Origin of the sequence: Pseudoalteromonas luteoviolacea NCIMB 1944 (assembly GCF_001625565.1) — a bacterium.
Classification (GTDB): Bacteria; Pseudomonadota; Gammaproteobacteria; order Enterobacterales; family Alteromonadaceae; genus Pseudoalteromonas; species Pseudoalteromonas luteoviolacea_F.
In genome coordinates this window covers 1-57,671 of record NZ_AUXS01000041.1, presented here as the reverse complement: position 1 = coordinate 57,671, position 57,671 = coordinate 1, and the positions used below count along the sequence as shown (strand labels likewise).

The window sequence follows — 57,671 nt, the reverse complement described above, 5'->3', positions numbered from 1 at the left end:
AGCTTGAAGAAGCTACATATCACGCAAAAATGAAGGCGGAAATTCGTGATGCAGTGCTTGCACAAGAGGCGTTGGGTTTGGACGTATTGGTACACGGTGAAGCTGAGCGCAATGATATGGTTGAGTATTTTGGGGAATTGCTGGATGGGTTCGCGTGTACTCAATTAGGTTGGGTGCAAAGTTATGGATCTCGTTGTGTAAAACCGCCAATTATTTGGGGAGATGTTACAAGGTCGCGACCTATGACTATTGAATGGACTGTGTTTGCACAGTCACTAACTAAAAAGAAGATAAAAGGCATGTTAACGGGGCCCATTACACTGCTATTTTGGTCCTTTATCCGTGAAGATGTCGATAAACATGTAATTGCAAATCAAATTGCCTTGACGCTTCGAGATGAAGTCGTTGACCTGCAAAATGCAGGCATCGAGATCATCCAAATTGACGAACCTGCATTTAGAGAAGGCATGCCGCTAAAAGCCTCACAGTGGTCATCTTATTTAGATTGGGCAGCATACACTTTTCGTGTGTCCGCTAGCGGGGTAAAGGATGAAACGCAAATACACACGCATATGTGTTATTCCGAATTTAATGGCATCATTGAAGCGATTGCTGATTTGGACGCTGATGTGATCACCATAGAGACCTCTCGCTCTAATATGGCATTGTTGGGGGCGTTTGAAAGCTTTGACTACCCAAATCAAATTGGCCCAGGCGTATACGATATCCACACACCAAATGTTCCAGATATTGGGTGGATAAAAGGTTTAATTCATAAAGCAGCAGAAAAAATCCCGGTTACTCGGCTTTGGGTAAACCCCGATTGCGGATTGAAAACACGAGGATGGGAAGAAACACGAGCCGCACTCGATAATATGGTGACGGCGACAAAAGAGTTACGAGCAGAACTATCTAGATCAGACTGAGCCCTAATAATTATTTGCGCTTTTTATTACTCATAGAAGTTTAAGTGTGCAAACCGAGATATGCCCTTGCGTGGGCATATCCGGTATTACTTAATGCGAGTGTTCAATTATTTTTGCTGATTGCGCTTGTAAAAAAGCCAACGCTTTTTGACTTGGCATAGGCCGAGAGACTAAATATCCTTGCCCTAACTGGCACCCTTTACGTTTTAATCTTGCCCACTGTTTTGGCGTTTCTATTCCCTCAGCAACTACCTGTAGTCGCAAGGACTTTGCCAGCGATAAAATGGCATCGATAAGCGGGCTGTCTTTTGTTGACAGTTGCTCTACAAAACTTTTATCTATTTTCAAAACGTGAATGGGGAGTTGATGTAAATAGCCGAGCGCTGAATAGCCAGTGCCAAAGTCATCTAGGTATAGCTGCACACCTAGCGGAGTAATGCCATTAATGATCTTAGTGGCGAGGCTTAAGTTTTCAATGAGTCCCGATTCTGTAATTTCTAAACATAAACTACCGCTTGGCAATTTATACTCGTCGTACAGTGCATGGATATACTCAATAAATTCTAAACTTGCAAAGTGCCGAGATGAGACATTGACAGTCATTTTTATGTCTGACACGCCCTGTTGTCGCCAATTTGATAATTGCTTTGCCGCGAGGGTTAAAATATGCCGGTCTAACTCAATAATTTGTCCTGTACTTTCAGCAATGGGAATAAACTGATCTGGCGCGACTAATCCATTTTTTGGATGATGCCAGCGCACCAGTGCTTCAAAGCTAACTACCTTGGGTTGGTTTAAAGTAAATATCGGTTGGTAGAACAGTTCAAATTCGTCATTAATAATTCCATGCTGTAAATCATTTTCTATGTCTGCTTGATGTTTCAACTTGCTACGCATGGCATTGTTAAAATAACGGATCTGACTTCGCCCGGCAGATTTAGCTTCGTACATGGCTGCATCGGCTTGTTGTAATAGTGTGATGGCGTTATCCGAGTCGTGCTCGGTGAACGCGACACCAATACTGCTAGATGCCTGCAATACATGTGTATCTATGGTGAACGGGTTTGCAATTGCTTGTGTCAGTCTGTGCAGTGCTTTTGAGACTTGCTCTTCATCTTGGATATTTTCCATGAAGATAGCAAACTCGTCACCGCCGAGCCTGGCAAATGTATCTGTTTTACGAATACATGTTTGCAGTGCTTTAACTATCGCGATTAAAAAGCGATCGCCCACATCGTGCCCCAAAGAGTCATTGATACTTTTAAATCGGTCGAGATCGAGGTAAATCAGACAGTGCAGGTTTGACTCGGTTTGGCGACCAAGAGATAAGATCGCATGCTTCATTCGCTCTATTAATAAGTAACGGTTGGCCAGCCCTGTTAAGTCGTCGTGTAAGGCCCTGTGTTCAAGCGCTTGTTTAGCCAATCGGCGGTCAATGGCCATACTGATTTGCCGGCTTATATAGGTTAGGATGGTGTAGTGCTGGCGATTAAATGTTTCATGCTGCTCATAGCTTTGCAAAACAATCACGCCTTGATACTGATCATTGACTACAAAAGGCACCCCAAGCCAAGCCTGTGGAGAGCGGCCTATCATTTCAAAATGGCCCTGATCAATATGATGCTGAAATTGCTGATGGTCACACAGTAAAGCGGATTGTGTCCGGATCACATAATATGAAGCGGTATGCTTTAGTTGTGACTTGGACACTTTTTGCTGCGCAAGGCACTTATTACCATCCTCAATTAAATACTCGATCTCGAGCATATCTTGTTTAGTATCGTAGATGCCGATAAAACAATTATTGGCAGGCAACACTGTATTGATTATTTTATAAAGCTCATCGTAAAACGTATCAAGCTCTTGAGAGTGGTATGTTATATTGGCGATCTTCAGGATACATTTTTCGATTAGCTGTGCTTCATTGAGCTGAGAAACCGTTGCAGTGAGGTGATCTACCGTACGAACTTGATATATTTTGGCACTTAACAAATGTGCGACGGTCGAGAGTATTTGTAAATGGCTTGAAGTAAAGTAGTTTTGCTCTGGGTGCTCGCAATCAATGACGCCAATTAATTGTTCTTTATATACCAATGGAACGCATAGCTCAGACAGTGCGGGCTGGGAATCTGCTATATACATCGGCTCTAGAGACAAATCACCAGATATAAAAGGTTTTTTAGTTCGTGCAACATGGCCAGTTATCCCGGCCGCGATAGGAATAGTTTGCTGTGCTACCTCATAGCGTTCACTGTGTTGTGCAACTCCCATACTGGCAACCACTTCTAAATACTGGCAATTTTGATCAGCTAAATAAATTACGCAATCGACAAAGCCGAGGCGTTTAACAACTTGCGAAGTAACGTAATCAAATAGCTCTTCTAAATGGGTAATTTGCAATAACGAGGATGAAAACTGATTGATAATGCTCAACTGTTCTGTTTTTGATTCTAGTTTTTTTTCTAACAGCATAGGCAATACTCGGTTGGACATTGATTGTACGTTATCTCACTTAACAATGTAATCTCAAATTATGTTGTAAAAAAGTAGAAATACCACTGTAAAAAAAAGCGCACAATCCGTACTTCAAACAGGTACTTTCTGGAAGAGAATGTGTTAAGCCTTTCAAGTGTTGATACCTTATATAGTATTACATCAAAATGAACATAGCCGGAATATAGCTGAGCCAGCACATTTCGTCGTCTACAAAATACCTTGAATTGCTTTACTAAAAGCCTTACAGCGCCTATGATCGGGCAAATTCAGCAGTGGAAATTAGCAATGACAAGTAATCAGACCCTTACCATTACTCGCCCAGATGATTGGCACGTACACTTAAGAGACGGTGAAGTTCTTAAAGATACTGTACGCGATATTAGTCGATATATGGGCCGCGCAATTATTATGCCTAACCTAGTACCTCCAGCGACTTGTACAGACACTGCGCTAGCATATCGAGATCGTATTATGGCAGCTGGACCGAAAGCGGGTTTTGCACCGTTAATGGTTTTGTATTTAACAGACAAAACGACGCCTGAAGAAATCAAAAAAGCAAAAGCAAGCGGTCATATTTTTGCTGCTAAGTTGTACCCTGCTGGGGCAACGACTAACTCTGATTCAGGTGTAACCGATATCGAAAAAGTATATCCTGCACTAGAGGCAATGCAGGAAGTCGGCATGCTGTTATTGATCCACGGTGAAGTCACGGACTCCTCTATCGACATCTTTGACAGAGAAAAAGTGTTTATTGAGACTAAGTTGGCAAAAATTGTTGATGCATTTCCACAGTTAAAAATTGTACTTGAGCATATAACGACAAAAGATGCGGTAGAATTTGTTCGCTCTGCACCGGACAATGTGGCGGCGACTATTACTGCTCACCACCTTCTGTACAATCGCAATCATATGTTGGCAGGTGGGATAAGACCTCACTATTACTGTCTCCCTATATTGAAGCGCAATATCCACCAGCAGGCTTTAATTGATGCTGCGACCAGTGGAAGCAAAAAGTTTTTCTTAGGTACGGATTCAGCTCCGCACGCAAAAGATAAAAAAGAAGCTGCGTGTGGCTGTGCGGGAGCATATACCGCACATGCGGCAATAGAGTTATACGCTGAAGCTTTTGAAGAAGCGGGTGCACTGGATAAACTAGAAGGTTTTGCGAGCTTTTATGGCCCAGACTTTTATGGTTTGGAGCGCAATCAGGATACCATTACATTGGAGAAAAGTGCTTGGCAAGTGCCTGAGTCATACCCTCTTGGTGACACTAACGTTGTGCCAATTAAAGCCGGCGCTACAATTGATTGGCAAGTTGTAGAATAACCATTATTTCACACCATTTATTGAGTGTAATAAAAAGGCTGCATTTGCAGCCTTTTTCGAACCTAAACCAAATTGTCCGCTTATCAGAGTTAGCCGCTATAAATTGGCTGCGCCAAACACTAATAACCGGCATCTAGATAGCTCTCGATAATAAAGGTGAGTGACTATTTATTATCACTTTCATTTTGTCCAACATTCTTTATGGCCAAGCAATGCAAAGTGAACGTTTTAGTTATCCATGCATGCTATGTATCTGTATCCCTCGAAATTAGGCGTGTTCGCGCAGTAATTAGTATTATTCGACTATATTGATTTGAGTTCTTTGTAATACGATTATGACTCGATTCTGGTTCTCTTATTTTCATTTTTTAGTTGTGTCGCTTCACAAATGTGTAGTTAATTCTGATGGAGTTGCACTGGTTTTCAGCACTGTCGAAGCAAGCACAGTCTTGAATTGACTGATAAATCTATTAAAAAGAGGTCTGATAACTTAGATAGTTTAAAATTTAAAGAGAAAAGAATGTTGAAAATTTTATTAGAAAAATAGTGATTCCTTGTCAGGGTAAGATAAGCTAATTCTTTATTAAACATGGGCTTAATAAATTTTTGATACATTCAAAATGAAAAAAGTTAATGCAGGTTATGTTAATTGTTAAGATGTACCTATTTTTAATAAAACCTAATTTGATTAAAATAATGTCTATTAATTTGAAATTATATAAATATAATATACTCTCAGTATTAGAGCTTTTTAATACTTCAATGAAAATTGTAATCAACACTTTGTGAGAGAAATCTAATGCGTGAAATAAAATCTTTTATTAAAAATGCTAGCTTCAGTGAGCTAACTAAAGCACATGAACTACTTCAAGATGCAATTGCTCAACAACAAGAGCAGGCACAAGCTAAAGAAGAAGTACTAGCTTTGCTAAAAGAAAAGGGATTAACGCTAGATGACTTAGTTGGTTCTGGTGCTATGGACAAGCGCAGCAAAGTCAGTCCAAAATATCGAATTGAAATCGATGGTAAAGTCCATGAGTGGACCGGGCGCGGTAAAACACCAAAAGCGTTCGCAAACGTAAATTTAGATGATTATAAGATATAAGTATAAAATATTTTTTAATCACTTTCTAAATTGAAAGGAACTATTCGTTTGAGCAGGTGAAGCACTAAATTGCTTCACCTGTTTTTATTTTCAATACAAAACCACTGCGTACCTGCTTTAGTTTATTTATCTTGATAGAAGCCTTCTTCTCTTTATTTTAAAACTATTTCTTTTTTACTTTTGAATTAATTACCTATAATAATTACAGATATATTGATGTACCTTTTATGGGTTTTGTTGGGCAGCTGTATTGTCGTACTTTATGGATGGCAATACCTTGACATAGCTCCTCGTGAAGATTCAGTGGTATACTTTTCTTTTGCGTAGATTGATTACTTGAGGTGCATTATTTATACGCTAAGGCCCTACCAAAAAGAAGCCGTGGAAAACACCATCGCGCACTTTAGAAAAAGCAACTATCCTGCAGTTATAGTATTACCCACAGGGGCAGGAAAAAGTCTGGTTATTGCTGAGCTAGCGAGGGTTGCAAAGCGGAAAATATTAGTACTGACACATGTCAAAGAATTGGTAGAGCAAAACGCTCAAAAATATGAGAGTTATGGATTAAAGGCGAGCATATTTTCTGCTGGTTTAAATAAAAAAGAACTCGATCAGCAGGTCACTTTTGCTTCTGTTCAATCATTGGCTCGTAATCTAGAGCAACTAAATACATTTTATTCATTAGTGATTATCGATGAGTGCCATCGTGTCAGTGGTGACGAAGACAGCCAATATATGCAAGTGATAAACAGGTTGAAAGAGTTTAATTCGCAGCTAAAGCTACTGGGCTTGACAGCAACGCCCTATCGTCTAGGGCTTGGATGGATATATCACGAGCATTACCATGGCTTTATAAGAGGCGAAAAAGAAAGTCCATTTTCAAAGTGCATTTATGAATTGCCATTGCGCTATATGATCAATAATCAGTATTTGACACCACCTAAGAAAGTCGATCCTGCGATTGAAAATTACGATTTTTCAGCTTTAAAGCCAGATAGTTTTGGTAAGTTTAGTGAAAGCGATATGAATAACTTGCTAAGCAACCATACTCGCGCCACTAAAAGTATTATTGAACATGTCTTAACGGAATCAAAGTCACGGCAGGGGGTGATGATATTTGCCGCAACTGTGCTACATGCAAAAGAAATTGTCAGTTATCTGCCGAGTGCAGAGACTGAACTTGTTATCGGTGATACTGAAAACAAACAGCGTGATAATATTATTGCTCGATTTAAAAATAAGCAGATAAAATTTTTAGTTAATGTGTCCGTATTAACCACTGGGTTTGATGCGCCACATGTGGATTTTATCGCGATCCTTAGACCAACTGAATCCGTAAGTTTATATCAACAAATTGTGGGTAGGGGTCTTCGTTTGGATAAGAATAAACGAGATTGCCTTGTAATTGATTACGCAGGTAATGACTTTGATCTTTTTCACCCTGAAGTCGGCAGTGTTAAACCCAATCCAGACAGCGAGCCAGTTCAAGTCCTGTGTCCAGGTTGTGGGTTTGCCAATACATTTTGGGGCAAACTTGATGAACAAGGTAAAGTCATTGAACATTTTGGCCGCCGTTGCAAAGGTATTTTAGAAAATGAAGCCGACGCTGAGTCGGTGCAATGTGATTATCGCTTTAGATTTAAAGAATGTGATCACTGTGGTGCTGAAAATGATATCGCTGCGCGCCAATGCCTCAATTGTGGCGAAGTTATGGCTGATCCAGACGATAAGTTGCGTGACGCATTAAACCTGAAAAATGCGTTAGTCATTCGATGTTGTGGTATGACAGCGGAAGTGATCAAGTCTGAGGTCCTTAAAGTCACGTATTTTGATGAAGATGGGGCTGAAGCAAGTGAAGTGTATGACTTTAATGTCAAAGGCAGTAAATTTTACTTTCATAAGAACTTTGCTAAGCGCGTTAAATCAGGCAGTGCGGTAGGTAAGTGGAGTAGTGCAAATGAGGTTGAAATAACAACCTTGACGGCCCCTGATTTTGTCATTGCAAAGCAACATAAAAAGTATGGCTGGCAAATAGTCGAAAAGATTTTTGACTATAAGGGCAGTTTTAGAGTCGCAGATAAAAGTTAGGATAATAGCAAGCCGCAGCATGGATGGATCTGCGGCTTTATCAGGGCGTTACTCTTGGGCCATTAAACCCCAACCATCCCCGTATCCCTCGTGGCTATTTGCGATGGACTCAAGGTATTGCTCAGTTTGATCGAGCAACTCATGCATTGGGACCATAGTCACGGTAGTTAAAACTTCCCAAACACCAGTATCTGGACATTTCCCTAACTTAGTTTGCGGTGCTAAATCGTCTTTACTGATGGCTTCAATAAAGCGTTCTGCATTATCCTTTTGCTCAAATAATATGTAGAAATCAATTTTTTGCATTTGCGTAAGATCGACGCCTGCAGCCGCGATCTCAGATAACAGCTGACCATTGTCATCGTTTGGAAATTGCATATCATCACTCAATTAGTAAAATTGTGCATATTGTCCGTTATCCTAGCTGAAATAAAAAGCATCGCAGTAAAATATTTGTCGAGAATATGCGGTTGCTTGTGATAGCTTTACCCGTATGTAGCGCTTTCGAAGAATCAAAGCGTTGATAATTTTGCTAAAAGGGTTTGTGTGCCACGTCTAATATATTTTCTGATCACTCTGTGTGTGTGTATTCAACCTGTTTTTGCCAACGAGCAAAAGCGAATTTCTGAGATCAAAGTGCACTCGACTAGTGAACTTGCTGAAGAAAATACGAATCTGTATTTAAAAAAGTACCAAAATACTATTTTCTCACACCGTCAGGAACAGGCAATTTCGGCCGATATACAGTTGGCGTTGCAGGCTGTGGGTTATTATAACTTTGAAAGCGAACTTACTTATTCTAGCCAAGCTCAGGTTCTAAATATCAACTTGTCATTAGCACCTGCATTTCACTGGCAATCTATCGAAGTGCAAATTAAGGGCGAAGGTAGCAGAGATCTTGAATTAAGTTTGTTGCTCGACTCCTTACCGATTAAAAAAGGCGAGCAGATCCGTCATGACTTATACAGTGCTGCGAAAAATCAAATTGAGAGTGCACTTTTAGAGCGGGGTTATTTTGATTTTGTTTGGTCGCAAAGTGCACTGGAGATTAATCGCGCTCTAAAGCAGGGAACAGCAAAGCTTATTGTGGACTCCGGGGTACGTTATCAATTTGGTGAAATGAAGCTATCTGGTACGTCAAAAGCTGCACATTTTATTACTAAATTGGCTCCCTTTAGGCCGCATACAAAATATGATGCAAAGCTATTAAGCGATTTTAGTCTCGCGCTGAATGAAACTCCCTACTTTGCCAGCGTTAAAGTGTACCCTTTACTTAAATTACGTACTGCGGGCCGCGTACCGATCCGGGTGGATGTGACAGATAAGCCTGCCAACAGCTTTGAAGTAGGAGGCGGTTACAGCACGGATCTTGGCGCAAAGTTTCGTGGTAAGTGGAATAAGCCATGGGTGAATGATTTTGGTCACTCCTTCAATACTGATTTGAATGTATCGCAGCGCAAACAAGATGTCAGCGCAACCTATACCATCCCGGTGGAAGACCCTAACACTGATGTACTGCGTGTGCTAGGAGGTTATCAGTTGCAAGATGACTTAACTGACGGGGTTAAGCTAACGGCATGGAATGTACAATTGCAAAGACAGTGGGTTTTGCAAAGTCACTGGGTAAGAACGGCTTTTATCAAGCGAGAGCATGAAAGAAGTGAGCAAACTGGACTCATACTTGATACCGAGATGCTATTGCCAGGTGTGAGCTATGCCAAAAAACAGAGCCAAGGGGGGATGACACCGTATTGGGGGAGCGAGCAGCTATTTACTATTGAAGTTGCTCATGAAAGCCTGATCTCCTCAACATCGTTAACCAAAGTGCACTGGAAACAAGCCTGGCTCAGAAGTTTTCAGGAGCGGCATTTAGTGATACTAAAGGCTGAACTGGGCGCCGTTATTGCAAAAGACTTCGATAAAACTCCGCTCAACTTACGTTTTTTTGCTGGGGGCGATCAAAGTATTCGTGGATTTGCATATCAATCCATTTCACCCAAAGGTGAGCAGGGGGAATTGCTGGGGGCCAAATATTTAGTTACCGCCAGTTCTGAGTATAACTATCAGTTTTTACCCAATTGGCGGGCGGCTGTGTTCGTTGATATGGGTACTGCAACCAATGATTTTGAAGAAAAGTGGGCTGTGGGGGCTGGATTTGGCGTGCGCTATCTTACTCCGATCGGGCCTGTGCGTGTTGATCATGCTTGGGGGGTGAGCAAACCAAGCCGCAGTACGCGTTTAAGTATTGTTATAGGGCCAGAAATATGATGAAACAGCGTATTTTACCTCTGTTGAAAAGTAAGTGGCTTATGCTGCTACTTGCTGGAATGGTGATGCTCACAGTGCTATTTAAGACACATACAGGTAATCGAATATTGCTCTTGGCAGCAAATTATTGTGTGTCGGGTCTCAAAATTGAGCTACTTTCTGGGCGGTTATTTTCAGGTGGTTTGATTCAATTAGAATATACAACGCAAGGCGCAGATGTTACTGCTAAAAACATGCATTTGAATCTTAATTGGTTTGATTGCGCAACCCTATGTCTAAGCGCAAGTAGTGGCGAGCTAAATGTGCGTTTAACAAATTCATCAGAGGTGAAAAGTACTTCATCTGAATTACCTACGAGTGCTTCTGAGGCTAGTGATGAATATATTAAACTTCCATTTTCAATTGGTATTGAGAGCCTTACGGTCAAATCAATGACGCTCAATACAGGTCTGCAACGGGTATCAGCAAAAAATTTAGCATTTGCCGCCCGAGCTAGCGACGCTCATATTCAGGTGGCCTATCTCAGCGCACAAAGATTGATAGTTGACAGCCAAACCGTGGCAGAAAAAAGAGCTTTTGTGTTGCCCGATAAAATTGCGCCTTTGCAGCTTCCTTCGATTTTCATTCCTCTAGATATTGAAATACAAAGAGTGCATTTAGAGGAGGTGACATACCAGACACCGAGCGATGCACCAACAGTACTGAGTGATATTCGTGCTGGTATCAGTGTTAAGCAACAAATAGCAGAGGTCAGTCAGCTTCAGCTTACCTATAAAGATGCATCTGCTCATATGGACTTACATTATGATATGTCGACCAGCGTTGTAAAAGGCGCTTTGAGCTATGGCAATACGCACTCGATTGCCGTGTTGCTTGTTGATGGAGACATGGACAATATAGCTTTAAGGGGTCGTGTCTCGGGAAAAGCCAGCGGCCGTATATCCTTGCAAGTTTCACCTACAGTGGTTAATTGGCCTTTTAACCTCCATGCGCGTCTGTCAAGTTTAGACATTGCTCAAGTGGGTAGAGTGAATCACCTCAACTTATCAGGCAGTGGTAACTTAGATAACTATCAAGCCAATGTTAACGCGGTATTTGATAGTTCAGCGCATTATGATGTTGGTGAAGATGTCTTGTTAGATATGTCGCTGACAGGGCGCTTGTCCATGGTTGATTTTAACAAAAGTCGTATCACAGTCGGTGATGCATTTTCAGAATTGTCAGCTCAGGCTTCATGGCACAATGGACTGAAAGCACAATTACAGGGTCAGTTACATGCGCTTCCATTACCACATTTGGGGATTGAGGAAGCGGCAACGCTATCCGGAGAGTATGAGCTACGGTTTTTATCTGCGCATGAACAGTGGTCAGTGAATATTCCCAAACTAGAGCTGATGGGTATGGTAGCCGATACACCTTTGGAAATTTCACTCAGTGGAGAAGTGAATGACGAGTATATAGGCAAGCTAGAGCAAGCTCGGATCACATATGGCCGTAGCACAGTGGAGGCTACTGGTGAAATTGGTGACAGTGCAGACTTGCACTTCAATGCAAATATTAACCACAGCGCGAATCGTGTTATACCTTTGGATGCGTTGATGGATGCACAGCTATACGTAAAAGGCAGCGTTACAAAGCCGCAATTAAAACTCAATGCGCAGCTCTCCAAAATTGACTTCGAAGATAAAATATCAATCAATCAAGGCACGTTGTCAGCAGAGCTAGATACAGCAAAAGACTACCAAGGGCAGATCAGGCTTGATATTTCTGATATCAATGCAGCACAGCTCAATCACGGAAAATTACAATTTGTTTTAGATGGAAACCGCCAGTCCCATGCTGCTCACTTGTCATTGCACAGCGCACAGTATGCGTTGATGACAAGCCTACATGGGCTGTTTGATAAAAATATCTGGCGCGGACAGATCTCAAAAGGTGCATTTGCTATTGACGATTTAAAAGGCAAGCTTGCAGCACCAGTCGATCTGCAAGTAGGCCAAGATAGATTCAGTTTGGCAAACACTTGTTGGTTGATCAATGGTGGTAGGGCATGTGCCTCGGCTATGTTGGTGGAACAGCAGGGCGAGATGAGTATTAATTTGGAGCATATTCCATTAAACAGCGTAAATAAATGGATAAAAAATGGCGTATCTGTTCAAGGCAAGCTGAATGGCACAAGTAAGCTCTCCATTAAACATGGAAATGTTGCAGCACTCGATACCAAGCTATGGGTTAAGGGCGCACAGGTGGCGATTGATTTGCCGGCAGAGGTCGAAGTCACCGATGAGTTACCTATTAATGTGCTGAATGTGGAAGAGTTTGAAGTGTCATTAGCCTCAAGCGAGAAAAATATTGAGGCTCAGTGGCATGTAGAGTTTGAGAAATTGGGATTGATTAAAGGTGGGTTGTCTTTTGCAAACATGCAAATAAGTCAGCAAGCAACTGGGTATATCCATATAAATGAGATCAAACTACGTCAATTTACCCCTTACGCACGTGCCTATTCATGGCCTGATATAAGTTTAGACGGATCATTAAACGGCACGATCAACTTTTCAGGAGAGCTGAGCAACCCATCACTTTATGGCCAATTACATGCTGAAAACCTGAGTATCGAGTCGAGTTATCTACCGATGCAAGTAACCGAATTGACGTTATCTACAGAGTTTGATGAGCGCCAGTTATCTCTGCAAGGGGGCTTTAAAACACCGCAAGATGGAGTAGCACAATTGTCTGGACATGTAGATTGGCAATCTGAATTGGCGCTAAATGCAAAAATTCAAGGAACAAATCTGCACGTCACACCTATGTCAGGTGTAAAAGTGGCTGTATCTCCTGATCTAACAGTAGATTATGCTGACAAATTAATTGATATTGGCGGAGAAGTGTCAATACCATTTGCTCGATTCACATTAGATGCTCTGCCAGACGAGGCCGTTGTGGTAAGTGGCGATCAGATCATTGTCGATGACACTGAGTCAGAAAAGGATCAAGCGCTTGTGGATTATCGTGCTGATATTGATATCAAATTACTGGATGATGTTCGAGTTGTTGCTCTTGGGTTAGATGCGTATTTGACCGGAGCACTAGATATTGAGCGTCATGTTGGCAATGCCCCTTTGGCTGGTGGAGAAGTATCCCTGCTAGAAGGGAAGTATACGGCGTTTGGACAAGACTTATTAATTGAAACTGGGCAACTTGGGTTTAATGGGCCTTTGGACAAGCCTTATCTGAACATTCGTGCGATTCGCAATCCCGAGACCACAGCTGACGATGTTATCGCAGGTGTATCTGTTACAGGGAGCATTGCATCTCCGCAATTAACTATTTTTGCAGAGCCAGCAAAGGATCAGGCTGAAGCATTGGAGTATTTGTTAAATGGCGAACGGCTGGGGGCTGGGGAAAGTTCGAATAATACGTTGTTAGCTCAATTTCTGCTTGCGAAAAGCATTGATAAAAGTAAAAGATTATTTACAAAAGCTGGAAAAAAGTTAGGATTAAGAGATATAAATTTGGCGGCAAAGGGAAGTGGTGATGATACACAAGTTGAACTTTCAGGTTACATTACACCGAGCGTACAAGTCAGCTATCGAGTTGGTGTATTTGCCTCATTGAGTGAAATAGCAGTACGTTATCGAATATTTTCAAAGCTTTACTTAGAAGCGACGAGTGGTCTCTACGATAGTATTGATCTGTTGTACAAGTTTGATTGGGGTGATTAATGCGCTATTTGAGCTGTTTGCTCGTTGCCTTGTTTTGTTGTTCGACCCTTGCTAAAGAAGCAAAATATGTAAGAGTCACAGATGGGGCCCATCCTTACGTAATTGAGTTGATCGAGCTTGCACTGTCATATCAAAGCACACCATATAAATTACAGTATATAAAAAATATACCAACCCAGAGCCGTGCGATCCGCCTACTGGGCAAAGACAATGGCATCGATATTTTTTGGTCTGTAACCAGCTTTGAGCGAGAAAACATTGCGCGTGCGATCAGGGTGCCAATTGTAAAAGGGTTACTTGGTTACCGCATTTTACTGATTGACCAGTCTCAACAGCACCGCTTTTCAAATTTGAGCCATATCTCTCAGTTACAGTCTTTTCATTATGGGCTGAGGCATGATTGGCCAGATCACGATATTTTTGTTGACAACAAGCTGTCTGTTAACGCCTTTCACGCTTTACCCGGCGCTTTAAATATGCTGACCTCAAAGCGTTTTGATGCTATTCCCATCAGTATTTTGGAGCTGCCTGACATTTTAAAAACCTATAATGCTTTTGCAGAGCAGCAGTTGCTACTTTACTATCCATCAGCGGTTTATTTTTTCGTAGATAAACAAGATAGTGCGCTGTATACAGTGCTCCAAGAAGGTTTAAATAAGGCACTCAAAGATGGCAGTTTTGAACAATTGTTCTCTCGCCATTTTGCCAAGCTTGTCGAAGAGCTTTCACTTGAACAGCGCACATTGATTGAGCTGAGAAACCGCAGTCTCCCGCCCAGTGCGCCGCTTAATAATTCCCAGTTATGGTATAAAAAACAAAATGATAAAAGCTAAATCCACGTTGCTATGTGCAGTGGCTTTACTGAGCGGTTGCATGCAGCAACCAGACAAGCCCAATAAAGCTGTGCGTGCACCTTTTGATATTGTGAATACAGCCCCGAGTAGTGCATGGCGTAGCGTTAACAATGACAATGTAATTCGAATAGAACTTGAAACAGGTCATGTTTACGTTGAACTCAATGCCAAATTGGCCCCAAATCATACCAATAATATAAAGCTTTTGGCACGTGAAGGGTTTTATGAGGGCTTGAGTGTATATCGATTTGTTGAAGGTTTTGTTGCGCAAGGTGGAGACCAAACTGATACTAAGATCCCCAAAAAAGGACAGAAACGGCTCGCAGCTGAGTTATCTTACAAAACAAACAGTGCTTTGAATATTATGGCGTTAGATGGTTCTGATGGTTATGCGATACGCACCGGCTTTTTGGATGGTTTTGCGGTTGGGCAAAATCGAGATGGTACAAAAACTTGGATGACTCATTGCGCTGGTACTTTTGCTATGGCGAGGGGGAATGAGATTAATAGTGGTGGCACTGAGTTCTATATCACACTGGCACCACAGCGTTACTTAGACCGCAATATTACCGTCTTTGGCCGTGTGCTGGAGGGAATGCAACATGTGCAGAAGTTGCAAAGGGAACCTGAAAATGGACGTCCATTTAATCCCATCAAAGGAGTTGAAGTCTTAAGCGACATAGCCTCACAAGACAACAGTGTGTTTGAGTTTTTCGATACTAGTTCGACGCATTTTGAGGAGCTGGTAGCGGCAAGAACCAACCGACCAGAGCCGTGGTTTAAATTTACGCCCAATTTTGTGGATGTGTGTTCTATCACTGTACCAACAAGAAGAAAAGGTTAAAGAAAGTGCCGTCGCAACGGCACTTTGAAGCGAGTAATTACTGTCTGTTTACACGAATATTAAAGCGGGTTGCGTCTTGCTCACTTGAGCGGTAAGGGTTTATATCTAGCCCTCCGCGACGAGTGTAACGGGCATAGACTTCCAACTTTTTCGGTTTGAGAGCGCGTTGAATATCACAGTAAATACGTTCAACACACTGTTCATGAAATTCATTGTGGTCGCGAAATGAAATCAAGTATTTCAGAAGTGACTCTTTGCAGATCTGTTGGCCTTGGTAGCGGATCACGATACTGGCCCAATCTGGCTGGGAGGTGATCAAGCAGTTAGATTTCAAAAGATGACTATACAAGGTTTCAGAAACTTCGCTTTGCTCGCTATGTGCCAATATTCCCTCTTCAGGGCTGTAGGCATCAACTTCAATATCTAATTCGTCAATGCATTCCCCAGGCAACTGCGTAAATGGTAAGCAATTGTACTCATCCGGGCCGTAAAGTGTCACAGTAACATCACAATTTGCTGCTTGGGAGAGATCTGAGGTTAAGTATTTATGTACTTCTTCCTCAGAGGTAAATCGAGTTTGATTAAAGCTATTTAAATATAACTTAAATGACTTTGATTCAATAATATGCGAACTTTGACATGGAAAGACAAAGGTTGCGACTGCAACTTGTGGTTTTCCTTTACTATTTAACCAAGAAAGCTCATAGCCAGTCCAGGTATCCTCACCCTTAAAGGGCAATGCTTGCTCATCGACGGCAATTTGGTCACGATTGAGCTTTCGCGCAATAGGGTGTAGCAAGGTAGCATCATACTGAGATGCATATTCGGTAGTTTTACCAAGCACTGATGCTTTGAGTTCAGGTGCGTTGTTGTAATCTGTCATGTTTCACCAATAGTGGTTACAATGGCCGGAATTATAGCGAATTAAAATGAGAATGGCAGTATGGCATCTTTAACGACCATGATGGAAACGTTACATCAGCAATATGCGACGGCAACGAAACAACAACTCGGGCACCTGCCTCAAATCCCACACGATCCAGACTATCCTAGCGCATGTGAGGTTGGTGAAGCGGATACTTCAGGCAACATCCAGTGGCAAGCGGTTACTCGTCAACCTATGAATGGGTTGGAAGATCTTGCTAAAGCATTAGAAGTAGAGTTTCCAGCTGCATTGCATGCCTATTATGGCGCTGTATTTGCGGGTAATATCCGCGCCCAATTTGATGGCAATGATATTGAATTATTGCAAGTTTGGAATGAAGAAGACTTTGTAAATTTACAACAGAATATTACTGGCCATGTTTTAATGAAACGAAGATTGAAGCAAGATGACACCGTATTTATTGGTTTGACAGACAGAGATGATTTACTGATCTCGGTGAAACTCAATAGCGGTGAGGTATGTTTAGAGTATGTTGGTAAGCCAACACATCATGTGCTGGCTGAGAACATCGAATCGTTTCTAGCAGCCCTAAGCTTTAATTACTGAAAATCCCATGAAATATTCGAAACTAAGTGACACTTATCGCATTTAAAATCGAATAGTCCAAACCATGGTTCACTCAGTGCCCAGTCGCCATCGCAACTTGGGCACTTTCTTTGCCTCTCCGTTTCAAGGTTTTCACCACCAACGCGGTATAAATAATAGTAAACGGGCTTTTTGGTGAGGTAGCGAATACGTTTTGAGAGATCTAAGCCTCTGCGAGATAAATCACTGGATAAACTGGTTATCTCTTCCAAAGCGGCAAATTCACAACGTGTGGCTCCATTGATTTGAATCTGATCACAAGCCTGCCAATCTTCTTGCCATTTTATCAGAGCTTTATAGTCGCCATTTGCAATTGCTGGGATGTTGTATAGCGGTACAGGTTGAAAGTCGTCACCACAATACAGTGGACTACAAGTATGGACATAGGTTGTATAAAGGATATAGCTAGATGGTGCTTGGCACAGATCTGCGCCATTAGCGTGAATATCTTGACCAATCACTTTAACCTTTGGGGCCAGTAGACCCGCTTGTTGCAGCTGCTCAATTGCATGTTTGACGAAGGGACTGTGATGCAAAGGGTGTAATGAGTCTTCGAGTGGGCACATGACTCGAGTAATGAAAAAACCATCTTTGAGTACCGTCGGAAATTCATCACCTATGATCTGACCATTAAAACGCAATGCATTGACAAGCTGGTTTATGGCCTGCTCCGCCTTTTCAAGGGTCGTGTCTTGGTAACAGTCAAATGTTAAATCTACAACAAACATATTACTTCTTCTCTTCCAGTAGTGCTAAGAGTCTGTCCAGTTTAGCCTCTATTCTGTCTAATTGGCTTTTTGGCTCTGAAGGCTCAGGTGCACTAATTGATGCAGATTGAGTTATTGCATCTGGGTTATTTTTGTATGCTGCTAATGCGGCGATAATGACTGGCATAGGCAGTGGCTCTGTCAATTTAGCTTTGACGGTGGCCACTGTCGGAGTTTTACCTTCGGCAAGTAATGTACTGATGGCTTGTTGAGCTGCTGGGTGCATAAGAAAAGACCAAAAAATAAAGCTTAGTTTATCATTTTTATCTTATTTGCCCAAAGAGAGATCTAAGCTTTGAGGTACCTTAGACGCTTATCTCAACAAAGTATCTAACGTATCAATAATTTCACTCCAGTCTGCGTCTTCTCTTAACGACTCTTCAATAAAGTGTTTTTGTCCCTGATTCCAAAATGGCGCATCGACCAACAGTGTTTGGCTAGGTAGCTTATTGTTGTCGATAAACTGCGATATTTTCTCATCACTATTTTCCAAGCCTAGTTGGGAAAATAGTGATTTTAGTGAGTGGTAGCTGTTATCCATATGTTCTCCATTGAACAAGAAATACTCTACAACTATAGTAAATTTACGGCTGTTTTATACATCAGGTTTAATTCAGTACAGCCAAGCCGATTATATACGACTCTCTTTTTTAGAATAAATAATATACAAGGGAATATTATGTCTAATACAGAAGAACAGGTGCACGCCCCCACTATTGGTGCGAAGTTTATTGAGCCAGAAGATATCCATGTTGCTGCTAGCCTACTATTTCAAGCTTACAGACAAGATCCATTGCTTATTCAAATTTTAAATGAGCCAAACCAAAGTAAGTATGATGCGAAGCTTAGGGCGCTCATACGCCAGGAGTTGTCACGTTTTAGCAAGTCGGGTCAACCGATATTAGGTATCTACATTGAACATAATTTAGTGGCGGTAGCGTGTGCATTTGCATCTCATTGTGAAATAGAGAAAAGCTTTGGTTGGCATTGGAGGTTAACCTTAATGATGGGAGCTGGTGTGCTGCAAGCCAAACAAATCATGGAAAAAGAGCGCGCAATAAAAGCACATTTAGGCGAAATGGGGGAATACTATTTCCTATCTTTTATTGCTGTAGATCCACATTACCAAGGACAGGGTTACGGTCATTATCTGCTTAGTGCACTGGATACCTTAGTTCGTGAAAATGACTTTATGTCTGGCATGGCAGTGTTTGTCACACAGGGTAATCAAGTCAACTTCTTTGAAGAGCATGGCTACCATTTAGTGAAAGAAGTTGTCTTTCGATCGGTTTCTGGCGAGTTACTGTTTAAAGCTCGAACAGACGTTTTGGAAAAACCACTGTAAGACTTTTCCTACAAGCTTGTGCGTATTAGTGGGAAGTATCGCGTGTCAGTATCTTAAAATTAACCTTAAGTTATTGTTTTAATTTGCTTTTGCTCAATGTTTCAATAGTTTTTAAGTTATTTAATTGAGAATATATCCTATTTATTAGCGCTAAGTTGCGTAGACTTGTTGGTGTTGAAGGACGAAAGGATGCAAAGCAAAGATTGCTACCAGGAAGGTATCGGAAAAGTTATACACGGGAAGTTCGGAGCGCTTAAGGAACTAAGTGAAGAGGAGCCAAGAGGCTAGGATACAGCACAGGATGTGCAGACATAGGAAATGTCAAAAGGGATAGGAGCACCGACGGATTAGGTGAAGAGGAGCCAAGGTGGCAAAGGATACAGCACAGGATGTGCAGACATAGGAAATGTCGAAAAGGATAGGAGCACCGACGGATTAGGTGAAGAGGAGCCAAGATGGCAAAGGATACAGCACAGGATGTGCAGACATAGGAAATGTCAAAAAGGATAGGAGCGCCGACGGATTAGGTGAAGAGGAGCCAAGGTGGCAAAGGATACAGCACAGGATGTGCAGACATAGGAAATGTCAAAAGGGATAGGAGCGCCGACGGATTAGGTGAAGAGGAGCCAAGGTGGCAAAGGATACAGCACAGGATGTGCAGACATAGGAAATGTCAAAAGGGATAGGAGCGCCGACGGATTAGGTGAAGAGGAGCCAAGGTGGCAAAGGATACTGCACAGGATGTGCAGGCATAGGAAATGTCAAAAGGGATAGGAGCGCCGACGGATTAGGCGAAGAGGAGCCAAGGTGGCAAAGGATACAGCACAGGATGTGCAGACATAGGAAATGTCAAAAAGGATAGGATAGCCTAAGGAAAAGGTATTTAAGGAACAAGTTAATACTTGGACATAGGATGTACGGGCATAGGATGTGCCAAGGGAATTGATTGGAACGCATAAGGACACTGCGTAAGAGGAATGAGTGTAGGATACACGCTGGATGAAGGCAGGGAAGAAGATCGGGTGTGATTGGATGTATACCCGTTCAGGGGATGATGAATGTTGGCGGCTTGCTTGTATGTTGTAGGCAGAGGTAGCGGATACCTCAAAAGGATATCGTCGGATTGGGGCGTGACAAAAAGGGTTGCGCCTTAGTTTCCTTGTTTGATCTCATCAGTATATCAGTATTATCTTTTCTTTAATCTATGATTCTGTGCGGTGGCACATCTACCTTAACCAACATCTGATTTTCTAAGTACAGTGTACCCTTGTATGCATTGTCCCTATCTGAGCTGAACTCAAATAGGAACTCACTTTTTATACCCAGTTGACCATTCTTAAGTACACCCAAGCGACGCTTTTGGCAAGCGACGCTGAGTAATTGCACATTTAGCTTTTCACTTTGTTGAGCTGCGTGCTCACGCGCAGCTTCGGCTATTTGCCGACTGAACCAAAAAAAGCCACATGTAGAAATAATAAGTATAAATAGCCAAAGTGTTATCATTTATGAAAATAGCCTACCAATTGCCCGTGACAGTGTTTCGCTACGGTTTTGCGCACGAAGTAAACCTAATACATGAGGACGAAGCATTGGAATTGCAACCAAGTCTGTGAAAATACTTTCAAAAATTCCTTCAACCTGATTGTTTTGGGCTGCTTTGTCCATAAACATATACAGCCTATCTGGATCGGTTAACGTTTCCCAACCGCGCCCCGCTATCGTCAATAAGATGTCTGCTTCTGTGCTTAACTCTGATTGCAGCAAGCTATCTACTGCTTGTGCGATCAGGCCTAAACCGTGGCTTCCTGACATAGCTCTGAAGTTATTAATAGCCCCGTAAAGTTGTTTGTTTGATACGCTTTTGTCTAGATCTCGCAGTAGGTTTTCAGTCAGTTCCGTAGAGATACTGACATGTTCAAGCATGGCGGCAAGTGGGCTCTGGACTTGCTCAGGTAAATTTGGCCACAAGGCGATTAAATTTGCTTGGTTTTGACTATGAGGCAATCGCATTGCGAAATCAGCAAGTCCTTGTAATGCAAGACCTTGCCAATCTGTTTGTCCTTGCGTTGTGAAGTAGTGCTCGACCGTTTCATAGTATTTAGAAGCGGGACGTTTTAGCTCACACTTCATCAAGGCGTTAAATGCAGCAAGTTTGTTGGCATTAGGCGTATACACATAAGGATTGTTATCAAGCTTGCCCTGAGCTGCCTCGCCTGTCAATTGTGTACCCAATGCTTCAAGAACCATGGATGCAAAGTGATCTCTGCTGGCAATATTTAGTTTGCTTTGCTCATCAAGTGGAAACTTTAGAAACCACACATAGGGATCGAGTGTCGCTTGGTTGTCCCAAAATTGGATTGCAAGCAAAGCGTGACCTCCTAACGGGTATGGATACGGCACCTGAGTATTTTCTATTTGGTCGAATTGCTTTTTGTCTATTTTCGTAATGCGACGACCAATGTCATATACACGCCATTGTGTGCCTGCTGAAGTTAAAAGTTCACCTAAGGTAGAAATATGTGTCGTCATTGTCTGCTCACGAAAGATTACTGTGGCCGCAATTATAACGGTATTTAGTGCGAGGAGTAAGGGGATAGCCGCAGATAGACGCGCATTCATCACCATGATAAATGTGCTTAATCTTGAGCAATGATATACTCCGGGTTTAGATAATAAAAGTGGGAGCTTTAAAGTGAGCCAAGCGGTTTTACAACACCTTGCTGAATTAGAACAACAGCTAAAACAATCTCACCTTTGGCAAACTGAGCCAGTTGATAGCCAAGCATTGGCTTCGGTACAGCCATTTTGTTGTGATACATTACGCTTTGAGCAATGGCTACAATTTGTATTTATTCCAAAGATCCACGAGATGGTAGTCAATCGCCAGCCGCTGCCGACAAATATCGCCATTTCACCTATGTGTGATATTGCTTTTGCGGGACACCCACGACAGCAGGCTCTATTTAATTGCCTCAACGAGTTAGATGCTTTGATAGCAAATGGAGCGCAGTAACGTATGTTGGAGATCATCTATCAAGACGAAAATTATGTAGCCATCAATAAGCCTTCCGGTTTGCTGGTTCACCGTTCTTTCTTGGATAAACGAGAAACACAGTTTGCAATGCAAATGCTCAGAGATCAATTGGGGCAGCATGTGTTTCCAGTACATCGCTTGGATAGACCCACAAGTGGCGTGCTACTGTTTGCTTTGAGTTCTGAAGCTGCAAGAGATATGAATCAGGTTTTCATAGAAGGCGCTATCCAAAAGCGTTACCTTGCATTAGTTCGTGGTTTTAGTCGAGATGAGGTTTTTGTTGATAAACCATTGAAAGAGCAATTGGACAAAATTGCTGACAAGTTTGCAGATCAAGATAAAGCACCTCAAGAAGCACAAACTTTAGTAAGGTGTTTGCACAAAGCCAGTTTAGATATTCCTTTTGGTAAGTATCCGAGCATTCGTTACTCACTGGTGGAGTGCTACCCTAAAACTGGTCGAAAACACCAGATCCGCCGCCATTTAAACCACTTATCTACGCCCATTATTGGTGACGTTAATCACGGTGACAACAAACACAATCACTTTTTTCGTGATCATTTTAAACTGCAGAGACTGATGTTATTTGCAACTGAGCTAAAGTTTCTTCATCCTTATACTGAACAACCTATTTTAATTCGAGCCAATCTAGGTGAGGAGATGTTGAATATCTGCCATCAACTAGGCTGGCCATCAACCGAGAAGGATTATCAGTAATGGCATCAATCACCTTATTCGTAGGCAGTGTATATGGCAATGCAGAAAACTTGGCTACGCAAATCGAAACACATTTAACAGCGCAGGGCCATCGAGTAAACATAGCAGATCCAGCCACCATTGATGAGGTTAAATCTGCAGAGCACGCGTTATTCGTTTCTTCTACTACCGGACAAGGTGATATACCGGATAACCTTTATCCTCTGTTTATTCAGATGCAAGCACAAATGCCAATGTTAACGAATAAAAACGTCGGTGTGGTGGCTCTGGGGGACAGCAGTTATGGAGATACGTATTGTGGTGCAGGTCGTCAAATTGATGCCTTGATCCAAGAGTTAAATGCGCGCATTGTGCAACCTCGTCTTGATGTGGATGCCGGTGAGTACTTTGAACCTTGGGAAGCCGTAGAGCCTTGGCTGACAAAATGGGTTGCAGCATTGTAATTTGAATTAAAAAGGGCCTTGCATTAGGCCCTTTTTAATTATTCTAGCTGCGTTTGACGTCAACTTTTAGCTTGAGCTTCTGACCGGGGTGAAGGTATTTTTGGCCCGCAATATCATTCCACTTAATAATATTTTTAATCGAGACATTAAACTTGGTTGCGATACGCGCCAAAGAGTCGCCTTTACGGACTTTGTAGGTAATGGTGCGCTCAGTACTTTGCAGCCCTGAGTTTTTCTGTTTGGGCTGAGACTTATAAATACTCAGCTTTTGACCTAGCTTCAGTACGGAACTCGTTTTAAGCTTGTTCCATGCGGCTAACTGCTTGATTGTAACATCATGTTCGCGACTAATATCCCAAAGTGTATCACCACTTTTTACAGTGTGTGTGTATTTACTTTGCTGTGATTGATTGGCTACTTTCCTAACTGATGCTGGCAGGTGCTCACTTTTCAGTTCCCCTTCGCTCAGCGGTACAAGCAACTTTTGTCCAACTTGAATAATATGGCTATTTAGCTTATTGAGCGTTTGAATTGCAGATGGACTCGTATCGAATTTACTCGCAATTACAGAGAGGCTATCACCGCGGTTCACGGTATAGTATTGCCAGCGCAATCTCTCTTGCATCGGAGTGTTGGCAAGTTTTGTTTTGAATTGGGCGATTTTATCTGTGGGCAACAATAAACTGTGAGGACCTTTTGGATCCGTAGCCCAGCGATTGAAACCTGGGTTGAGACGATATAATTCTGTCAAGGAAATTCCTGCCATATCAGCAGCTAGCGCCAAATCAATTTGTGTACCAACTTCCACTGTATCGACAACCTGCGCATTGATAATTTTATTCCATGTCACCTTAAACTCTTCTTGGCGCATCAATAAATCAGACAGAGCGAGTAGCTTCGGTACATATGCAGTGGTTTCACGCGGTAGATCTAATGACCAAAAGTCAGTCGGTAAGTGTTTTTTACGATTTTTCCTAATTGCGCGCATAACACGACCTTCACCTGAGTTGTAGGCAGCAATGGCATTGAGCCAGTCGCCATCAAGTGTTTTATGAAGGTAAGTTAAATACTCTAAGGCTGCGCGAGTTGATTGTACGATGTCACGTCTACCGTCATACCACCAGTTTTGCTTAAGGTCGAATCGTTCTCCGGTTTGTGGCATAAACTGCCAAATACCAGATGCGCTGCGATGGGAGTAACCAAAAGGGTCAAAAGCACTCTCTACAATAGGTAGTAATGCTATTTCGATAGGCATTTGGCGCTTCTCTACTTCTTCGACAATAAAGTACAAATAGGGCTCTGCACGCTTTGATATACGGTCTAAATAAGCTTGATGGCGTTGGTAATAGTTTCTCTCTGCCACAACAGGTCGGTTTTGAGGCACTGGGATAGACAACTGATAGCGGATCCGCTCCCACACATCGTCAAATACTGGCGGTGGTTCATCAGCTTCAATAGGGATTTGAATCGCATGAGATAACACATCACTGATCTGTGAAGGGCTGGCGTGATCTCGTATTTCAGTTTGTGGAGGTTGCGTTTTAGTTTGCGTTATTTCACAGCCTGTTATTAAGCTTAAAATTGCAATTATCAGCAGTGGCTTTTTCATAAATCTCTTTTTGTCGGGCAAAAACCCGTCAATTTTACCCTTATCTGAGGCAATTGAAAAGTGAGTGTAATTTTGTCCATAGCAATGTTATGCTATTTGCAATAGCAGGACTATACGCTTTTGTTAATTTAAAGGGCGTTGACCGCTCCTTGTATCTGTCACAGTAAAGATGTCGAGCTCATTTTCACAGTGACAGTGGTTGGCCTTAAAAACTATCTTTCCACAGTCTCAGATTTGCAAACTTTTGCCAGGTAGTATCGGTGGGACCTTGGAAGTTTTTAGGCAAATGGTCCAAGATCGTCTCGTGCTCAGCCCTTAAAAACGGATTTATTTGGCGTTCGGTCCCCATGTTTGTTGGTAATGTTGGTAAATCTTGGCCCCGCTGTTGTTGACACCATGAAATATGTTTTTCAAGAAACTTGTTGTTTGGCTCTACGGCGTGAGCAAACGCCAAATTAGCTAGCGTATATTCATGGGTGCAGTAAATTTGGCATGCATCAGGCAATTGCAGTAGTGATTGCAAAGAGTGCCACATTTGCTCTGCAGTCCCTTCAAACAGGCGACCACACCCACCGCTGAAGAGCGTATCTCCAGTGAAGGCCAAGTGCTCATTGACATAGCAGATGTGATCCAGTGTATGACCTGGGGTGTGTACTATTTTAAAGGTGATATCTGCTATAGTTAGCGTATCGTCTGGCGATAGGGCGTGAGTTATCCCGGTAAATTTTGAATCTTTTGGGCCATATACAGGAATATCAGGAAATTGTAATAGTAACTCTGCAACGCCATCAGTATGATCCCAATGGTGATGAGTGATCAAGATACCTGAAAGTGGGCGATTTTGGGTGGTTAAAAACTCGATAACGGGCTGACTTTGCCCAGGATCAACGACCCAAGTTTCTGGACTATGTGCATTGCATATCGCCCAGATATAATTGTCGTTGAAGGCCTTGATAGGTTCAACTTGCGCCATAACTCATTGCTCTATAAAGTGAAGGTGTCAACAAGTATAACGAGCGTACGGGATGAAACCAGCATTAAGTTTTCAGCAAGGGCCTAAACCCCAATCTTGGCAAGATTTTCCACATGGAGAATATCTAAAAGCAGGTATTGAACGTCGTATGGCACGCTGGTTGCCTCGTATGTTTGGGTATCACATGCTTAAGCTAGGTTGTTTAAGTGGTCAGCTTGATACATCAGATAGCATGATAGATCACCAAGTCTGTATTTCGCCCAGTGGCCCGCACGCTGGGGTGATAGCCGAGATTGATGAATTGCCTTTTTATGAGCACAGTGTGGATGCATGTATTTTATCCCATGGTCTAGAATATCACTCGGATCCGCATCATATATTGCGAGAGGCACATCGAACTTTAATTCCAGGTGGTTATATCGTAATAACGGGATTCAATCCCTTCAGCTTATGTGGACTGGCACATATGTTACCATTTAGCGGCGAAAAGCTACCTTGGTCAGGGCGTTTCTTCACGCCTTCAAGGGTCAAAGATTGGTTGAACTTATTGGGATTTGAGATAATTGCTGACGAGCGCTTTATCCACGCTTCTTTAGCGAGGGGATCAAGACTATCTCGATTTGCGCCATGGCGGAGGTTTTGTCGTCACTATTTAAAGCCAATGGGGAGTGTTTATATGTTGGTTGCACGTAAGCGTGTTGCCCCCTTAACACCGATCAAGCCAAAGTGGCATGCAAGGCCAAAGTGGACGCCAGCAGTCAAAGGCGCGAGGTTAAAGCACTCCCGAAGTCGGCAAGACTGATGCCTTAATCCTGTGGCTTATAGCCCATATCTTCAAGTAATTTGTCTTGAGATGCAGCATCTCGCGCTAAGTCGTCGACCAGTTCATTATACTTGTTACCCGCATGACCTTTAACCCAGCGCCAGTCAATGTTGTGCCTTTGACTTGCTTCGTCTAAGCGTTGCCATAGGTCGACGTTTTTGACAGGTTGTTTAGCAGCGGTTTGCCAATTGCGTTTTTTCCAGTTTGCAAGCCAAGATTCAATACCTTGTTTAACATACTGGCTGTCGGTATAAAGGACGACTTGGCAGGGACGCTTGAGTGTTTCTAACGCAACTATCGCGGCCAACATTTCCATACGGTTGTTGGTGGTCAGCTGGTAACCTTGGCTCAATTGCTTTTCATGGCCTTGGTAACTCATATAGATGCCATATCCCCCAGGTCCTGGGTTACCAAGGCAAGAGCCATCAGTATAAATTTCTACGATTTTTTGCACGAATTTGCCTGTATAGTGTAGCTTGGGCTGATAGGCGCTAACCTTAACAAAGTTAGGCTGTAAGCGATATGATTAAAAATAAAAATCAGCTTTTTCAACTCATCGAGATGGGTATTGTGTAGGGCATTGACCTAAAACTGAGGATGCAAAAATACTGACTCTGTCTTTATGGGTCATTGAAAGCTAAGTCTGACAGCCAAAAGTCACTTTGGGTGATCACTTCATGTGTGCCCACAAAGCCATAGAGACGCGATTGTGGTCTATATTTAGGAGAAAATGCACCAATGCGACGCACAATTTTTTTGTCTATCTCTTTGTTTATATTGTAGTAATTTAACTGCCCATTTGAACCAATATAATAAACACCACGGGAATCGACATCCCAGTTTCTATCTAATTTCATATTGTGAGGGATTGAAATTTCTTTGAGGTTATTTTTGAGGTCCCATTTCCAGAGAGTTTGCTTGTGAGCATCGATGTAAATCAGGTGTTGTTTGTTGGGAGTAAACCTCGCCTGATAAACTCGTTTTTTGGGGTGTTCGATAATTGTTTTTTTAATAGGATCAAATTGGGTCAAAGCCCAATTGCTTCCGATTAGTTTTGAGTACCAAATGTGACTATTACTATCCCAACCTATTACGTGCAAAGGAGAGGTATCGCGCCAATGTACGGTTAGCTTTTGTGAACTGATATCATAAAACATCACTCCATATTGATTATTGCGTTTTACAGATGCTGCTAAGAGCTGGCTGTTTTTCGACCAGGTTAAATCATAAATATCATTAAAATTAGAGCCCTTGACACTATTTAGTTGATTATTGTGTCTCAGCCATAAGGCTTTGTGGCCCTCGCGGGTTGAGGCAAAAGCCATTCTGGTGGCATCTGGACTGATTGCAAATTCACTGTCTGAACCATTGGATAAAGTAACTGGTAGCGCTTTATCACCAACAGTATTGTCAATGACTTGTCCAATTGAACTAGTGCTTTGAAATGAAAGTAATAACTTGCTTACATCGGAGGCCGCTTGTGTAAAAGCAACTTGCTGATTGGGTATGGGGGTTAGTAATTCGTGAGTATCACCTGAATCGGTGACTGAGTATAGCCCTTGCTCATTGCTATACAGCAAATTGTCATTATTGAACCAGTCGAAAGAGGCGATATGGCTGTGGTATTCAGTAAGCTGTGTTTCTTGTCCATCTAAATTAACGGTAAAAATAGCGTGTTCGGTGGGAGCTTTAGTACGAATAAAGGCCACTTTTTGTCCCGAAGGCGAAAAGATGGGTTGTCTATCTGAAAAGCCATCAGGTGGTGAGGACAGCTGCTTATTTGAGGAGTATAAAGGGTCAAATAGGGTTACCTGATGTGTGGAAAAAGGCACTCGTCTTTGAGTAAACACGACGGATTTACTTTGAATATGATGACTTAACCCTAAACTTTCACTGTTCAATTCAACAAGTCGCTTGATCGCTTTTTTGTCAAAGTCGATTAATGCGATCGCATAAGGTTGAGCTTTGTTTAGGTGTTTTATAACTGCTAACACTGAGTTTGCTTGGGGGGCGACGACTGGAAATGAAAACTCGGTGTCTGCACTGTTGTAATAGGTTTTGGTGTTGCTTTTCACTGACATTAAAACAAGTGTATTGGTGGCCTCTTTATTCAATTCTACGTAGGTTAATTGTGAGGCATCTTCGCTAAGGTGCGGCGTCAATTTTACTTTAGTACTGTAAGTCAGTCGTTTGAACTCGCCATTTAAGAGTGGTTTAAGCGGCTTCTGGGGTTGAAAAGAGTAACTTGATATGAGCGCAGTAATCAGCAGCAAACCACACAGTATAATCGATATCCCCGTTAGTTTTTTTGTCCTGTTGTGCCGCAAAGGTGGGGCAATATGTTTTACATCAGCGACTAGGCGGTAGCCTGATTTACGTATTGTTGCTATATATTGCGGCTCGGTAGATCTATCGTTGAGTGTTTTTCGTAATGTAGAAATGACGCGGTTTAGGGCGTCTTCGGTTACGACTTGGTTGGGCCAAAACGTATCGAATAGCTCTTCTCTGCCAATTATCTCACCTGGGCGAGCGGCCATATATTGCAAGATCAGCGCAGCTTTTGGCTCTAACCTTACCTTTGTTTGTGCACGCGTTGCAGTTAGTCTTTTGCAATCTATAGCCCAATCATTGACTTTAAAGTGATCGAGAATAGTGTGTCTAGGGTTTGCCATAACCAGCTGAAATAATTATTTTAATCGAATATTGAGCTTATCATAATTAGGCAATAATTGGCTGCCGTTGAGTATGCGCTTTGGTAGTCGAGATTGGTCTTGGCTAATTTCTTCATGGTGTTTATGCAATGTATAAGTTTTTATAGACAGTTGTTTTTCAACTAATTTGCCTTCCTATGCTGTGAATTACTCCATGATATTACATGATAGAACCTAATAAATATTCAACACTATGATTTTTATGGTTTTATTTTTTCGTTCGAGGAACTGCGGTTCTAGAGATTCAATTCGTTAGCTGGTACTTTAAGTGTGCCTTTTGTATGAGTTTAAAAGAGCGAATGGCTCAGCAAGTTCAATATCCAAATCAATGATGAGAGAAATATGTGTCACAAAAGCAATCTATTTTTGGCCATTTTAAGTGTGTTAGTGTCTTTTATGGCTGTGGCTAAATTTAATGATGGTCCGTATATTTATCCTGATAAAAACGGTTATCGGGCGGATTTAGTTTGCCAAGGAAAAAAACAATCGTTTCTTATAAAAGAAGACAAAACAATCGACTTTTGTGGTCGAAGTATGAAATTGAGCCTAGTGCCTAACGCGCCAACAGAGACTGTATATTCAGGCACATTTCCTGTCGTTGCGCTGAGCGATATTCATGGTCAGCATGCGCTGATGATGCAACTCTTAAAAGCAAATAAAGTGATTGATCAGCATGGCAACTGGATATTTGGCAAGGGTCACTTGGTAATTACCGGTGATATTTTTGATCGAGGCAGTCAAGTAACAGAGTCTTTATGGTATATCAAATGGCTAGAAAGCGAAGCGGCAAAGTCCGGTGGGGCAGTCCACTTTTTGCTTGGTAACCATGAAGTTATGGTGCTCAATGGCGATTTGAGGTATTTACATAAAAAATATGAACAGACAGCGTCGTTAATGAATAAGCCATTTGATCAACTATTCTCTAAGGATAGTGTATTGGGGCTGTGGTTACGCTCCAAAAACGTGGTGATTAAAATTAATAACAATGTATATTTACACGGTGGCTTTCATCACGAGACTCTAAAATATGATATCGGGCTGGAAGGCATCAATAAAGTTTTTAGAGAAGAGCTGGTGGAGCAAGAACTTCGCTCGAAAAAGCGTTCACAATTAGGGGCGTTTTTACATGGCAGAAAAGGTCCGATCTGGCACCGAGGTTTTTTCTCAGAAGAACACAAAGTGCAATTGGCACCGTTGTTGGCGCGATTTTCTGCCAACCGTTTTATTGTAGGACATACCTCTCACAAAGCGGTGATTAGTCGCCACAATGGTAAAGTAATTGGCGTAGATAGCAGTATCAAACTAGGTCAAAAAGGTGAATTACTTTTTATTGAAAAAGATGGGTACTGGCGTGCAGATATGCAGGGAAAGCGAACGCCATTGTTTGCTAATTAACAAACCAAAGCCTCCTAAGTTGTCATGGCAGTTGCGCGCAGCACTTGTTTGACAAGCCTAAATGGGATGAGTCTAGTGTGCTCACTAGACTCGCAGTTTACTTCATTTAGTGTATAGACAGCTGCAATGACACATCTTGGAAACTTTCCTCTGTGGTGATGTGAATGTAGTGCCAGCCTTTTTGAATTGCTTTAACTTTCAATTCAGCAGCATTGCCGGGACTGGTGTCACGAGCATCCCACTGTTGTTGATCAGGGCGCTTTGCATATCTGTAGAGTGGATCTGCATTGCCACTACCATGCCCCATTTTAATAAGTAGCTCTTTACCTACATCTTGGTCATTGGCATAGAATTGATATTGCAATTGTCCTGCACGGCTTTGCTCTTCTAAACAGTAAGTTTGATTGAGCAAAAGTCTGCCTTCGGCTTTGGGAGCCGTACCTTGTGCACAACTATCAACTAGGTCATTGTGGGCTAAAATATGTGCTGATGTGGTATCTGAGTTGCTGATCCCCTGAGTGTTCGACACGGTAAGTGACACTGCGTACTCGCCAATTTGTTCATAAGTGTGGGTTGGTGACGCCAGTGTGCTGCTCTTTCCATCTCCAAAATCCCAGTGGTAAGTCAATTCACTTTGATTGGGATCTGTGCTGCCGGCACTGCTAAAGTGGATTGGCGTGCCAAGTGTCGCCTGGTAAGGTCCGTTGGCATCCGCACTGGGGGCAGGAGCCACTATTTGATCTTGAGTTGCCGTTAGGACTACATCTGTGAATGATTTGTGGCCGTAGATCATGACATAATAGAGCCCAGTGCGGACGTCTGTGATTTCACAAGACTCGGAGTTGCCGTTTTTGTAGGGACGACAGTCAAATTCAGTGTTGGTAGGGCGCATAGCTCTTCTGACAAAAAGATCGGCATCACCTTGTCCGCCAGAAATTGATATTGTCAGTGACTTTTCAGTATTTTCAACCTCATAGAAAAAGTGTATGGCTTCTTTTGTGTCACCAGAAACTTTTATTGGCTGGTTAGGTTTAAGTTCAGTGTCCGACGATGCAAGCACAGAAATTCGACTGTTTGTGCTTGAGCTTATGCCTTGGTTATCAGTGACTGTCAGGCTGACAGCATAATTTCCAGCGCGACTATATTGATGACTAGTATTGGCCAAAGAACTGCTATTACCATCTCCAAACTGCCACAGGTACTCGGCAATTCTGCCATCACTATCGAAAGAACCTTCACTGGAGAAAAGACCAGACTCAAAAATAGCTAGTTGGGTAGGTATTTGCATCTTTACTTGTGGAGGAGTATTGATAGGGTCATCACCATTGTTATGCTTTAATGTGAAATAATCGACAACATCACCTTGTGGCCCGATCACGTTTGCGGTGAGCACTGAGTCTTCAACATCTAATACAATAGAGCCTCGACCACCATAGATATAATCAGTAGGATGGCGTTTCTCTTCAGTAATTTCATCAGTTCGAACTAATCTTGCATATCCTCGGCCACTTCCTGCGCCCGCCCCATGGGTGATAAATATCGCCCCTTTTTGGCCTCGTTTTTTGGTATAGGCACCTTCTTTATCTAGTTGGCCGCTACCACCTTGAATGACGTGTTTTGATGGGTCGTAGCTGTTTGACATGCCATAGTGATCGGCCATCAGTACTGAGCGCGTGTAAAAGTGATTGTGGCCAGCCATGATTAGGTCAACACCATACTCTTCAAGTACCGGTAAAAATCGTTCTCGCATGTATATCATATTTTCTGCTTTATCGGAGTCATGGCCGCTTTTTCCATAGACTGGGTGGTGAAAAGTGGCGATCAGCCACTCACTGTTGTTGGCTGCTAAGTCCCGTTTTAACCACTCCAGCATGGTGTCGGATTCTTTGTAGTGCTCTCGATCCGATGAGTTCAAAACAACGACGTGAATATTGCCATAGTCAAATGAGTAATACGCTTCATGTGAAGATGCAACACCGCCAGATTGCCCTTGTGTTGGCAGCGTAAATAAGTCGTAAAACCCACCATTTTGGGTGTCAACGTCGGCAGAGCGGTTGTCATGGTTTCCCATAATTGGCCACAAAGGCGATTGTTTTAATAGGGTAGGGTATTGAGCAAATACAGCGTGGTCATATTCGACAATGGTGCCGTCATTGTATGCGTTATCACCGAGCATCAACCAAAAGTCTGGCGCTTGATTAGCAGAGAATGTTAAAAAGCCATCTCGAACAATTTTCTGGGCATTGGTGTTGGGATCAGTTCCTGCGCGACCAGGATCGCCTAGCACCCATATTCGGGTTTTCTTTTTAGTATTTTTTACCGGAGCTGTATGAAAATAGGTGTGCTCATCTGCGCCACTCAATAGTTTGTCGCCATCATAAATAGCATAGAAGTACTTTTGCCCAGACTCTAAATCTTGCAGTGTAATTTCATGATTTTTGGTCGTTTGGTTTTCACTGGTGACGACATTTAGTTTATCCAACGATTTGCCGTAGCGAAGTGTTGTTGATGTATTTTGAAGGGTGTTCCAGCGAATGGTGACGTGGTCCTCCCCTGTCATTTGCAAATATGGCCCTCGGGTTAAATTTTTCGCGACAGCAGCTATTGGTATACACAATAAACTTGCCGTAAAAATGATACTCTTCAATGTTGTTTTCATCTTAATTGAACCTGTAATGTTGTTTGTTATGTCATGGGCGAATAACGAGCCCACCACTACTTTGTTCGAAAAGTTGAAACATTGCTGGTGATAAAGGTAGATATAACATGATATAAACTAATGAGTTTTTTTATTTATTAATATCAATCGGGTAGGGTGTAGGCACCGAACTGCAAAGTAATATGCGTATGAAAAATCTTTTTAATTTCCTCGTGTTGTGCTGGCTTGGCTTGTTTATTTCGGCTGCCAATGCTCAAAGTATTGTTATACCGGTCAATTCAGAATGGAAATATTACGATCGTTCCCAAACTCTTACCGGTAACTGGGCAAGCATTGAATTTGACGATTCGAGTTGGGCGTTAGGAAAAACGCAAATGGGTTTTGGTGAAGGGGATGAGCACACGCTTATTGCCAAAGAGCGCAGTGGTCAGCCTATTCTTGTGCACTACTTTCGACATAAATTTCGCTGGGATACCAAGCTAGCTTTAAATAGCATCATATTACGCTTGTTAGTGGATGATGGCGCACGCGTATATCTTAACAACCAAGAAGTACATCGGCAGTTTTTGCCAAAAGCGTCCCATACAGAAACTCAGCTCGCATCCGGTTCGCTTATTGAGCATAGTTGGTATGAAGTGGTACTCAACGGCCAATTTGAGTTGAAACGAGAAAATATTTTAGCCGTGGAAGTACGGCAAATATCGACCACCAGCAGCGATTTGAGCTTCAATTTAGAGTTACTCATTGAATAGAATTGAGGGCGGCTTGTGGACGGGCTCATTTTGATGCGATACATCAATAGATAGAAAATTATTGGGGATGCAGAGAAATGTAAGGGAATGTTCTTTGGGCAAACGGTGAGAAAAAGTGGCTGTTACTTATCGTTTGAGATTATTCGGCCAAATGTTTTTAAACCTAACTTGCTAGGTTTTCTCTGTATATAGTTATACCTTGAGGGCTAGGTAATAATCCTAAAAGTGGGTTAATATGGGCACTTGAACTGAGAAATGAATTACAGAGATCATAAACCATGGTAAACCGTCAGATTGTTCTGGATACAGAAACCACCGGCATCGATCCCAAGGCCGGACATAGGATCATCGAAATTGGATGTGTTGAATTGGTTAACAGGCGTCTTACGGGCAATAACTTTCATGTCTATATAAATCCGCAAAGAGACATCGAAGAAGAAGCCATTGATGTTCACGGTATTACAAATGAATTTTTGCGTGGCAAACCATACTTTCACCAAATTGCTCAAGAGTTTCTAGACTATATTGAAGGGGCTGAGTTAGTCATTCACAATGCTCCGTTCGACGTCGGTTTTATGGATCACGAATTTGCAATGTTGAATCAAGGGTTTCCTACCACCAATGATGTATGTGAGGTGCTTGATACATTAGTAATGGCGCGTAAGTTGCATCCAGGACAAAAGAACAGTCTAGATGCCTTGTGTCGACGCTATGATATAGATAACTCAAAACGTACTCTTCACGGCGCATTGCTGGATTCTGAGATTTTATCAGATGTTTATTTAGCAATGACTGGTGGGCAGAAAAAACTCAACCTGGCTCAGCAACTTGAAGGTGGGCAACAAGAGAATTCAGGCGGGATCCGGCGATTAGCAGCGGATAGGCCTAAATTGCGCGTGATCCATGCAAGTGAGGATGAAGAGCTGGCACATCAAGATAGGATGGAAATCGTCAACAAGGCATGTGGACAAAGCTTATGGCAACAATAACGAGGTAACATAAATGCGAATTTGCTTAGCAGTGTTGTTAATAATTGTAGGATGGCAAGCTTACGCTGAAACACCAGATATTACCGTACTCAAACGCGATGGTGTATCAAATGAAATTCCACTGCTAGACAATCGATTTCGAATTGACCATAACGTCGACAAAATTACATTACTTTTCTTTCGCGCCCCCGGCGCGCCCGCCGTTGTATTAGTTCGCCCTGATGGCAGCAAGATTTACTCTATTCACGCCGTTAAGGATGAGGCATTGGAGTGGTACGACGAAATCAGCTATGACCTTATTATTATAGATAAACCTATGCCTGGCCCATGGCAGGTACTAGGGCAGATCCTAAAAGATAGCCGGATCATGGTACTTGGAGAGATTGAACTGGCTGTAGATCCATTGCCACCCATGTTGTTTCGCGGTGAAATGTTGAAAGTGAATGGACGGGTAACCAATGATGGCAAGCCAATTGATGTCGGATATTTTCGCGATGTCGTCACTTTATATGTCGAATTTGTAAGCACCAATAACGAGCAGTATGCTAATTTTGGAGCCGGTACCCAAAGCGTCACTGAATTTAAAGATGATGGTCGTGATTTTGATGAACGCCCTTTAGATGGCGTGTTTACTGGCGAGTTTAAGCTGGTTTTTCCGGCAGGGGAGTGGCAACCCGAATTTTTTATTGAAACCCCTATTTTAAAAAGGCGGGTTGTTAAGGAGCCAATTGTCATTGCAGAGCCACCATTTAGCTTTGAGCTGCAATTGGCCGATGACGAAGAGTTTGAACATGAACTACTTATCAAATTAGACCGGGAAATTGTTAAGCCGGAAACCGTTATCTTGCAGGGGAAAATTTTATACCCAAATGGGGAAGAGCAGTTGTTTACCCTCAATGAAGCTGAGCGTTTTTATCGACAGTTGCAAATAAAGAACTATGACTGGGGTCGTTACAGCATTCAACTGTCTGCGTTTGGGGAAAATATCAATGGTCGTGAGTTTATGGCGGCGATCCCTGATTATAACTTTGAAATTGAGCGTCCCATCGAAAAGGTACCTGAGCTGACGAAGCCTATTTCACCTGCTGAGCTCTTAGGTGAACCAGAACCGAAAGAACCAGAAGCTAATACAGGCTTAATCGTTACAATTGTGTTGATTGGCAATTTGTTGGTGTTATTGCTTGGCTGGTTGGCAATTCGTGTATTGGTACAAAAGAAGCCGATCAAATTCTCGATTCCATTACCTACTTCAATTCCGTTTTTAAAGAAGAAGCCGCAAATGGATATTGATGAGTTAGATGAAGAAGGGGAGAAGGCTGCGGATAAAGATTCTGACTCTGGGGATGTTTTAAATTTATCTATGTCTGAAGACAAACGATAAATAGATACAATGTATTGCGATAATGTCATGTGAGTACATATCGCGATGTTACTTTTTGATTGAGTTCTATACAAGGTGACGTAATTTTCATCGAGTAACGGCATTTCTCGTTAAAAATACAGTTTTTTTCAAAAAAATAGTTGACTCTGAAAGGGGTCATTCGTATTATTCACGCCGCTGTCAGGGAGCACACCTTGTCAGTGAGATACAAAGTTATCGCGGAGTGGTAGTTCAGTTGGTTAGAATACCGGCCTGTCACGCCGGGGGTCGCGGGTTCGAGTCCCGTCCACTCCGCCATTTAATTTTGTATCGCGATGTAAGCTGGAGTGGTAGTTCAGTTGGTTAGAATACCGGCCTGTCACGCCGGGGGTCGCGGGTTCGAGTCCCGTCCACTCCGCCAACCGCTTACATATTATGTGCATTGCTTCTTTGGAGTGGTAGTTCAGTTGGTTAGAATACCGGCCTGTCACGCCGGGGGTCGCGGGTTCGAGTCCCGTCCACTCCGCCATTTAAGTAAAGAAGCAAGCTAAATCACTTGGAGTGGTAGTTCAGTTGGTTAGAATACCGGCCTGTCACGCCGGGGGTCGCGGGTTCGAGTCCCGTCCACTCCGCCATTTGGCTTTATAGTGTTTTAGCAAAAAAATATGACAATACGCTTACTGCGGAGTGGTAGTTCAGTTGGTTAGAATACCGGCCTGTCACGCCGGGGGTCGCGGGTTCGAGTCCCGTCCACTCCGCCATTTAGCGTAAAAAGATATCTCTGCGGAGTGGTAGTTCAGTTGGTTAGAATACCGGCCTGTCACGCCGGGGGTCGCGGGTTCGAGTCCCGTCCACTCCGCCATTTGATATCTTAAAGAACATATACATACCACTGCGGAGTGGTAGTTCAGTTGGTTAGAATACCGGCCTGTCACGCCGGGGGTCGCGGGTTCGAGTCCCGTCCACTCCGCCATTTATGTCTCGTAGCATTCGCTAAGTCTTCTTATAAATCTTATATCTCTGAAATCCCTTTTTTCTCATTTATACTTTTGATACATATCTGTAATTTTACTTTATGCCAGTAGAATCGCTTTCTTTGGCCTTAAGGAGAGATTGGTGAGGGCTAAGAGAAAAGAGCATCCTTGCCCTTTGTTGCATTAGTTATTGCCGTGAATGGCGCTCATAAGCGCTCTGAGCACCTGCTGATCACGTTCTTGTTTAAGTAGTGGTTTAAGCTTATCGACGACTTCTTGATTGTGGCCAATTTGCTTTGCAGCGGCGTTGATCGCAGCGACGCGGACGGTATTGTCTTGCTGCTTTTGTGCAAACAAGAGTACTTTGTTAACTTGAGTTTCATTTAACTGATTGTTACCCATAGCGGATATCAATGCTTGCTGTGTCTGCTGATTAGACTCTCTTTGTAGTGACTTCTCTAAGTAGCCCAAACTGATCTCATTGGGCATATTGCCTAAGGCTTGTGCAGCCGTTGCACGAAGCTTGGCGTCATCATTGCTTAAGAATTTTGAGATGCTTTCTTGGTGTGTTGGGTCGGCACTATTCCCTAATGCCGTTAACAAGGTTGCCTGCTTCTTAGTGTCTCGTGTGGTGATGAGTCTATCAGCCAATGATTCTGTCAGTGATTGCGCAAACTCACTGCCAGTTTGATTACTCGCTATTACACCGAGTACCATCAGTGCTGTACGCGCGAGTTTTTCATCGATTGCGGTTAACTCGGAACTATCTATGTGGCTGTATAGCTTATCAACTAGTTCAGGCGACAGAGGTTGTTCACTGTATTTGAGAGCCATTAAACTGCGAAAACGCTGGTTGGCATCCAGTTCTGTATCGAGATATAGATCCGCGAGTAATTGATGGGCATAGTCAAAGTCGCTCTTTCCTATCATGAGCAATAAACGACTTAGTTGTTTGTCTGCAAATGCCCCTTGCTTGATCAAATTGTGCAGTGCGCTTAAGTAAATTTGATTGTCATATAGCAATTGTAAAAGGACATCGCTTGATAGAGCTTGCAGATCTTTTTGTAACAGTAAGTGGGTAAATGCCTTGGCATTATCTAGCGGCACTGGACGCGGCTTTGGGTATACACTATTTAGCGGCAATATCGGCCATTTAGCCGGCGCAAGTGGCAAAGACATTAAAGCGATGTCAGTGGGGATAGGTGCTTGTTTCTGCGTATAGCGAATGGTTTGAGAAACATTGATATTGATATCGCCTTTATCACTTTCAACAACGGTATTATTATACCCTTGCAGTTCACTTATCCAGCAGTTTGAGGTCTTGAAGGTGAATAAATCTTGTTTTATTTGCGGTTTCTTAAATGCAAACAACTGAGTGCCTTGGGTAGTTAAGGTGTAATCGAGTTTTTGTTTTTGAATGGCGTTGTTAGCCAGCGTCTGATATTGAACTCGATAGCGGCCTAAATTGTCGCTTTCTTGAATAATTTTTGGTGACTGTAAATCATACTGCTTGAGATGCTCAATATGAAACTGTTGGTAAATTGCCATCAGTTTTTGTTCATCTTCTGGTTTTAGCTTGGCACCAAAGTGGTAATCTAAAATATCGCCAGATGTTGCAGCAATTTTGACTGCAAAAGGAACGCGATAATATTGAGCTTGAATTGGGGTGTTGTCCAGCTGTAATTCAGCAGACGATAATTGCAAACCTAGCCAATAAAACTTTTCGTCTTTGAGCAGTGGTCTGAAAACCAGATCACTAGTAACAGAGAGCTTATTTTGACTTGGTGCAGAGAGTGTGGTCATCTTTGTACTTGCATGCGTAGAAAATTCGCCCCAGCGCGCACACTCTTGGCTGGCATTAACACTGCCAAATGGCAGTGTTAATGTGCAAAGTAATAAAGGGGTTGCCCGTTTCATACTTTACTCGGTTAAAATTTAAAACTGTCGCTATAGTCCAGCATTTGCCATGTTTTATTATACAAAGCACCTGTGTCATAGAGGGTTTTTGTTGCTGTTTTGGTTGGGAATGAACAACAGAATTCATAGCCTGGGTATTTAACCCACAAGTAGAGTTCACCTTCGATGGCTTTCATGTGATTGCTGACATCAATACCGTAGGTTATCTCTGAATCGCTGATAGCTTTGCTGATGTCTGTGTAGGCAGTGGCAGACAGCGTCTCTGAAATAATTAAAAAGTCGATGCCTATGCCACCACTGGCAATCAACAAATCTATGCCAGCTGTGGCATAGGCGTCTAAGCTGGCAGTAAGTATATCGCCGCCAATGCTAAATCGTTGATCGGCATATTTTAACTCTGTACCAACACCCACTTCACCCTTGATACCAGCTGATACGCTTACAGGAACAATGGCTATGGTAAAGGTGGTTGAAAATAGTTTTTGTTCCTCGCTCCAATCGTGTTTAAAGCTTTCATCCAAGGCCGTTACAGAGTCGGATTCAGCGATCAAAGACTTGCCTAAAAGAGATACACCCATTGAGTAACTAAGAGTGCCATTTGCACCGTCGGCAATACCACTGGCCCCTGCGGAAAAAAGACTGACGCTGTCATCAAACATATACAAATCGAAACCACCACCAGATGATGCCCATGCATATCCTCCGTCAGTGGCCTTTAAAATGATAAGTGATAGGAAACTAGGTACAACAGCAACTTTGGACTTATCACCATAGGTGTTGCCAAACAGGTCTAAAAGCACAAACTGATCTGAGGTTTGTTGACTGATAGTCAACCCCATTTCATCTGTAGGAGTACCACGAGCAGCGCGATTCGATGCAGTGGCATTGGTTGGTAAATTATGCTTTTTGAGTAACTCATCACTTGGTGTCGTATCTTTGTATAGGCTATAGGGGACTTCAAGTGTGAAGACGTTATTACTGGTATCCGCTTCATCAAATTCTGAGGTATCGTGGAGTGTAAAGCGAATATCCAGCGTATTTTCACTCGAATTTGGATCAAATGCCTGTTGGATTTTATGTAAAAGTGCGCCATTGATGGCAATGTCATATGGGAAGTAGTGGCTTTGCTCAAATTGGGCAAATGTTATACGCATTTTTTCAGCGTAATGTTCTTTGCCTTCTTGCCAAAAGTGCGCTGTATACGCTTGGTCTTCAATGATGATTTCAGCAGTGACATCAGCTGCGTTTGCAGTATTACCAAATTTACTGGCGTCGATATGACCGATGATATCTGAGTGTTTTTGGCTAGGGTTACCTTCAGATTCAGTTTCGCGCTGCCCTATATCTGGAAACATCGCAAAGCCGTCACCAACAGTGGCTTTATCAAGGACGAAGTCATGATAATGGGAGGCATCCATCGTGATTTGAGCATAGGTGACTAGATCATTGTCAGCATGACCGCGTGAACGGTTGTCGTCTAGATTTGCTTCATCGACAATTATTTTTGCACTGTCGACATACGCACCGATTAAGTATTCTCCACTGGGCATTTGCTGGTTTGGAAACATTAAAGATGCAGTGAAGCTTTGTGTACCTGATTCTAGTTGAGCAATGTGATGTACACCAAGATTGAAACCTTCGGGTTTATCTTCTGTTTCAAGCTGCGCGACTTTGTCTTTTGGAATTGCCATAAAGGTAACACCAATGTTTTGAGTCTCTAACAACTCTGAGCTAATTGAATAGTCCAGTGAGATAGGTTGGCCTGGTTGGTACAGAGTATGTTGGGGGGTTTTGATCTCAGTTAACGCGACATTGGGCACTGTATCGACTTGCACAGTTTCTTCGGGCGTTATGATATCAAGTTGGTTGTCACTGCTGTCTAAACAGGCAGTAAGCAAAAAAGGCATGGATAATACCAAATACTTAGAGCGCATCATGTTTATTTCACTATTTTTAATTACATCATGCTATTTTTATCATGAAAAAGTGGAATGATTGTGGAGAAGGGGCTGGGCTATGCTGATTTGTAAGTTTATCAAGCCAGCTGATTGCAGCTGGCTTGAAGGGCTTATTGTTAGGTTTTTTTCGGTTGAGGTTTAATGCGTTTTATATCTGCTTCAACAGACTCCATTTTAGCAACTCTCAGTGCGCCATCCGGAGCAATATCATAATGCCAAATGAGCGGTTCCTGCTTTATTTTTGTAACTTGGTGTGGTGCAGTTAACGGCAATTTCCAGATGATGTCTGTTTTTGACCAAGTAGATTGCCAATAAAGCGTATCATTAATCAACCGTGGGTTTTTAATCATGTGTACGGCATCGCTGGGTAGCTCTGATACAAGTTGTTTTTGCGCGTTGAAGTTGGCAAGCGACTGTGATTGAAATAGTTTGTTGCCTTGTAGCACTATCCAGAGCTGTTGCTTGGTATCAAAAATTAAAAAATCAGAAGCAAACTTGGTTTTTCTCAGCAGATCTCCATCCAAGTTAAAGGTGTGTACAAACTCTGTATCACTGGACCAAATATTTTGCGCATCAAGCCAGCCAAATTGAAGGGGAGCGCTGGTGTGCTGACTGTCAAAGCTGACTATGACATCTTCTCGGTTATAAAGTACTAATTCATTGTCTCTATTTGAAAGGATCTTACTAAATAGCGGATCCCAAGCTAAAAAGTTAACGTACTTGTATCCCTTATGGAAAGACAGTTGCTTCACTTGGTTGTTGGCGTGCAAGTAAATCTCACATTGGCCTGTTCGACGGGACATAAATACGGTTTCACCCAATGGATTTGTGACAGGGAGAAAGTCGTGACTTGAGCTAGAAAAAATGGGCAGGTTATCTTGATCTCGAATATTCACTTGCCAGGTTTCCGCAGCTGTGAATATGTCTCCATTTTTATCAATAGACAAATTTGTAAACATCCCTTGCGAAGTGGCAAAAACAGGGTACGTTTGACCGTTTCTCAATTTCGCAACTAAGTTGTGGTGAGCGCTACCATCGTTACTGATAATACTTTGTTTAGCTGGGTCAAAGTTAAACAACCACAGAGGGTATGGCCAAGTCATATGAATATTGCCATCTAAGCTGACCAACCGAGAATGATGGTCGGCATCTACAATGACATAGTAAACTTGCTCTTCCCAAGCGCGGATTGCGCCAATATAACTCTCCTCAGGTTTTTGGGGTAATGGGATTTTGACTAACTGTTGTTGTTCGATGCGATATAAATAAGCACTGCTTCCTGTTTTGTCACTAATGGTTAAGATCAATTCGTTATCAGATTGCCAAACAGGTGGGCGTATCAAGTGACATGGGATGGGCGAACTACTATGTAAACTGCGCGCTTGTTCATCACTGATATGCAAGATGCACATATCATTTTGGTACTGCCAAAATGCCAGTTTTGTTTTATCTGGATGCCAAGTTGGGTGCGCAATGCGGGTATCAAAAGTTTGAGAATATTGGTTTTGACCTGCTTTGGTCGTGATTTTTAAAGTATTAAATTGCTCAATATACGCAAGCAGATCTAGCTGCATATGCGCGGCAACATTAAATTCGACACCCAGCTCATAGGTAATATCTTCACGTTCATATTGAGTAGGTTCTATTTTATCCGGTGCAGAAGACAAAAATGCAATAGTGCTAAAGCAGGCCCCGGCACACAGGGTCAGCGCCCAGTTGCGCTTTTTCGCCATCAGTACCTGCAGAGATTTATATAGTTTTACTTTTGAGCTAGGTATCTGACTTGTGGTGATCAAGTTTTGGGTGGTGGCCAGAGGTGTCTGTTCCTGTGTCTCTATCGGTGACACAGAAGGTAGAAACAAGTAGCCTTTTTTAGGCACAGTTTTAATGTATTTTGGGTTCTTGGCATTGTCTTGTAATTCTTTTCTGAGCTTAGTGAGCAATTGATAAAGACTATTGGCTTCTACAATGGTATCTGGCCACAGTAGTTTGTTCAGGGTTTCCTTGGTAATAACTTGACCTTGTTGGGTGATCAATAGAGTCAAAAGGCGGGCAACTTGTGGCTCTAATTTAGTCACCGACTGAGCTTGTATATCATGCAGTTCATCTTTGTCATTAAAAAATTGCCAATGGGCAAATTGAAAGCGGGTAGTTGTTTGTGTAATAGCATGTATTGGGCTGTTATCAACAGCAGTGTTTTCACGATCCATCTTTCAACCTTGTTGTCATATTCGGCTCAACCCAAAGGTAACCATGTTCAGGTTAAAGTCAATCTTGTTCAGCCATTTAAAACTATTTTTCAGAAAACCATAAGCTTTTAAACGCGAAATATTTGCTTATATAACAGCCTTCTATACAAAAGGGGAAATTGCATGAGGGCGTTTAACTTTGGTTTAGGGGCTTTGCTCATTGGTTCAAATATTTCTGTAAGCAATGCAAGTTCAATGATTATAGATGGCAAACTTGATGAGCCTGTATGGCAATCAGCGCAGCAAATTGAAACTTTTTTTCAGGTGGTGCCAGCAACTCACGAGGCATCTCAGAATAAAGTCAGAGCAAAAATTACTGTGGATCAAGCCGGTATTTATATTGGTATTATCAACTTTCAGGATCAGCAAAGTCGCAAAAAACAGTTCAATTTACAAGATGGTTTTATGCAGGCTGAGTTTAACCGCATCTATCTTGATTTTTCTGGTGATGGTAGCAGTGCATATCTATTTGCAACTACGCTTGGCGGCGGCAGGCAGGATGCTGTGGTGACTGCACAGCGCACCACAGATCATGACTGGGATGGTGACTGGGAAAGCGCCTTTCATGAGTATGAAACGTACTGGAGTAACGAAGTGTTTATTCCTTGGCACAGTGTCTCCTTTTCTCCCAATAGAGAGCACTCCGGTTTGGCGTCAATAGGTGTTGGGATCCAACTGTATGAATTAAAGTCCAACCAGATATATGCAAATCAAAAACAAACGCTCGGTAACAGTGACTTTTTTCTAAATATGCCTAAATTCAAGGTGCACATACCAGCAAAGACACAATTGAGTTTTGTTCCCTACGTGACGCATCAGCACCACTTTACTGAGCGTCAAAATAAACAGCGCGAGTCAGATGCTGGGTTTGATTTATTTTATAAACCGTCCCATAACCAAACTCTATCAGTGGCTGTTAACCCTGATTTTGCACAAGTAGACAGTGATGATGTGGATGTGAATTACTCCGCGGTAGAGACTTTAAGAACGGATAAAAGGCCTTTTTTCACTCAAGATATTAGCGTATTTAATGTCGATGTTTTGCAAGACACGAAGTTGATCCATACCAGAAGAATAGGTGCAGGCAGTGATGATGGTACAGAACTGATCACGCCAATTGATGGCGCAGTCCGGTTTGTTCATCAAGGTACCCACAATCAGTGGGGGGCTTTTGCAGTAAGAGAAAATAGCTTAGATAACGCAGTGGGCAAGCACTTTTATGCAGGTAGGTATAGTTATCGCACTGCAAATTGGCGTACTGGTATTTTAGTGACACATGTAGAGCGGCCTTGGCTCAACAGGCAGGCACAAGCCATGGCATGGGATAGTCAATATCAAAGCCAACGGTGGTCGGTTCAAAGTGCATTGTTGCTCAGTCAAATCGATGAACAAGAGCGACAAACAGGACATGGCGGCTCTCTCAATATTGGCTACCAGTTTTCGCCAAACACCAGTATATCCGGGCAATATTTACGCTTAAATCAGCAGTTTAATAACCGAGATATGGGTTATATGAAACGCAATGATTGGCAGTATGCTAGGTTGCAATTGAGTCATGCAAAAAATATTGGCAATGATTGGTTAACTCGAGTTAAGCATACTCTTGAAGTGTCTTATGAAGCCAATGCGAATGGTTTAAAACTGCCTGCCAAACAAGGGTATAGAACAGAGTTCATGATGGCGAATGGGGCGCAATGGACTGTGCATCTTGACTATCTTGATACTGGTTGGCAAGACAATATTGGCGCGCAAAGTGAGGTTTTTATGCAACCTGATGCGGTTGAAGGTCGAGTTTTGTATCAAAGCCCTTACATTGGAGATTTTAGTTGGGCTGCGAGTATTGAATACGACCAAGAGGGATTATCTGGGCACGCACAGCAGTATGCGCTTGATATGACGTGGATGCCCCATGAAAACTGGAATATAAAATTTAATAATTTTTTGCGCCGTGGTGACGGATGGTTAGTCGCAAATGAGCGCAATCAAATTACACAATACGATCGTACATATTTTGTTAACTCTATAGAGGTGAGCGCTTTACTGGCAAATAACTTGGAATTATCAACGAACCTGCAGTGGTCTGTATTAGAAGCGATGAGCACAGATGTCTTTGTGATACAAGAAGGCATGCTGCATGAGCGTGATCAGGTTGATACTAGTTTTGAGGATAAACGATTGATGTCTCAATTTAAATTGCGTTACCGATTAGGGGCCTATTCTGATCTTTACTTGGTATATCGCCGCGGTGGACGTGATATAACATCATTAGAACGAGCGCAAATTGGTCAGCAACCTTGGCTTGAGGGGGTTAAACAAAACTGGACCAAGCCCAATGAAGACAGTGTAATATTTAAAGTGCGCTATCTATTCTAAATAGCATCTGAACAGCGTGAAGAAATCTCAATTCACAATGCTGGGCACAGGTTGCATACTGAGATTTTTGGGCAAGGAAAGAGTGATGAAGGCAATAGTAGGCAGTACACTGTTGATGCTGATTTTGGCTGGTTGCCAAAGTACAAAGCAAGCGAATTTACCTTTATATCAAGCGCAAGATTGGGTCGCTGATGGCGTGTTTACTAATGGAGTTGAGGGGCCAGCTGTCGATAAACAAGGGGTGCTTTATGCCGTTAACTTTGGCGAGCAAGGCACCATTGGACAAGTTGTTGCGCGAAACCAAGCGTCCTTGTACATCAATCTGCCTGAAGGCAGTATCGGCAATGGGATCCGTTTTGACCGTCGTGGCAATATGTATGTTGCGGATTACAAGCAGCATAATATTCTACAAATAACGCCAGACAAACAAGTCTCTGTGTTTGCCCACGAGCCAGAGATGAATCAGCCTAATGACATCGCAATCGCAGACGATGGCACCTTGTATGCGAGCGATCCTAATTGGCAAAATGGTAATGGCCAAGTGTGGCGCATTCGCACTAATGGTCAAGTCGAGCGGTTAAAAGCGAATATGGGGACCACAAATGGCATAGAAGTGAGCCCTGACAACTCTGTGCTCTATGTCAATGAAAGTGTGCAAAGACGCATCTGGGCATTTCCAATAGTACAAAATGGGCAATTGGGTGAGGCTAAGCTGTTTTATCAATTCGATGACCATGGTCTGGACGGTATGCGCACAGATGAGCGCGGAAATCTTTATATCGCGCGTTATGGAGCAGGTGAAGTGGTGATCTTATCACCCAAAGGCGAAATGATTAACACCGTAAAACTTAAAGGCCAGTTTCCGACTAATATCGCATTTGGGGGAGAGTCAGGACGTCAGGTCTTTGTCACAATGCAAAAACGAGGCGCGATAGAGACGTTTTATAGTGAGTATGCGGGTAGAGCGATTAACACATTATAACTTTACGCGCCTGATACGTTTTGCAACACTTTTTTGTTCCTACATTGGTGAGGTGCTTGTTAGTATTTGATAAAAAGAACAAGTAGCTCACATATGATTCAGATAGAAAATTTAACCAAAGTTTTTGTTCATAATCCCATTTTTGAAAACTATCAGGCTCAATTTGAAGCTCAAAAAGTTTGTCTAGAAGCGCCCAATGGGTTGGGGAAAAGCACGCTATTTACATTGATTGCAGGCATCGACCGCGCTTATAAAGGGACTATTCTCTATGATGGTAGCCTCTTAAAGTCGCCTCAAACTAAGGTCGCATTGGCAACTGATGCTATTGCATATCCTGCGTTTTTAACCGCGAGACAGTTGTTGTCTATGACACAAAATAGTTGGCAATGCACTTTTCCTGAAGCGCTAATTGAGTTGCTGCAGTTTACGCCATTCCTAGATACATCCTATGCTTCGCTTTCTTCTGGTAATCAAAAAAAGCTGCAGTTGATCAATGCGCTGATGCGCGAAACGCCTTATATGATTTTAGATGAACCCAGTGCGGCACTCGATCATCAAAGCCTTGAAAAACTATTAACCTATTTACACAATTATCAAGGGCAGCTGTTGATCAGCTGCCACGAACCAGCGCCATTTTGGGATATTGGCTTTGTGTCTCAACCTTTGTTTGCTAGTTAAGGAGGGGGCTTGATTCACTATTATCGATATCGTTTAACTGCATTTCGGATTGAACTCAAAGCACTTCGCCAGCAGTTGGCAGAGTTTTCACTCTTGCTTGGCACACTGTTTTTCATATATGTGCCGAGTTTGGCAATGGGGGTGTTTTTTGCGTTGGGGAAAATTGTTCAATACGAAACGGACTCAGAGGTGATACGGGTCACTTTTGGCTTTTTGTTGCTACAGAGTTTACTACTGCAAACTGTAAAAAGCGCAGTATTGGATACAACACACCGAAACTATCATAGTTCGATATTAACCTCACGATTTCATAAGTTGATTGCTGATCAAGGGCTGCTGTTAATTTGTCATGTGCTATTTTTAGCTGCACTTGCTATGGCTCTGGCGATGGGCTGGCAAAATGTGATGCAAGTCCCCCATTTATTATTTTTTATGGCGGCACAACTTGGTCTTGCAATGACGCTCTTGTATCGGCCAATAGCTTTGCTTGCTGTGCTAGTTAGCGCATTTGCAATGGCCTTGTTGATCGAGCAGATCACCGTATATTACGCTGGATTGTTTGCAGTGCTGTTGCTTTCTTTGTTTCTACCGAGCAGTTATCAAGGAATTAAACTTAGGCACATATCAACCTACACATATTGGTTGCAGTGGGTTATTGAGCAGCCATGGGTCCTGATCTGGCGACTAGGGATGACAATACTTACTTATTGGTGCACGTGGGTAATCGTTACCGAGCGTCCTGACCTAAAAAGTTACTATGTAGTTATGGCACAACTATTTACGGTACTTTGGTGGGGGACGTTATTAATTGATACTAACAAACAGGTGCGTCAGTTCCATCGGTTTTGGTCTAGCATATCGAAATTAGAAGGCGTGCACCGCAGCCAATGTGTTGTTGTGCTTAGTGTTACGCTCACAGTTTGGATCAGTGGTATCGGCATCTTTGGTTTGGGGCTTTTCGAGGTACTGACGGTTTTGGTCACGCCTGTTTTGATGTGGGTCATTCTGCATTCGGCTCGATACCTTGCATTAGTTTGGGCCGTTTCTGTGGTCGCCATTATGCTGGCGAAAGTACTGGTGAGTTAAATATAAAAAAGGCCGGTGATACCGGCCTTTTGTTAGACTGTAATTTAATAGTTAGGCTGCGTCGGCGTTTTTATCCATTATGCGCGCTTTTCCTGCCAGTAACTCGGCTGGGTCGAAATCATCGACATTAATTACAGCCAATCGCTGAGCCTCAACAGCGGCGAGGCTGTCTGCTTCTTGCTGCGTTAATATGCCACTTTCCAACCCCATTTGGGCGACTTTGTCTAGCTGCATAAATGGCAGCTTTTGTCCTTTGGCACGACATACTTTGTCGAAAATAGGCTCTACAGCCAAGATGTCTTTTAGTGTTTGCTCCTGCTTGCCAATTAGATTTAGAGGTTCATCAGTGGTGTAGATGTAATTGGCAAGGCGATCACGCGTCTCATTTGGTGTTTGCAATAGTTTCGCGATGTCATGTTCCATTTCGTCGGTAGGCTTACGCACTGGACGGCCGAATGGAAATAAAACTAGCTTGAGAGCACCGCGTAATGCCATTGACGGCATATTGTTGATAAGATCAGCTAATGCACGTTGACAGAGGTATAAGTGTTCCTGACACGCCCATTTAACCAGAGGCAGATCTTCTTTTTTGCGACCTTCATCGTTGTATCGTTTCAGTGTGGCGGATACGAGGTATAAGTAACTCAACAAATCTCCAAGTCGCGCAGAAATACGCTCTTTGCGCTTCAGAGATCCACCAAATACAGCCATACAGATATCTGACATCAATGCTAACGATGCACTGTATCGAGCGGCGATTCGATAGTAATCAGCGGTTTCGTCGTTAAATGGTACGCTTGTAAAACGCCCACCAGTTAATGCTAACCACTTGGTGCGCACTAAATTAGAGATAGTGAAACCAATATGGCCCATTAAGGCCTGGTCAAAACTGTCTAGTGCTTCTTGCTTATCTTTGATATTACAGGCGTTTAGTTCAGCAAGTACAAACGGATGGCAACGAATCGCACCTTGACCATAGATGATCATGTTACGCGTAAGGATGTTGGCCCCTTCTACGGTGATCGCGATAGGCGCACCCTGATAGCCTCTGCCAAGGTAGTTATTTGGCCCTAAACAAATGCCCTTACCACCATGAATGTCCATAGCGTGAATCGTGGAAGCACGCATTTGCTCTGTCAAATGGTATTTAAGAATGGCCGAAATTACAGACGGTTTTTCCCCTGAGTCAACTGCCCCTGTCGACATGCTTAGTGCTGCGTCACTACTATAGGCATAGCCACCAAGCTTCGATAGTGCCTCTTCGATACCTTCCATTTTTCCGATTGGTAGCTTAAATTGGCGACGAATACGGCTGTATGCACCGCTGGCGAGCGCCAGTGTTTTGATGCCACCAGTGGAGTTGGAAGGTAGGGTAATAACACGGCCAACGGATAAACATTCGACCAGCATACGCCAACCTTGTCCTGCCATTTTAGGGCCACCAATTATAAAGTCGAGTGGCACAAATACGTCTTTACCGCGTGTCGGTCCATTTTGGAAAGGCACGTTTAATGGAAAGTGGCGACGACCAATTTCAACGCCAGGCATAGAGGTTGGAATAAGTGCACAGGTGATACCTATGTCTTCTTTATCACCAAGCAAGCCATCTGGGTCTTGCATTTTAAAAGCGAGGCCAAGTACGGTTGATACTGGCGCAAGTGTAATGTAACGCTTGTTCCACGTTAAGCGGATCCCCAGTGTCTCTTTGCCTTCCCACTCACCTTTACATACCACCCCAAAGTCAGGAATAGATGAGGCGTCTGAGCCAGCTTCGGGTGATGTTAATGCAAAGCATGGGATCTCGTCGCCAGCTGCTAAACGTGGCAAGTAGTGGTCTTTTTGCTCTTGCGTTCCATAGTGTTGCAATAGTTCGCCTGGACCGAGTGAATTAGGCACGCCCACAATCGAAGAAAGTAATAATGATTTACTGGTTAACTTTTGTAACACACAGGATTGTGCGTAAGCTGAAAACTCGAGGCCGCCATATTGCTTTTTGATAATCATGGCAAAGAACTTATTGTCCTTTAAATACTGCCATACTTCTTGCGGTAAATCGGTTAATTCGTGCGTAGCTTCCCAGTCATCTAGCATGGCACATACTTCCTCAACTGGACCGTTTAAGAAAGCTTGCTCCTCTGCGGTGAGTCTTGGTTTTGCAAATTGATGTAATTTATTCCAATTCGGGTTGCCGCAAAATAAATCCGCTTCCCACCAAGTTGTCCCCGCGTCGATTGCTGATTTTTCAGTTTCTGACATCGTGGGCGTTACTTTTTTAAACGCCTTGAACAGTGGTGCAACTATATATTGTTGACGGATATTGGTGACTGAAAATGGAATTGCAATGGCCAAGAAGATAAGCCAAGACAAAGCCCCAAAAGCGTCGGCAAAAGTGCCAACGAGTAACGTTGTCGCTGCAACACCTAGGCAGGTATTCCAGCTGGCGCGATGATAACAGGCCGCGCTGACCAGTGCTATCAAAGCGATAGTGAATAAAAGTGTCATGTTGTTCTTCCTTATTAGAGGTCTGACCACATGATTAGGCTAGCTTGTCTGACCAGCTATTTCAAGCAAAAAAGCCTCCCATTTAACATTTTAGAAGCCAAATTTTGACCATACCAGTGCAATGTTGGACTTAAAAATTGTTCAATTGCCAATTTTGTAAACTTATCTATATTACAAAAAAGACCTAAGGAGGGGTTACTTATGCAATTGGGGAATATATGTATCATTGTCATTACGTTTACTTCGATGTTATTGAGTGTCGAAGCTTTTGAGTACGCCGTTTTTATTAACTGTCTCAGTAGTGTAGTTTGCGCGTGTTACGCCTATGGTGGCGCGCAATATACGGCATTTTTTTTGGCGTGGTGTAATGTTCAGGCTTTTGTGTTTAGCCCTTTGGTAAATGTTGCAGAACAGCCAAGTGTTAAATTGTTAGTGTTGTTTTTACTTTGTTTGATGTTTGTCGCGCTAGGCATAGGAGCAAAGCGAAACTAGGGTCTGTGCGACAGGTGGGTTACAATATAGCTCCGTGCGATGTTTAGGAATAATTTTAATGAAGATCTTGGCTGATCAAAATATGCCTTTGGTGGAAGAGTTTTTCTCAAGCTTTGGTGAAGTAGTGCGCTTTGATGGGCGCAATATTACTGCTGAGCAGGTGCAAGAAGCAGATGTTTTGTTAACTCGTTCAATTACGCAAGTTGACCAGCAGTTGCTAAACAAAGCGGACAAGCTTAAGTTTGTTGGTACGGCTACGATAGGCGTTGATCACATCGATCAGACATACCTAGCTGAGCGTGAAATTGCGTTTTCGAGTGCACCAGGGTGCAATGCTGTCGCAGTTGCTGAATACGTGATAAGCGCTTTATATGCATATAGCCAAGATCGAGATGTTGAGTTACGCGGCAAAAAGCTGGCGATTGTCGGAATGGGTAATATTGGAAACTGTTTGCGAGAAAAATTAGCACACAGTGGTATAGAGTTAATTTTGTGCGACCCTATTCGAGCAGAACAGGGAACCCTGCCGGAGCATGTTAATATTGATTCCGCGCTTGAATCAGCGGATTTTGTTACATTTCATGTGCCACTAATAAAAACGGGCGCACATCAAACCAAACATTTACTAAACGTTGACAGAATTAAAAAGCTTAAACCCGGCATGCTAGTTATTAATGCGAGTCGCGGAGATGTTATTGATAATCAGGCTCTGTTAAATGCAAAGACGTCAGGTCAAGCACTGGAATTGATACTCGATGTATGGGAAAACGAGCCAAATATTCTGACCGAACTCATACCGCATTGCTTGTATACGTCAGTTCATATTGCTGGGCATACCCTAGAAGGCAAAGCGCGGGGTACGCAAATGCTCTATCAGGCATTGTGTAGAACACTGGGGGTTGAGGCGACTAAACAGCTGGAAGCATTTTTACCAATACCAGCTCTAAGTCAATGCCATCTCAATAGTACATTTTGCCAAAGAGATTATGGTCGTATTGTCCATATGATCTATGATATTCGCCGTGATAATGGTTTAATGCGAGCCAATTTAGAAAGTCAGGGGTTTGACGTGTTACGCAAACAATACCCTCCGAGAAGAGAGTTCTCAACATTGAAGGTATCGACGCCGTTGGCACATACACAGAGGTTGCAGCAGCTCGGCTTTCAAGTAGAAATGAATGAGGAATAAATATGTCGCAGAAATTTAACGTGGCGGTACTGGGTGCAACTGGCCTAGTAGGTAAGCAAATCATTGAAACGTTGGCAGAAAGAAAGTTTCCGGTCGACAAGCTTTATCCCCTTGCTAGCAGCCGCAGTGCAGGTGAAGAAATCGATTTTATGGGCGAAAAAGTCACTGTTTTAGATGTGGAAGAATTTGACTTTGCGCAAGCACATATCGGTTTGTTCTCCGCAGGTGGGAGCGTTTCCGAAAAATATGCGCCGATAGCAGCCGAAGCAGGCTGTGTTGTGATAGACAATACATCGCATTTTAGATATGACTATGACGTGCCACTTGTTGTACCTGAAGTAAATGCAGCTAGCCTTGCAGATTTCAGAAATCGCAATATTATCGCTAATCCAAATTGTTCAACAATTCAAATGCTGGTGGCATTAAAGCCGATTTATGATGCCTATGGCATTGACCGTATAAATGTTTCAACATACCAAGCCGTTTCAGGTGCGGGAAAAGAAGCGGTCGATGAACTAGCAAAACAAACAGCAAACCTAATGAATGCAAGACCAATGGAAAACGAAGTTTTTCCGAAGCAAATTGCATTCAACGTGATCCCACAAATTGATGCATTTCAGGAAAATGGTTACACCAAAGAAGAAATGAAAATGGTTTGGGAGACTCAAAAAATATTGGGTGATAGCAGTGTGATGGTCAATCCAACCGCTGTGCGTGTTCCTGTGTTTTTTGGTCATGCTGAAGCGATCCACTTAGAAACGCGTATGCCATACGATTTAGAGCATATTAAGCAATTACTTACTGATGCTCCAGGTATTGAGTTGATTGAAGGCGAAGAAGATTACCCAACGCCTGTGAGTGATGCGAGCGGTAATGATACCGTTTATGTGGGACGATTACGCGCGGATATCTCACATCCAATGGGGTTAAATTTGTGGGTTGTATCTGACAACACGCGTAAAGGCGCAGCAACAAACAGTGTTCAAATAGCAGAAGAACTAGTTGCAAACTATCTTTAGTAGTACTTTGAGGCAAAATGCGATGGCAGCATTTTGCCTCACTACTTACACAAATCCTTCTTTTACCACCTCCCTGATTTATAAAACAATTTCATTCTAATTATAAAGTATTAGTGCAATGTTAAGAATCAATACACAGACAATGGATATTCCCTTATAACTGGTTTATAGTTTGCAATTGGAATAGAGCTTGCAAAAAGCAAAGATGAGCAAATTTATTATTCACTTACTGGTTGAGTAAGTGGTCACCTTAAACAAAGGAACAGCATGCGCGGTTTAGCCTTATTTTGTATCCTAGCATTGGCTTTCATTACATCTCCTGCATACACTCAAGATGGCACAGTGTTGAAGGGTCCCAAAGGTGTTGATTATGGGCTAGAGGGACGTTCAGTTGGTCCTATCAGACCTTCAGATACTTTGTGGCGCCTAGCGCAAAAAATTAGACCTGATGACTCTGTCACTATTTATCAGGTGATGAAAGCCCTCTATGATAAAAATCCAAGCGCATTTTTAGACCAAAACCTCAACCATATGCGAGATGGGGCGTATCTCCGTATCCCAACTCTTGCAGAAATTAGGCGAGTTAATCCCGGCATAGCAAAGCAAAAATCAGATCAAGATGATGCGTTATGGGAACGTAAGAAAAATGGCACATTGAGCCAGTCTGATATAAATGACGCCCAAAAGCGGGTGACTCAGGCGCGTAAAGTAGATGTAGAGCAGGCCCAAAAAGCGCTAACTAATCAGTTAAGAAACCTGCGAATGGAGCAGGACTCCAAGTTATTGGATTTGCAGAACCAATTTAAGTCTTCAGTCAAAAATGTAGAAGACATACTGGAAGAGAATAACCAACTTAGAAAGCAGCTCAGTGACATTTCAGATGAATTGCAAAATGTCCGTGATCAACTTGGCAAAGACAGCGAAATTCAGCAGCAGCTGAAAGTTGTAATCGATATGCAAAGCGAAATGATTGCACAGCAAGAAGCGGACAAAATGGCTGAGCAAGAGTCGAGCTTAAGTAAAACTTTATCTAACCCCATCGTAATTGCCTTGCTTGCAACAATACCCGCGCTGTTAGTTATAGGCGGGTTGGTGTTCTTTATGCGCAAGCGTAAACAGGCAGCAGAGTCGAGTACTGAAGACGATGAATTCTTACCTCAAGCACCAGTTGCTGCCGCCGCAGCGACTGGCGCTGCTGCAGCCGCTGCGGCAGATCCGCTTGATCTTGACATGCCAGTCACAGATGACGTTGCACCGCTAGACGAAAGTATTCAGCTTGATGATGATATTTTGCCTGAAGACGATGATATCGTTTTTGATTCATTGGATGACGACGATGATGGGTTTGAGACGGGAAGCAGCACGCTCGATCAGGACGAGTTGGACAGCTTGTTAAATGACGACATTGTGTTTGATGACGAGTCGTCTACGGAGGAATCGTCAGACGATATAGATGATTTCTTACAACAGAGCTTTGATTCAACAGATGATGCTCTGGGTGATGAAGTCACATTAGACGTAGAAGAAACCGCGTCAGACGGTGATGATATTCTTAGCGCCGATGATATAGATGACCTATTCAATGAAGTTGGCGATGAGCAAGATGACACTTTGGATGTAAGTGACGATGCACTTGCTGCGCTAAGTGAAGAGCTCGCTGAAGAGCCAGAGCCAGAGTCTACGGGTGATGATGAGCTGGATTTAGACGACATTGATAGTTTAATTGAAGAGACCGAAGTAGAAACTCCGGCTACTGAAGAAGCCGTTGATGGTGATAGCATCTTAAGTGCTGACGATATTGACGACCTACTCGATGGTGCGCTAGATGAAGATGATTTAGGCATCGAAGAAGATGGTTTGGAATTAGATGATGTTGATGGTCTACTTGAAGATGCGCAGCAACAAGTTAGTGAAGAGCAACAAGATATCGATGATTTATTATCTCAGGCAGAGCAAGAGAATGATCTTGCAGGTGAAGAAGATATTGATGCGTTGTTAGCTCAAGCAAGTACTGACACAGAGTTTGCTGAGCCAGAAGGTGAAGGTGACCTTGGTGATGTTGATGACCTTTTAGCAGACATCGGTGAAGAAGCACCCAGCTTAGAAGCTGATACAGAGTTTGCTGAGCCAGAAGCTGAAGATGACCTAGGTGATGTTGATGACCTTTTAGCAGACATTGGCGAAGAAACACCCAGCTTAGAAGCTGACACAGAGTTTGCTGAGCCAGAAGGTGAAGGTGACCTTGGTGATGTTGATGACCTTTTAGCAGACATCGGTGAAGAAGCACCCAGCTTAGAAGCTGATACAGAGTTTGCTGAGCCAGAAGCTGAAGATGACCTAGGTGATGTTGATGACCTTTTAGCAGACATCGGTGAAGAAGCACCCAGCTTAGAGGCTGACCCTGAGTTTGCTGAGCCAGAAGCTGAAGATGACCTAGGTGATGTTGATGACCTTTTAGCAGACATTGATGAAGAGACACCCAGCTTAGAGGCTGACACAGAGTTTGCAGAGCCAGAAGCTGAAGATGACCTTGGTGATGTTGATGACCTTTTAGCAGACATCGGTGAAGAAACACCCAGCTTAGAGGTTGACTCTGAGTTTGCTGAGCCAGAAGCTGAAGATGACCTTGGAGATGTTGACGACCTTTTAGCAGACATTGATGAAGAGACACCCAGCTTAGAGGCTGACCCTGAGTTTGCAGAGCCAGAAGTTGAAGATGACCTTGGTGATGTTGACGACCTTTTAGCAGACATTGATGAAGAGACACCCAGCTTAGAGGCTGACCCTGAGTTTGCTGAGCCAGAAGTTGAAGATGACCTTGGTGATGTTGACGACCTTTTAGCAGACATTGATGAAGAGACACCCAGCTTAGAGGCTGACTCTGAGTTTGCAGAGCCAGAAGCTGACGATGACCTTGGTGATGTTGACGACCTTTTAGCAGACATGGGTGAAGAGACACCCAGCTTAGAGGCTGACACAGAGTTTGCAGAGCCAGAAGCTGAATTGGCAGAGCCAGAAGATGACCTTGGTGATGTTGAAGATCTTTTAGCAGACATTGGCGAAGAAGAACCCAGTTTAGAGGCTGACACTGAGTTTGCAGAGCCAGAAGGTGAAGATGATCTTGGTGATGTTGACGACCTTTTAGTAGACATTGGCGAAGAAACACCCAGCTTAGAGGCTGACACTGAATTGGCAGAGCCAGAAGGTGAAGATGACCTTGGTGATGTTGACGACCTTTTAGCAGACATTGGCGAAGAAACACCCAGTTTAGAGGCTGACACTGAGTTTGCAGAACCAGAAGGTGAAGATGACCTTAGTGATGTTGAAGACCTTTTAGCAGACATTGGCGAAGAAGCACCGGGTTTAGAAGCTGAAACTGGCCTTGAGCTGGATGAGTCAATTATCACCTCGAATGTTGAAGTAGGTCATTTGGATGGCATGCTAGGTGAAGATGAAAATATCCCTGAGGCGAAAGGCGCTCCACTTGCTGAACTAGAGCCAGAGCTAGAAGCAGA

The 57,671-nt window shown here is 42.8% G+C and carries 42 protein-coding genes, 7 tRNA genes and 1 pseudogene (1 of these 50 running past the window's edge); 33 read left to right on the top strand and 17 right to left on the bottom strand.

Going from position 1 to position 57,671, the window contains the following annotated elements; translation table 11 throughout:
• A pseudogene (gene metE, locus N483_RS15245) lies at positions 1-926 on the top strand (5-methyltetrahydropteroyltriglutamate--homocysteine S-methyltransferase); it begins 1,357 nt to the left of the window's first position.
• Between the two features lie 90 nt (positions 927-1,016).
• On the opposite strand, the gene N483_RS15240 reads toward metE, so the two are convergent.
• Positions 1,017-3,419, bottom strand: coding sequence for an EAL domain-containing protein (locus tag N483_RS15240; RefSeq protein WP_419555111.1), 2,403 nt, complete (start codon positions 3,417-3,419; stop codon positions 1,017-1,019).
• Positions 3,420-3,707: 288 nt separating this feature from the next.
• On the opposite strand from N483_RS15240, the gene pyrC reads away from it, so the two are divergent.
• The 3 genes from pyrC (at position 3,708) to N483_RS15225 (ending at position 7,941) form a co-directional block, all read left to right on the top strand.
• Complete coding sequence (gene pyrC / locus N483_RS15235; protein ID WP_036976934.1) at positions 3,708-4,748, top strand: dihydroorotase; 1,041 nt, start codon at positions 3,708-3,710, stop codon at positions 4,746-4,748.
• A 799-nt stretch (positions 4,749-5,547) separates the two neighbouring features.
• Positions 5,548-5,853 (top strand): H-NS histone family protein, encoded by a 306-nt coding sequence (locus tag N483_RS15230; protein ID WP_023400905.1) that lies wholly within the window; start codon positions 5,548-5,550, stop codon positions 5,851-5,853.
• Between the two features lie 345 nt (positions 5,854-6,198).
• Complete coding sequence (locus N483_RS15225; protein WP_036976940.1) at positions 6,199-7,941, top strand: DEAD/DEAH box helicase; 1,743 nt, start codon at positions 6,199-6,201, stop codon at positions 7,939-7,941.
• A gap of 48 nt (positions 7,942-7,989) precedes the next feature.
• Here the strand turns inward: N483_RS15225 and N483_RS15220 are convergent, their stop codons facing one another.
• Positions 7,990-8,319, bottom strand: coding sequence for a ribonuclease E inhibitor RraB (locus N483_RS15220; protein ID WP_023400903.1), 330 nt, complete (start codon positions 8,317-8,319; stop codon positions 7,990-7,992).
• Positions 8,320-8,487: 168 nt separating this feature from the next.
• On the opposite strand from N483_RS15220, the gene N483_RS15215 reads away from it, so the two are divergent.
• The 4 genes from N483_RS15215 to N483_RS15200 are packed head-to-tail and all read left to right on the top strand — an operon-like array spanning position 8,488 to position 15,629.
• Positions 8,488-10,209, top strand: coding sequence for an autotransporter assembly complex protein TamA (locus tag N483_RS15215; RefSeq protein ID WP_023400902.1), 1,722 nt, complete (start codon positions 8,488-8,490; stop codon positions 10,207-10,209).
• Positions 10,206-13,931: a translocation/assembly module TamB domain-containing protein gene (locus N483_RS15210; protein ID WP_023400901.1), complete on the top strand. Its 3,726-nt coding sequence runs from the start codon at positions 10,206-10,208 to the stop codon at positions 13,929-13,931. The genes N483_RS15215 and N483_RS15210 overlap by 4 nt, the downstream gene beginning before the upstream one ends.
• A complete protein-coding gene (locus N483_RS15205; protein WP_023400900.1) occupies positions 13,931-14,764 on the top strand; it encodes a transporter substrate-binding domain-containing protein in 834 nt (277 codons plus the stop codon). The genes N483_RS15210 and N483_RS15205 overlap by 1 nt, the downstream gene beginning before the upstream one ends.
• A gap of 40 nt (positions 14,765-14,804) precedes the next feature.
• The gene (locus N483_RS15200; RefSeq protein WP_023400899.1) at positions 14,805-15,629 is read left to right on the top strand and encodes a peptidylprolyl isomerase; all 825 of its coding nucleotides are present in this window, start codon (positions 14,805-14,807) and stop codon (positions 15,627-15,629) included.
• 37 nt (positions 15,630-15,666) lie between these two features.
• Here the strand turns inward: N483_RS15200 and queF are convergent, their stop codons facing one another.
• Positions 15,667-16,512: an NADPH-dependent 7-cyano-7-deazaguanine reductase QueF gene (gene queF, locus N483_RS15195; RefSeq protein ID WP_023400898.1), complete on the bottom strand. Its 846-nt coding sequence runs from the start codon at positions 16,510-16,512 to the stop codon at positions 15,667-15,669.
• A gap of 60 nt (positions 16,513-16,572) precedes the next feature.
• Here queF and syd point away from each other — a divergent pair, with 60 nt between their 5' ends.
• Entirely contained in the window at positions 16,573-17,121 is a 549-nt protein-coding gene (gene syd, locus N483_RS15190) for a SecY-interacting protein (protein WP_023400897.1), read from the top strand.
• Here syd and N483_RS15185 read toward each other — a convergent pair.
• The 3 genes from N483_RS15185 to N483_RS15175 all read right to left on the bottom strand — a co-directional run bounded on the left by N483_RS15185 (position 17,115) and on the right by N483_RS15175 (position 18,468).
• Positions 17,115-17,888, bottom strand: coding sequence for a Zn-ribbon-containing protein (locus tag N483_RS15185; RefSeq protein ID WP_023400896.1), 774 nt, complete (start codon positions 17,886-17,888; stop codon positions 17,115-17,117). The genes syd and N483_RS15185 overlap by 7 nt on opposite strands.
• A 1-nt stretch (position 17,889) precedes the next feature.
• Entirely contained in the window at positions 17,890-18,153 is a 264-nt protein-coding gene (locus N483_RS15180) for a hypothetical protein (protein ID WP_023400895.1), read from the bottom strand.
• Positions 18,154-18,240: 87 nt separating this feature from the next.
• Positions 18,241-18,468: a DUF2789 domain-containing protein gene (locus N483_RS15175; RefSeq protein WP_023400894.1), complete on the bottom strand. Its 228-nt coding sequence runs from the start codon at positions 18,466-18,468 to the stop codon at positions 18,241-18,243.
• Positions 18,469-18,606: 138 nt separating this feature from the next.
• Between N483_RS15175 and N483_RS15170 the strand changes: the two genes are divergently transcribed.
• Complete coding sequence (locus N483_RS15170; RefSeq protein ID WP_023400893.1) at positions 18,607-19,272, top strand: GNAT family N-acetyltransferase; 666 nt, start codon at positions 18,607-18,609, stop codon at positions 19,270-19,272.
• A 1,197-nt stretch (positions 19,273-20,469) separates the two neighbouring features.
• Here N483_RS15170 and N483_RS15165 read toward each other — a convergent pair.
• Entirely contained in the window at positions 20,470-20,775 is a 306-nt protein-coding gene (locus tag N483_RS15165) for a DUF3301 domain-containing protein (protein ID WP_023399620.1), read from the bottom strand.
• On the bottom strand, positions 20,776-21,801 hold the full coding sequence (locus N483_RS15160) for a DUF3549 family protein (RefSeq protein WP_036976375.1): 1,026 nt from the start codon (positions 21,799-21,801) through the stop codon (positions 20,776-20,778).
• A 163-nt stretch (positions 21,802-21,964) separates the two neighbouring features.
• Between N483_RS15160 and N483_RS15155 the strand changes: the two genes are divergently transcribed.
• Genes N483_RS15155 through N483_RS15145 form a run of 3 tightly spaced genes read left to right on the top strand, consistent with a single transcriptional unit; the run spans position 21,965 to position 23,466 of the window.
• Complete coding sequence (locus N483_RS15155) at positions 21,965-22,285, top strand: YqcC family protein (RefSeq protein ID WP_023399622.1); 321 nt, start codon at positions 21,965-21,967, stop codon at positions 22,283-22,285.
• A gap of 3 nt (positions 22,286-22,288) precedes the next feature.
• Entirely contained in the window at positions 22,289-23,023 is a 735-nt protein-coding gene (gene truC / locus N483_RS15150; protein ID WP_023399623.1) for a tRNA pseudouridine(65) synthase TruC, read from the top strand.
• Entirely contained in the window at positions 23,023-23,466 is a 444-nt protein-coding gene (locus N483_RS15145) for a flavodoxin (protein ID WP_023399624.1), read from the top strand. Before truC ends, N483_RS15145 begins: the two co-directional genes overlap by 1 nt.
• A gap of 43 nt (positions 23,467-23,509) precedes the next feature.
• Here N483_RS15145 and N483_RS15140 read toward each other — a convergent pair whose 3' ends face one another.
• Together N483_RS15140 and gloB are read right to left on the bottom strand one after the other, a co-directional pair.
• Positions 23,510-25,075, bottom strand: a complete 1,566-nt coding sequence (locus tag N483_RS15140; protein ID WP_023399625.1) for a LysM peptidoglycan-binding domain-containing protein — start codon at positions 25,073-25,075, stop codon at positions 23,510-23,512.
• Positions 25,076-25,280: 205 nt separating this feature from the next.
• Entirely contained in the window at positions 25,281-26,048 is a 768-nt protein-coding gene (gloB, locus tag N483_RS15135) for a hydroxyacylglutathione hydrolase (protein ID WP_023399626.1), read from the bottom strand.
• 52 nt (positions 26,049-26,100) lie between these two features.
• On the opposite strand from gloB, the gene N483_RS15130 reads away from it, so the two are divergent.
• Entirely contained in the window at positions 26,101-26,850 is a 750-nt protein-coding gene (locus N483_RS15130) for a class I SAM-dependent methyltransferase (protein ID WP_023399627.1), read from the top strand.
• Between the two features lie 4 nt (positions 26,851-26,854).
• Here N483_RS15130 and rnhA read toward each other — a convergent pair whose 3' ends face one another.
• Positions 26,855-27,325, bottom strand: a complete 471-nt coding sequence (rnhA, locus tag N483_RS15125) for a ribonuclease HI (RefSeq protein ID WP_023399628.1) — start codon at positions 27,323-27,325, stop codon at positions 26,855-26,857.
• A gap of 166 nt (positions 27,326-27,491) precedes the next feature.
• Entirely contained in the window at positions 27,492-29,543 is a 2,052-nt protein-coding gene (locus N483_RS15120) for a winged helix-turn-helix domain-containing protein (RefSeq protein WP_023399629.1), read from the bottom strand.
• A gap of 381 nt (positions 29,544-29,924) precedes the next feature.
• On the opposite strand from N483_RS15120, the gene N483_RS15115 reads away from it, so the two are divergent.
• A complete protein-coding gene (locus tag N483_RS15115; protein WP_023399630.1) occupies positions 29,925-30,977 on the top strand; it encodes a metallophosphoesterase in 1,053 nt (350 codons plus the stop codon).
• A gap of 106 nt (positions 30,978-31,083) precedes the next feature.
• Here the strand turns inward: N483_RS15115 and N483_RS15110 are convergent, their stop codons facing one another.
• Positions 31,084-33,636, bottom strand: a complete 2,553-nt coding sequence (locus N483_RS15110; protein WP_023399631.1) for a PKD domain-containing protein — start codon at positions 33,634-33,636, stop codon at positions 31,084-31,086.
• Between the two features lie 188 nt (positions 33,637-33,824).
• On the opposite strand from N483_RS15110, the gene N483_RS15105 reads away from it, so the two are divergent.
• The 10 genes from N483_RS15105 to N483_RS15060 all read left to right on the top strand — a co-directional run bounded on the left by N483_RS15105 (position 33,825) and on the right by N483_RS15060 (position 37,710).
• On the top strand, positions 33,825-34,388 hold the full coding sequence (locus tag N483_RS15105; RefSeq protein WP_036976373.1) for a hypothetical protein: 564 nt from the start codon (positions 33,825-33,827) through the stop codon (positions 34,386-34,388).
• Positions 34,389-34,666: 278 nt separating this feature from the next.
• Positions 34,667-35,377, top strand: coding sequence for a DNA polymerase III subunit epsilon (dnaQ, locus tag N483_RS15100; protein WP_023399633.1), 711 nt, complete (start codon positions 34,667-34,669; stop codon positions 35,375-35,377).
• Positions 35,378-35,390: 13 nt separating this feature from the next.
• Positions 35,391-36,758, top strand: a complete 1,368-nt coding sequence (locus N483_RS15095; RefSeq protein WP_023399634.1) for a TIGR03503 family protein — start codon at positions 35,391-35,393, stop codon at positions 36,756-36,758.
• A gap of 220 nt (positions 36,759-36,978) precedes the next feature.
• A tRNA-Asp gene (locus tag N483_RS15090) sits at positions 36,979-37,055 on the top strand.
• Between the two features lie 26 nt (positions 37,056-37,081).
• Positions 37,082-37,158, top strand: a tRNA-Asp gene (locus N483_RS15085).
• Between the two features lie 31 nt (positions 37,159-37,189).
• A tRNA-Asp gene (locus N483_RS15080) sits at positions 37,190-37,266 on the top strand.
• Between the two features lie 29 nt (positions 37,267-37,295).
• A tRNA-Asp gene (locus N483_RS15075) sits at positions 37,296-37,372 on the top strand.
• Between the two features lie 49 nt (positions 37,373-37,421).
• A tRNA-Asp gene (locus tag N483_RS15070) sits at positions 37,422-37,498 on the top strand.
• Between the two features lie 24 nt (positions 37,499-37,522).
• Positions 37,523-37,599: transfer RNA gene (locus N483_RS15065), tRNA-Asp, on the top strand.
• A gap of 34 nt (positions 37,600-37,633) precedes the next feature.
• A tRNA-Asp gene (locus tag N483_RS15060) sits at positions 37,634-37,710 on the top strand.
• A gap of 184 nt (positions 37,711-37,894) precedes the next feature.
• On the opposite strand, the gene N483_RS15055 is transcribed toward N483_RS15060, so the two are convergent.
• From N483_RS15055 to N483_RS15045, 3 genes are all read right to left on the bottom strand, one after another.
• Complete coding sequence (locus tag N483_RS15055; protein WP_063383358.1) at positions 37,895-39,628, bottom strand: HEAT repeat domain-containing protein; 1,734 nt, start codon at positions 39,626-39,628, stop codon at positions 37,895-37,897.
• Between the two features lie 11 nt (positions 39,629-39,639).
• Complete coding sequence (locus tag N483_RS15050; protein WP_036977064.1) at positions 39,640-41,535, bottom strand: hypothetical protein; 1,896 nt, start codon at positions 41,533-41,535, stop codon at positions 39,640-39,642.
• Between the two features lie 167 nt (positions 41,536-41,702).
• A complete protein-coding gene (locus N483_RS15045) occupies positions 41,703-43,796 on the bottom strand; it encodes a winged helix-turn-helix domain-containing protein (protein ID WP_023401190.1) in 2,094 nt (697 codons plus the stop codon).
• A gap of 162 nt (positions 43,797-43,958) precedes the next feature.
• On the opposite strand from N483_RS15045, the gene N483_RS15040 reads away from it, so the two are divergent.
• The 4 genes from N483_RS15040 (at position 43,959) to N483_RS15025 (ending at position 48,954) form a co-directional block, all read left to right on the top strand.
• Positions 43,959-46,208 (top strand): DUF5916 domain-containing protein, encoded by a 2,250-nt coding sequence (locus N483_RS15040; protein ID WP_023401189.1) that lies wholly within the window; start codon positions 43,959-43,961, stop codon positions 46,206-46,208.
• An 85-nt stretch (positions 46,209-46,293) separates the two neighbouring features.
• Positions 46,294-47,190 carry an SMP-30/gluconolactonase/LRE family protein gene (locus tag N483_RS15035; protein WP_023401188.1) on the top strand — a complete coding sequence of 299 codons (897 nt, stop codon included), beginning with the start codon at positions 46,294-46,296 and terminating at the stop codon, positions 47,188-47,190.
• 93 nt (positions 47,191-47,283) lie between these two features.
• Entirely contained in the window at positions 47,284-47,868 is a 585-nt protein-coding gene (locus N483_RS15030) for an ABC transporter ATP-binding protein (RefSeq protein WP_023401187.1), read from the top strand.
• Positions 47,869-47,877: 9 nt separating this feature from the next.
• The gene (locus N483_RS15025; RefSeq protein ID WP_023401186.1) at positions 47,878-48,954 is read left to right on the top strand and encodes a DUF6136 family protein; all 1,077 of its coding nucleotides are present in this window, start codon (positions 47,878-47,880) and stop codon (positions 48,952-48,954) included.
• A gap of 51 nt (positions 48,955-49,005) precedes the next feature.
• Here the strand turns inward: N483_RS15025 and fadE are convergent, their stop codons facing one another.
• Positions 49,006-51,456, bottom strand: a complete 2,451-nt coding sequence (fadE, locus tag N483_RS15020) for an acyl-CoA dehydrogenase FadE (protein ID WP_023401185.1) — start codon at positions 51,454-51,456, stop codon at positions 49,006-49,008.
• A 201-nt stretch (positions 51,457-51,657) separates the two neighbouring features.
• On the opposite strand from fadE, the gene N483_RS27695 reads away from it, so the two are divergent.
• The 4 genes from N483_RS27695 to N483_RS15000 form a co-directional block, all read left to right on the top strand.
• The gene (locus N483_RS27695) at positions 51,658-51,948 is read left to right on the top strand and encodes a DUF6419 family natural product biosynthesis protein (protein ID WP_023401184.1); all 291 of its coding nucleotides are present in this window, start codon (positions 51,658-51,660) and stop codon (positions 51,946-51,948) included.
• A gap of 58 nt (positions 51,949-52,006) precedes the next feature.
• A complete protein-coding gene (locus N483_RS15010) occupies positions 52,007-53,137 on the top strand; it encodes a 4-phosphoerythronate dehydrogenase (protein ID WP_023401183.1) in 1,131 nt (376 codons plus the stop codon).
• 2 nt (positions 53,138-53,139) lie between these two features.
• Positions 53,140-54,156: an aspartate-semialdehyde dehydrogenase gene (locus N483_RS15005; protein ID WP_023401182.1), complete on the top strand. Its 1,017-nt coding sequence runs from the start codon at positions 53,140-53,142 to the stop codon at positions 54,154-54,156.
• Between the two features lie 267 nt (positions 54,157-54,423).
• A partial coding sequence (locus tag N483_RS15000; RefSeq protein ID WP_063383357.1) for a FimV/HubP family polar landmark protein occupies positions 54,424-57,671 on the top strand: 3,248 nt, incomplete at its 3' end.

Coding starts and splice junctions, on each gene's coding strand:
- N483_RS15240 (WP_419555111.1), bottom strand. CDS start 3,419: ATGTCCAACCGAGTATTGCCTATGCTGTTAGAAAAAAAACTAGAATCA.
- pyrC (WP_036976934.1), top strand. CDS start 3,708: ATGACAAGTAATCAGACCCTTACCATTACTCGCCCAGATGATTGGCAC.
- N483_RS15230 (WP_023400905.1), top strand. CDS start 5,548: ATGCGTGAAATAAAATCTTTTATTAAAAATGCTAGCTTCAGTGAGCTA.
- N483_RS15220 (WP_023400903.1), bottom strand. CDS start 8,319: ATGCAATTTCCAAACGATGACAATGGTCAGCTGTTATCTGAGATCGCG.
- N483_RS15210 (WP_023400901.1), top strand. CDS start 10,206: ATGATGAAACAGCGTATTTTACCTCTGTTGAAAAGTAAGTGGCTTATG.
- N483_RS15205 (WP_023400900.1), top strand. CDS start 13,931: ATGCGCTATTTGAGCTGTTTGCTCGTTGCCTTGTTTTGTTGTTCGACC.
- N483_RS15200 (WP_023400899.1), top strand. CDS start 14,805: ATGCAGCAACCAGACAAGCCCAATAAAGCTGTGCGTGCACCTTTTGAT.
- queF (WP_023400898.1), bottom strand. CDS start 16,512: ATGACAGATTACAACAACGCACCTGAACTCAAAGCATCAGTGCTTGGT.
- syd (WP_023400897.1), top strand. CDS start 16,573: ATGGCATCTTTAACGACCATGATGGAAACGTTACATCAGCAATATGCG.
- N483_RS15185 (WP_023400896.1), bottom strand. CDS start 17,888: ATGTTTGTTGTAGATTTAACATTTGACTGTTACCAAGACACGACCCTT.
- N483_RS15180 (WP_023400895.1), bottom strand. CDS start 18,153: ATGCACCCAGCAGCTCAACAAGCCATCAGTACATTACTTGCCGAAGGT.
- N483_RS15175 (WP_023400894.1), bottom strand. CDS start 18,468: ATGGATAACAGCTACCACTCACTAAAATCACTATTTTCCCAACTAGGC.
- N483_RS15170 (WP_023400893.1), top strand. CDS start 18,607: ATGTCTAATACAGAAGAACAGGTGCACGCCCCCACTATTGGTGCGAAG.
- N483_RS15165 (WP_023399620.1), bottom strand. CDS start 20,775: ATGATAACACTTTGGCTATTTATACTTATTATTTCTACATGTGGCTTT.
- N483_RS15160 (WP_036976375.1), bottom strand. CDS start 21,801: ATGACGACACATATTTCTACCTTAGGTGAACTTTTAACTTCAGCAGGC.
- truC (WP_023399623.1), top strand. CDS start 22,289: ATGTTGGAGATCATCTATCAAGACGAAAATTATGTAGCCATCAATAAG.
- N483_RS15145 (WP_023399624.1), top strand. CDS start 23,023: ATGGCATCAATCACCTTATTCGTAGGCAGTGTATATGGCAATGCAGAA.
- N483_RS15140 (WP_023399625.1), bottom strand. CDS start 25,075: ATGAAAAAGCCACTGCTGATAATTGCAATTTTAAGCTTAATAACAGGC.
- gloB (WP_023399626.1), bottom strand. CDS start 26,048: ATGGCGCAAGTTGAACCTATCAAGGCCTTCAACGACAATTATATCTGG.
- N483_RS15130 (WP_023399627.1), top strand. CDS start 26,101: ATGAAACCAGCATTAAGTTTTCAGCAAGGGCCTAAACCCCAATCTTGG.
- N483_RS15120 (WP_023399629.1), bottom strand. CDS start 29,543: ATGGCAAACCCTAGACACACTATTCTCGATCACTTTAAAGTCAATGAT.
- N483_RS15115 (WP_023399630.1), top strand. CDS start 29,925: ATGTGTCACAAAAGCAATCTATTTTTGGCCATTTTAAGTGTGTTAGTG.
- N483_RS15110 (WP_023399631.1), bottom strand. CDS start 33,636: ATGAAAACAACATTGAAGAGTATCATTTTTACGGCAAGTTTATTGTGT.
- N483_RS15105 (WP_036976373.1), top strand. CDS start 33,825: ATGAAAAATCTTTTTAATTTCCTCGTGTTGTGCTGGCTTGGCTTGTTT.
- dnaQ (WP_023399633.1), top strand. CDS start 34,667: ATGGTAAACCGTCAGATTGTTCTGGATACAGAAACCACCGGCATCGAT.
- N483_RS15095 (WP_023399634.1), top strand. CDS start 35,391: ATGCGAATTTGCTTAGCAGTGTTGTTAATAATTGTAGGATGGCAAGCT.
- N483_RS15055 (WP_063383358.1), bottom strand. CDS start 39,628: ATGAAACGGGCAACCCCTTTATTACTTTGCACATTAACACTGCCATTT.
- N483_RS15050 (WP_036977064.1), bottom strand. CDS start 41,535: ATGCCTTTTTTGCTTACTGCCTGTTTAGACAGCAGTGACAACCAACTT.
- N483_RS15045 (WP_023401190.1), bottom strand. CDS start 43,796: ATGGATCGTGAAAACACTGCTGTTGATAACAGCCCAATACATGCTATT.
- N483_RS15040 (WP_023401189.1), top strand. CDS start 43,959: ATGAGGGCGTTTAACTTTGGTTTAGGGGCTTTGCTCATTGGTTCAAAT.
- N483_RS15035 (WP_023401188.1), top strand. CDS start 46,294: ATGAAGGCAATAGTAGGCAGTACACTGTTGATGCTGATTTTGGCTGGT.
- N483_RS15030 (WP_023401187.1), top strand. CDS start 47,284: ATGATTCAGATAGAAAATTTAACCAAAGTTTTTGTTCATAATCCCATT.
- fadE (WP_023401185.1), bottom strand. CDS start 51,456: ATGACACTTTTATTCACTATCGCTTTGATAGCACTGGTCAGCGCGGCC.
- N483_RS27695 (WP_023401184.1), top strand. CDS start 51,658: ATGCAATTGGGGAATATATGTATCATTGTCATTACGTTTACTTCGATG.
- N483_RS15010 (WP_023401183.1), top strand. CDS start 52,007: ATGAAGATCTTGGCTGATCAAAATATGCCTTTGGTGGAAGAGTTTTTC.
- N483_RS15005 (WP_023401182.1), top strand. CDS start 53,140: ATGTCGCAGAAATTTAACGTGGCGGTACTGGGTGCAACTGGCCTAGTA.